This window comes from Chryseobacterium antibioticum (assembly GCF_012927325.1).
GTDB classification, from domain to species: domain Bacteria; phylum Bacteroidota; class Bacteroidia; order Flavobacteriales; family Weeksellaceae; genus Chryseobacterium; species Chryseobacterium antibioticum.
The window spans coordinates 1-57671 of the sequence record NZ_JABBGI010000028.1; the positions used below are offsets into that span (position 1 = coordinate 1).

At 37.0% G+C, this 57671-nt stretch carries 58 protein-coding genes (1 of these 58 running past the window's edge); 27 read left to right on the forward strand and 31 right to left on the reverse strand.

From position 1 onward, the window contains the following. Positions 1 to 28 precede the first annotated feature (28 nt). Positions 29 to 586, forward strand: a complete 558-nt coding sequence (locus HHL23_RS22365) for a helix-turn-helix transcriptional regulator (protein ID WP_185194893.1) — start codon at positions 29 to 31, stop codon at positions 584 to 586. A 91-nt stretch (positions 587 to 677) separates the two neighbouring features. Here HHL23_RS22365 and HHL23_RS22995 read toward each other — a convergent pair whose 3' ends face one another. From HHL23_RS22995 to HHL23_RS18120, 9 genes are all read right to left on the reverse strand, one after another. Beyond that, the gene (locus HHL23_RS22995) at positions 678 to 824 is read right to left on the reverse strand and encodes a bacteriocin-like protein (RefSeq protein WP_449386649.1); all 147 of its coding nucleotides are present in this window, start codon (positions 822 to 824) and stop codon (positions 678 to 680) included. 28 nt (positions 825 to 852) lie between these two features. Further along, entirely contained in the window at positions 853 to 996 is a 144-nt protein-coding gene (locus HHL23_RS18085; protein WP_169236179.1) for a bacteriocin-like protein, read from the reverse strand. A gap of 153 nt (positions 997 to 1149) precedes the next feature. After that, positions 1150 to 1668, reverse strand: coding sequence for a hypothetical protein (locus HHL23_RS18090; RefSeq protein WP_169236180.1), 519 nt, complete (start codon positions 1666 to 1668; stop codon positions 1150 to 1152). Positions 1669 to 1843: 175 nt separating this feature from the next. Then, a complete protein-coding gene (locus HHL23_RS18095) occupies positions 1844 to 3298 on the reverse strand; it encodes a sigma 54-interacting transcriptional regulator (RefSeq protein WP_169236181.1) in 1455 nt (484 codons plus the stop codon). A gap of 139 nt (positions 3299 to 3437) precedes the next feature. Next, complete coding sequence (locus tag HHL23_RS18100) at positions 3438 to 4580, reverse strand: vWA domain-containing protein (protein WP_169236182.1); 1143 nt, start codon at positions 4578 to 4580, stop codon at positions 3438 to 3440. Between the two features lie 263 nt (positions 4581 to 4843). Further along, complete coding sequence (locus HHL23_RS18105) at positions 4844 to 5059, reverse strand: hypothetical protein (RefSeq protein WP_169236183.1); 216 nt, start codon at positions 5057 to 5059, stop codon at positions 4844 to 4846. A gap of 94 nt (positions 5060 to 5153) precedes the next feature. Next, on the reverse strand, positions 5154 to 5924 hold the full coding sequence (locus tag HHL23_RS18110) for a hypothetical protein (protein WP_169236184.1): 771 nt from the start codon (positions 5922 to 5924) through the stop codon (positions 5154 to 5156). 223 nt (positions 5925 to 6147) lie between these two features. Further along, positions 6148 to 6849 (reverse strand): type 1 glutamine amidotransferase domain-containing protein, encoded by a 702-nt coding sequence (locus HHL23_RS18115; protein ID WP_169236185.1) that lies wholly within the window; start codon positions 6847 to 6849, stop codon positions 6148 to 6150. A 254-nt stretch (positions 6850 to 7103) separates the two neighbouring features. Continuing rightward, complete coding sequence (locus HHL23_RS18120; protein ID WP_169236186.1) at positions 7104 to 7676, reverse strand: Crp/Fnr family transcriptional regulator; 573 nt, start codon at positions 7674 to 7676, stop codon at positions 7104 to 7106. Between the two features lie 361 nt (positions 7677 to 8037). Here HHL23_RS18120 and HHL23_RS18125 point away from each other — a divergent pair, with 361 nt between their 5' ends. Together HHL23_RS18125 and HHL23_RS18130 are read left to right on the forward strand one after the other, a co-directional pair. Further along, positions 8038 to 9771 (forward strand): sensor histidine kinase, encoded by a 1734-nt coding sequence (locus HHL23_RS18125; RefSeq protein WP_169236187.1) that lies wholly within the window; start codon positions 8038 to 8040, stop codon positions 9769 to 9771. Continuing rightward, positions 9761 to 10402 (forward strand): response regulator transcription factor, encoded by a 642-nt coding sequence (locus HHL23_RS18130; protein WP_169236188.1) that lies wholly within the window; start codon positions 9761 to 9763, stop codon positions 10400 to 10402. Before HHL23_RS18125 ends, HHL23_RS18130 begins: the two co-directional genes overlap by 11 nt. Positions 10403 to 11660: 1258 nt before the next feature. On the opposite strand, the gene HHL23_RS18135 is transcribed toward HHL23_RS18130, so the two are convergent. Further along, positions 11661 to 12977, reverse strand: a complete 1317-nt coding sequence (locus HHL23_RS18135) for a sensor histidine kinase (protein WP_169236189.1) — start codon at positions 12975 to 12977, stop codon at positions 11661 to 11663. Positions 12978 to 12997: 20 nt separating this feature from the next. Further along, a complete protein-coding gene (locus tag HHL23_RS18140; RefSeq protein ID WP_169236190.1) occupies positions 12998 to 14341 on the reverse strand; it encodes a sigma-54-dependent transcriptional regulator in 1344 nt (447 codons plus the stop codon). 303 nt (positions 14342 to 14644) lie between these two features. Here HHL23_RS18140 and HHL23_RS18145 point away from each other — a divergent pair, with 303 nt between their 5' ends. The 5 genes from HHL23_RS18145 (at position 14645) to HHL23_RS18165 (ending at position 21072) form a co-directional block, all read left to right on the forward strand. After that, positions 14645 to 15796 carry an efflux RND transporter periplasmic adaptor subunit gene (locus tag HHL23_RS18145; protein ID WP_228464828.1) on the forward strand — a complete coding sequence of 384 codons (1152 nt, stop codon included), beginning with the start codon at positions 14645 to 14647 and terminating at the stop codon, positions 15794 to 15796. 29 nt (positions 15797 to 15825) lie between these two features. Continuing rightward, complete coding sequence (locus tag HHL23_RS18150) at positions 15826 to 16548, forward strand: ABC transporter ATP-binding protein (RefSeq protein ID WP_169236192.1); 723 nt, start codon at positions 15826 to 15828, stop codon at positions 16546 to 16548. 135 nt (positions 16549 to 16683) lie between these two features. Continuing rightward, the gene (locus HHL23_RS18155) at positions 16684 to 19101 is read left to right on the forward strand and encodes an ABC transporter permease (RefSeq protein ID WP_169236193.1); all 2418 of its coding nucleotides are present in this window, start codon (positions 16684 to 16686) and stop codon (positions 19099 to 19101) included. Between the two features lie 53 nt (positions 19102 to 19154). Further along, positions 19155 to 20453 carry a TolC family protein gene (locus HHL23_RS18160; protein WP_169236194.1) on the forward strand — a complete coding sequence of 433 codons (1299 nt, stop codon included), beginning with the start codon at positions 19155 to 19157 and terminating at the stop codon, positions 20451 to 20453. A gap of 94 nt (positions 20454 to 20547) precedes the next feature. Continuing rightward, positions 20548 to 21072, forward strand: a complete 525-nt coding sequence (locus HHL23_RS18165) for a thermonuclease family protein (RefSeq protein WP_169236195.1) — start codon at positions 20548 to 20550, stop codon at positions 21070 to 21072. A 136-nt stretch (positions 21073 to 21208) separates the two neighbouring features. On the opposite strand, the gene HHL23_RS18170 is transcribed toward HHL23_RS18165, so the two are convergent. From HHL23_RS18170 to HHL23_RS18195, 8 genes are all read right to left on the reverse strand, one after another. After that, positions 21209 to 21625: a hypothetical protein gene (locus tag HHL23_RS18170; protein WP_169236196.1), complete on the reverse strand. Its 417-nt coding sequence runs from the start codon at positions 21623 to 21625 to the stop codon at positions 21209 to 21211. A gap of 204 nt (positions 21626 to 21829) precedes the next feature. Beyond that, positions 21830 to 22333 carry an MFS transporter gene (locus HHL23_RS22585; RefSeq protein ID WP_228464830.1) on the reverse strand — a complete coding sequence of 168 codons (504 nt, stop codon included), beginning with the start codon at positions 22331 to 22333 and terminating at the stop codon, positions 21830 to 21832. Positions 22334 to 22434: 101 nt separating this feature from the next. After that, entirely contained in the window at positions 22435 to 22704 is a 270-nt protein-coding gene (locus tag HHL23_RS22590) for a hypothetical protein (RefSeq protein ID WP_228464842.1), read from the reverse strand. Beyond that, positions 22650 to 23000, reverse strand: coding sequence for an MFS transporter (locus HHL23_RS22595; RefSeq protein WP_228464832.1), 351 nt, complete (start codon positions 22998 to 23000; stop codon positions 22650 to 22652). Before HHL23_RS22595 ends, HHL23_RS22590 begins: the two co-directional genes overlap by 55 nt. Before the next feature lie 116 nt (positions 23001 to 23116). Beyond that, entirely contained in the window at positions 23117 to 24079 is a 963-nt protein-coding gene (locus HHL23_RS18180; RefSeq protein WP_169236197.1) for a helix-turn-helix domain-containing protein, read from the reverse strand. Between the two features lie 464 nt (positions 24080 to 24543). Next, positions 24544 to 25155 carry a response regulator transcription factor gene (locus HHL23_RS18185; RefSeq protein WP_169236198.1) on the reverse strand — a complete coding sequence of 204 codons (612 nt, stop codon included), beginning with the start codon at positions 25153 to 25155 and terminating at the stop codon, positions 24544 to 24546. Next, positions 25152 to 25598, reverse strand: coding sequence for a hypothetical protein (locus HHL23_RS18190; RefSeq protein ID WP_169236199.1), 447 nt, complete (start codon positions 25596 to 25598; stop codon positions 25152 to 25154). Before HHL23_RS18190 ends, HHL23_RS18185 begins: the two co-directional genes overlap by 4 nt. Positions 25599 to 26141: 543 nt before the next feature. After that, on the reverse strand, positions 26142 to 26789 hold the full coding sequence (locus HHL23_RS18195) for a DUF1349 domain-containing protein (protein ID WP_169236200.1): 648 nt from the start codon (positions 26787 to 26789) through the stop codon (positions 26142 to 26144). Between the two features lie 83 nt (positions 26790 to 26872). Between HHL23_RS18195 and HHL23_RS18200 the strand changes: the two genes are divergently transcribed. The 9 genes from HHL23_RS18200 to HHL23_RS18240 all read left to right on the forward strand — a co-directional run bounded on the left by HHL23_RS18200 (position 26873) and on the right by HHL23_RS18240 (position 35874). Beyond that, positions 26873 to 27616: a response regulator transcription factor gene (locus HHL23_RS18200; protein WP_169236201.1), complete on the forward strand. Its 744-nt coding sequence runs from the start codon at positions 26873 to 26875 to the stop codon at positions 27614 to 27616. A gap of 101 nt (positions 27617 to 27717) precedes the next feature. Further along, complete coding sequence (locus HHL23_RS18205; protein ID WP_169236202.1) at positions 27718 to 28074, forward strand: helix-turn-helix domain-containing protein; 357 nt, start codon at positions 27718 to 27720, stop codon at positions 28072 to 28074. A gap of 412 nt (positions 28075 to 28486) precedes the next feature. After that, positions 28487 to 29743, forward strand: coding sequence for an aminotransferase class I/II-fold pyridoxal phosphate-dependent enzyme (locus HHL23_RS18210; RefSeq protein WP_169236203.1), 1257 nt, complete (start codon positions 28487 to 28489; stop codon positions 29741 to 29743). Positions 29744 to 29749: 6 nt separating this feature from the next. Beyond that, complete coding sequence (locus HHL23_RS18215; protein WP_169236204.1) at positions 29750 to 30379, forward strand: TetR/AcrR family transcriptional regulator; 630 nt, start codon at positions 29750 to 29752, stop codon at positions 30377 to 30379. Positions 30380 to 30477: 98 nt separating this feature from the next. Next, positions 30478 to 31563: a DNA polymerase III subunit gamma/tau gene (gene dnaX, locus HHL23_RS18220; RefSeq protein WP_169236205.1), complete on the forward strand. Its 1086-nt coding sequence runs from the start codon at positions 30478 to 30480 to the stop codon at positions 31561 to 31563. Between the two features lie 32 nt (positions 31564 to 31595). Beyond that, positions 31596 to 32174, forward strand: coding sequence for a hypothetical protein (locus HHL23_RS22600; protein ID WP_228464834.1), 579 nt, complete (start codon positions 31596 to 31598; stop codon positions 32172 to 32174). Between the two features lie 436 nt (positions 32175 to 32610). Continuing rightward, positions 32611 to 33693: a chorismate mutase gene (locus HHL23_RS18230; protein ID WP_169236206.1), complete on the forward strand. Its 1083-nt coding sequence runs from the start codon at positions 32611 to 32613 to the stop codon at positions 33691 to 33693. Positions 33694 to 33794: 101 nt separating this feature from the next. Next, positions 33795 to 34721, forward strand: a complete 927-nt coding sequence (gene rsgA, locus HHL23_RS18235) for a ribosome small subunit-dependent GTPase A (RefSeq protein ID WP_169236207.1) — start codon at positions 33795 to 33797, stop codon at positions 34719 to 34721. Between the two features lie 736 nt (positions 34722 to 35457). Beyond that, a complete protein-coding gene (locus HHL23_RS18240) occupies positions 35458 to 35874 on the forward strand; it encodes a nucleoside-diphosphate kinase (protein WP_034707297.1) in 417 nt (138 codons plus the stop codon). A gap of 77 nt (positions 35875 to 35951) precedes the next feature. Here HHL23_RS18240 and HHL23_RS18245 read toward each other — a convergent pair whose 3' ends face one another. Beyond that, positions 35952 to 37796 (reverse strand): alpha-L-fucosidase, encoded by a 1845-nt coding sequence (locus tag HHL23_RS18245; protein WP_169236208.1) that lies wholly within the window; start codon positions 37794 to 37796, stop codon positions 35952 to 35954. A 191-nt stretch (positions 37797 to 37987) separates the two neighbouring features. Here HHL23_RS18245 and chrA point away from each other — a divergent pair, with 191 nt between their 5' ends. Genes chrA through chrI form a run of 3 tightly spaced genes read left to right on the forward strand, consistent with a single transcriptional unit; the run spans position 37988 to position 39828 of the window. Next, entirely contained in the window at positions 37988 to 38200 is a 213-nt protein-coding gene (gene chrA / locus HHL23_RS18250; RefSeq protein WP_169236209.1) for an MNIO class RiPP chryseobasin precursor ChrA, read from the forward strand. Positions 38201 to 38203: 3 nt separating this feature from the next. After that, positions 38204 to 39298 (forward strand): MNIO family chryseobactin maturase, encoded by a 1095-nt coding sequence (chrH, locus tag HHL23_RS18255; protein ID WP_169236210.1) that lies wholly within the window; start codon positions 38204 to 38206, stop codon positions 39296 to 39298. Between the two features lie 41 nt (positions 39299 to 39339). After that, positions 39340 to 39828 (forward strand): chryseobasin maturation helper ChrI, encoded by a 489-nt coding sequence (chrI, locus tag HHL23_RS18260; RefSeq protein WP_169236211.1) that lies wholly within the window; start codon positions 39340 to 39342, stop codon positions 39826 to 39828. Positions 39829 to 40045: 217 nt separating this feature from the next. Here the strand turns inward: chrI and rpe are convergent, their stop codons facing one another. Together rpe and chrP are read right to left on the reverse strand one after the other, a co-directional pair. Next, positions 40046 to 40696, reverse strand: a complete 651-nt coding sequence (rpe, locus tag HHL23_RS18265; RefSeq protein ID WP_169236212.1) for a ribulose-phosphate 3-epimerase — start codon at positions 40694 to 40696, stop codon at positions 40046 to 40048. Positions 40697 to 40814: 118 nt separating this feature from the next. Next, the gene (gene chrP, locus HHL23_RS18270; protein WP_169236213.1) at positions 40815 to 41888 is read right to left on the reverse strand and encodes a chryseobasin maturation metalloprotease ChrP; all 1074 of its coding nucleotides are present in this window, start codon (positions 41886 to 41888) and stop codon (positions 40815 to 40817) included. 51 nt (positions 41889 to 41939) lie between these two features. Here chrP and HHL23_RS18275 point away from each other — a divergent pair, with 51 nt between their 5' ends. Next, on the forward strand, positions 41940 to 42644 hold the full coding sequence (locus tag HHL23_RS18275) for a DUF4294 domain-containing protein (protein ID WP_169236214.1): 705 nt from the start codon (positions 41940 to 41942) through the stop codon (positions 42642 to 42644). Positions 42645 to 42666: 22 nt separating this feature from the next. On the opposite strand, the gene HHL23_RS18280 is transcribed toward HHL23_RS18275, so the two are convergent. Both HHL23_RS18280 and mnmD read right to left on the reverse strand, forming a co-directional pair. After that, positions 42667 to 43083 carry an NUDIX domain-containing protein gene (locus HHL23_RS18280; protein WP_169236215.1) on the reverse strand — a complete coding sequence of 139 codons (417 nt, stop codon included), beginning with the start codon at positions 43081 to 43083 and terminating at the stop codon, positions 42667 to 42669. Between the two features lie 110 nt (positions 43084 to 43193). After that, complete coding sequence (mnmD, locus tag HHL23_RS18285; RefSeq protein ID WP_169236216.1) at positions 43194 to 43901, reverse strand: tRNA (5-methylaminomethyl-2-thiouridine)(34)-methyltransferase MnmD; 708 nt, start codon at positions 43899 to 43901, stop codon at positions 43194 to 43196. A gap of 85 nt (positions 43902 to 43986) precedes the next feature. Here mnmD and HHL23_RS18290 point away from each other — a divergent pair, with 85 nt between their 5' ends. The 5 genes from HHL23_RS18290 to HHL23_RS18310 all read left to right on the forward strand — a co-directional run bounded on the left by HHL23_RS18290 (position 43987) and on the right by HHL23_RS18310 (position 49901). Further along, positions 43987 to 45060: a branched-chain amino acid aminotransferase gene (locus HHL23_RS18290; RefSeq protein ID WP_169236217.1), complete on the forward strand. Its 1074-nt coding sequence runs from the start codon at positions 43987 to 43989 to the stop codon at positions 45058 to 45060. A gap of 114 nt (positions 45061 to 45174) precedes the next feature. Then, entirely contained in the window at positions 45175 to 46446 is a 1272-nt protein-coding gene (locus HHL23_RS18295; protein ID WP_169236218.1) for a spondin domain-containing protein, read from the forward strand. Positions 46447 to 46852: 406 nt separating this feature from the next. Then, entirely contained in the window at positions 46853 to 47365 is a 513-nt protein-coding gene (locus HHL23_RS18300; RefSeq protein WP_169236219.1) for an FKBP-type peptidyl-prolyl cis-trans isomerase, read from the forward strand. 53 nt (positions 47366 to 47418) lie between these two features. Next, entirely contained in the window at positions 47419 to 48486 is a 1068-nt protein-coding gene (locus HHL23_RS18305) for a peptidylprolyl isomerase (protein ID WP_169236235.1), read from the forward strand. Between the two features lie 248 nt (positions 48487 to 48734). Further along, complete coding sequence (locus HHL23_RS18310; RefSeq protein WP_169236220.1) at positions 48735 to 49901, forward strand: retropepsin-like aspartic protease; 1167 nt, start codon at positions 48735 to 48737, stop codon at positions 49899 to 49901. A 326-nt stretch (positions 49902 to 50227) separates the two neighbouring features. On the opposite strand, the gene HHL23_RS18315 is transcribed toward HHL23_RS18310, so the two are convergent. Then, complete coding sequence (locus HHL23_RS18315; protein ID WP_123911976.1) at positions 50228 to 50482, reverse strand: hypothetical protein; 255 nt, start codon at positions 50480 to 50482, stop codon at positions 50228 to 50230. A gap of 502 nt (positions 50483 to 50984) precedes the next feature. On the opposite strand from HHL23_RS18315, the gene HHL23_RS18320 reads away from it, so the two are divergent. Next, on the forward strand, positions 50985 to 51497 hold the full coding sequence (locus tag HHL23_RS18320) for a hypothetical protein (RefSeq protein ID WP_169236221.1): 513 nt from the start codon (positions 50985 to 50987) through the stop codon (positions 51495 to 51497). A gap of 324 nt (positions 51498 to 51821) precedes the next feature. Here the strand turns inward: HHL23_RS18320 and HHL23_RS18325 are convergent, their stop codons facing one another. The 6 genes in view from HHL23_RS18325 to HHL23_RS18345 are tightly spaced (at most 55 nt apart) and all read right to left on the reverse strand, a layout consistent with a single transcriptional unit that may run on beyond the window. Beyond that, positions 51822 to 52850: a M28 family peptidase gene (locus tag HHL23_RS18325; RefSeq protein WP_228464836.1), complete on the reverse strand. Its 1029-nt coding sequence runs from the start codon at positions 52848 to 52850 to the stop codon at positions 51822 to 51824. Beyond that, a complete protein-coding gene (locus HHL23_RS22605; protein ID WP_228464838.1) occupies positions 52828 to 53181 on the reverse strand; it encodes a hypothetical protein in 354 nt (117 codons plus the stop codon). The genes HHL23_RS18325 and HHL23_RS22605 overlap by 23 nt, the downstream gene beginning before the upstream one ends. A gap of 3 nt (positions 53182 to 53184) precedes the next feature. Beyond that, positions 53185 to 54543, reverse strand: a complete 1359-nt coding sequence (locus HHL23_RS18330; protein WP_169236222.1) for a M28 family peptidase — start codon at positions 54541 to 54543, stop codon at positions 53185 to 53187. Position 54544: 1 nt separating this feature from the next. Further along, on the reverse strand, positions 54545 to 55948 hold the full coding sequence (locus tag HHL23_RS18335) for a M20/M25/M40 family metallo-hydrolase (protein WP_169236223.1): 1404 nt from the start codon (positions 55946 to 55948) through the stop codon (positions 54545 to 54547). Between the two features lie 55 nt (positions 55949 to 56003). Beyond that, complete coding sequence (locus HHL23_RS18340) at positions 56004 to 57248, reverse strand: DUF1015 domain-containing protein (RefSeq protein ID WP_169236224.1); 1245 nt, start codon at positions 57246 to 57248, stop codon at positions 56004 to 56006. Positions 57249 to 57251: 3 nt separating this feature from the next. Further along, positions 57252 to 57671, reverse strand: partial view of a D-2-hydroxyacid dehydrogenase gene (locus HHL23_RS18345; protein ID WP_169236225.1) — the 3' end only. 546 nt of this gene lie beyond the right edge of the window; the window shows 420 of its 966 coding nt (coding positions 547-966); its start codon lies beyond the right edge, outside the window; its stop codon occupies positions 57252 to 57254.

Genomic DNA, 57671 nt, shown 5'->3' on the forward strand with positions numbered 1-57671 from the left:
CCATATCCATTGAAAAAATTAGATAACCATGAAAAGATATTTATATACCACCCTTTTTATTTTTATAATTGCTGCCGAAGCTTTGTCCCAGGTTGGAATTAACACCTCTGTTATACAAGATGGGGTTACGCTTCAGGTAGAATCTTCTAATAAGGGAATGTTGTTTCCTAGAGTAGCTCTCTCATCCAGAGCCTCTACAGCACCGCTTGCAACAACAATTCCTATGAGTACTATGGTTTTTAATACCGCTACTGCAGGTAGTTTTCCCGACGTAATCTTCCAAGGTCTTCATTGGTGGAATGCTGATGAAGGACAATGCGTGAATGCCAGTTTAAACTTAAATACGGTAATGGTAAAATATACCAACGCTGAAAATACAACCGATAACCTCCTGGAAATGAACAGTTCTATGACATCTGATGAGTTCAAATTATGTGCTCTTCTCAAACTGGGTTTTACCACAAAAGACATAGCGGAATACAACCATATTTCAGTGCGAACAGTTCAGGCAAGGAAAAGCAGACTGAGGAAATCATTCGGAATATCTGCTGATATAGATCTTTACAATTGGATAGATACTTTATAATTTGAAGTAGGTCTCTCCACAGAAAAGCCCTTAGAATCTTTGATTCTAAGGGCTTTTTATTTCTAAATGACAAGTATTATTTCTGTAATTTTTAGCTTAATATATCACACGGTACTATACAGATCACCCAGGGGCATCTTTTTATTCCCGGAGGTGGGCAACATGCTTCGGAACAACTCAATGCTCCGCCATTGATACTTTTCAACTGATTTCTTGAAATTTTCTTATAATTTTTCATAATAAAGTAATTGGGTTAACATTAAAATTTAGGGCTGGTTTCCGCCGCCACATCCGTCGTATGGCCTGCATTGCCATTTTCCGCTGATTAGGCATAGCTGACCACCCGTGCAGTTGATACCCCCTTTAATGGTTTTCATTTCCTGTCTGTTGATTTTCTTTAAATTTTTCATAAAAATAAGGTTTAGTTCTATTCGAAATTAATAAATTTTCCTCAACTAAGTGAAATAATTCTGAAAATATTGATCCTTTATAGTATTAAAAAATTTTAAAAGACGTAATAGATGCTCCATTATAATCGCTCTGTTTCTGGAGAAAGATCCAGATCATTTGATTTTCCATATCTTGTCATACCAATCTTTTTTACTGTTGATAGCTAGCTCAAAAGCGGGCTCAATGGGCATTGTTTGTATTTTTTTGAAAGCATAGTTCCCAATTTCTGTTAGGGCAGGTTTTAACTGGGGCCAGCATCTTCCTCCCTTTTCATACGCCCAGTTTATGGGGATATCAGGATGATGGGTTTCCTCGAAATCTCGGAGTTCAAAATCGGCAGGATTACAGTTTCGCTGTATCCATGTTTCCGGTTTAAATAATTGGGCACTGTCGAAATCTCCTTCTGCGATCAACTCTTCATATTGTTGTTGATCAAATTCATTTGACTGTCGTACTTGCAGCACTGAATTCTGTTGGCTGTCGAAGCTGATAGCACTTGCAGCTGCATTGGGATCTGTCCAGATGCTGACCGTATAAATGACAAATTCCGGTTTTTCTGCTTTCAGCCTTTCTATCGCTTTATCCACCATAGATTTCATTTCGGTCAGGTAATTTTCTTTGTCAAAGGCCATATCAATCGTTTTGCTTTCATAAAGTTACATAATGCTTTCGTACGGAGAAAACTTTAGAATTTCGCGAATCTTATTTTTTTATATTATTGGTTCAAGTATAATATCGTACAGTACCAATATAAGAAAGAGGGCCATTATTGACCCTCCCTTATTTTAGTAAGAATTATATATTGTTTTAGTTACGTAAAAACTGACCAATGTCTGAAGAGTCAAAAGTAAAAGCCGATTGATTTTCAGATTTGTCTAGTTTTTTACTAACCGTCAGCGCCCATAAAACCAATTCTTTGCAGAAATTTTGATCTTCTACACTTAATTCTGAAGCATTTTCTTCCACGACGGTAACTAAAGGGGTTATGCTGTTGAGTTTAGCATAGAATTCCTCGTCTGTATCGGTGTAATTCAGTTCAAGGTGGTTTTTGTTAAACCATTTGATGATGTCGGTGTACGGTGTTTTAATACCTTCTTTTTCCAGTTTGGAGATACGGGGGAATAAACTTTCAAATTGGATCATCACTGCCTGATCTATTAATATTTTCGCTACATAATCTGCCCCTTCCTGCTCACCCTCATACACCAATTCAATTTTTCCTGTGATAGATGGAATAATCGACATAAAATCTAGCAGGCGAACCGTAGTTTTTTCAGCATCTGATTCTATCAGACGCAATTTTGCTGCAGCCACTAAATTTTCCATAGCGCTGATGGTAAGACGAGCACTTACGCCACTTTTCGCATCTACATATTCGCTCGTACGGGCTGCAAAAGCTACTTCCTCCAAAAGATCTTTTGCCAAACCGGGAATGTGTATCTGTGATTGATCTTCAGCCGAAATCATAGCTTCCTGTTCGGTAATCTGTCTGGCAAGCGCAATAGTTTTTGGATAGTGTGTGAAAATTTGCGACCCGATTCTATCCTTCAGTGGGGTTACAATACTTCCACGATTGGTATAATCTTCAGGATTGGCGGTAAAGACAAACTGAATGTCAAGAGGCATTCTCAGCTGAAATCCACGAATCTGAATATCACCTTCCTGCAAAATATTAAATAAGGAAACCTGAATTCGGGCCTGTAAATCCGGTAGCTCGTTCAGAACGAATATAGAACGGTTGGCACGGGGAATCATTCCGTAATGCAAAACACGCTCATCAGAATACGGCAGTTTTAAAGTCGCTGCTTTTATGGGATCTATATCGCCAATTAAATCCGCAACATTCACATCAGGTGTAGCCAGTTTTTCAAAGAAACGATTTGAGCGGTGTACCCACGAAATCGGGGTTTCATCACCATGTTCCGCAATAAGATCCCTGGCGTATTTTGAGATAGGCTGAAATGGGCTGTCATTGATCTCAGATCCTTTTACGATAGGCATATATTCATCAAGAAGGCTCACCATACTTCTTGCAATCCTGGTTTTGGCCTGTCCGCGCAACCCCAGAAGATTGATATGATGACCGGCAAGAATAGCTTTTTTCAACTGAGGGATTACCGTATCTTCATATCCCCAAAGGCCTTCAAATACAGGCTCTTTAGCTTTAATCCGGGCAATTAAGTTCGCCTGGATTTCCTGATTAATCGTTTGATCTGTATATCCGGAATTTTTTAATTCTTTGAATGTAATATCGTTTTTCATTTTCTTTTTAAGTAATAATAATTATGTAATGAGAATTTTTTTAATTATAGCACATAGATTGTAAATTTGACATCTAGCATCTAGCATCTAGCATCTAGCATCTAGCATCTAGCATCTAGCATCTAGCATCTAGCATTAATCATATTCTCTTTATTCTGTTTTTCTCGTAATCTTCAAAAATCATTTGTCCTAAACCTGACAGACCTGTTAAAAAGGCTTTTCCTTTATTTTGGGCTGTAAATGCTTCCACAAATTTTCGCAGATAGGGATCCTGGGCGATCATAAAGGTCGTGATGGGGATTTTCAGTTTTCTGGCCTGTGCTGCTCTGTTAAGGCATTGGGAAACAATCATTTCATCAAGGCCGTTGCTGTTCATATAAAATTCTCCGGTGGGCAACTGGATGCAGCTTGGCTTTCCATCCGTAATCATGAAAATCTGTTTGTTTGTATTTCTTTTTCTGCGGAGAATATCCATCGCCAGTTCTAATCCGGCAACTGTATTGGTATGGTAAGGGCCAACCTTTAAGTAGGGGAGATCTTTGATTTTAATTGGCCATGCTTCATTTCCGAAAACAATAATATCGATAGAATCTTTCGGATACTTCCGCTTAATTAATTCCACCAGGGCCATCGCTACCTTTTTGGCAGGGGTGATGCGGTCTTCTCCGTATAAAACCATGGAATGGCTGATGTCTATCATCAGCACAGTACTCATTTGCGCTTTATGCTTGGTTTCTTCTACGATAAGGTCATCCTCCGTTAGTCGTAAATCTGAAATTCCGTTGTTGATCTGTGCATTTTTTAAGCTTTCAGTCATATTCACGGTAGATAGATCATCTCCATATTGAAAAGAACGGTTTTCACCATCCCGTTCATCACCAACCCCGGTTTTTGTGGTCCGGTGATTTCCTGCACCACTTTTTTTCAGTTTTCCGAAAATTTGGTCAAGGGCATACTCACGTAAAGCAGCCTCCAGTTTGGCGGTTAATATATTTTTGCCTTTTCCCGTTCCTGAATTACCTTCTTTAGGATCATCTTCCTCCTTGATGTATCCTCGTTTTTTTAAATCCTCTTCAAAATCCTGAAGCGTATATTCGTCGCTAAAAATGTCATATTCTTTATCAAGCATATCAAGCCATTCGAAGGCTTCCTCAATATCACCGGAAGTATGGGTAAGCAAATCTTTGAAAACATCAAAGACCCGGTCAAAATGCGAAATATCTTCCGGGATGTGTTTACTGAACGTAAATCCTTTTTGAAAGTTAAAATCTTTATTCTTCATAAGATGCTGCTGCTGTTTTCAGGTACCTGTTTTAAACCTTTTAGATATAAGGCTGGAGCTTAAAACTTACCTGCAGGTAGTCTGTATTTCTTTACTTTATTTAAGCATACAAGTTAGGGAATATCACATCAGGAACACCTTATGAAAAATAGAAAATACTAATAACAGCGATATGAAATGGGATATAGCTTTAATGAAAAATTTAATTATCAGCCGTTATTAATTTATTCTACATATTGATGAATGATCTGGTTCTCACAGGCTCATAACATCAATGGGAGTATATCTTTGTCAAAAGGATAATAACCAAGGGCAGGATAGGTTTTAATTCCTCTGAATCCCTCGTTGGTTATACAGTTCCTGATCACGTCAAAATAAGTATGATCATCTCTTATTCTCCTTGGATCAGCAAAGACAAAAGGAAGACAGGTTTTAGATTTGATGCGCTTGAGTGCCTTTAGCTCATCAAGCTGTTTCATATAATTTGATTGAGGAGTCTTTCCCCTTTGGAATTCAGGGCTTCTTTTAATTAGAGAAGCTCTTTTCTAAATTTCAATAAGACCGTGATGGCCATTATTTATTGGCAGCTGGTATATAATCAGGAATGTAGGCATGCTCATTTCTCAGGGTCTGAATAAAATCTTTGGAATATACCTGTAAGCGAATATCAGTAATGTCTGTGATTTTCGAATTTTTATTTCCTGAAAGGTCATACGATAGGATCTCTTCTTCCTGTCCGTCTTCTTTAGACAGTATGTAATAAAAATCTTTATTTTCCCAACAGCTTATCTCGTCTGAGGAATTATCTTCAATAGTAACACGGGTGAAATTTTTCTGCAGGAAACTCAGAAGATTTGAAGTGTCATTTTTATTTTTTGAAGTTTTATGGGCATTTAAGTAAACAAATTCTCCTTTATTGTTTTCTGTCATGTCCAAAGCAGGAAATGCAACCTTATTTAAAATGGCTAAAGTATCCTTTGTCTCATCGTACGCAACCGTGTGATATTTGTACCCAAAATATTTGACGGGTTTCTCTTTTCTGGACATCCAGTCATTAGTTGATTCCAGATAGAATTCGGTTGGTAATCTTCCATTCGATTGATAAAAAGCAAGCGTGTCTTTTGCAAACATAGCTGTTTGAAGAGCTTTTTTTGCTGCATTTTTATCCAACTTTTTGACGTCAGTGGATAAAAGCTCATCCGTTTTCTGCAACCTGGGTTTAAAAAAGCTTGAAACATCAAATGTTTTGTCCAGTTTGTCAATTAAAACAACTTTGGAATCCTGAGACTGACACGAATAAAAAAGATTCAGTAGGATAACCGAAGAAATTATTTTTTTAACCATAATCCAAATATAAAAAATAAAGTGATTGAATGGTCATATATCATCTGATCGTGAACCTGAATAGCTCTCAGATTTTGTTGCAACAGCTGCTGACTGGAGAAAGAAGAAGATGATTAAGTGAGCACTGCATTCATTTACAGTCTGCCATCTGACTAATTTAGGCCCATAATAATAAAAGCCCGCCCGAAAAGCAGGCAGGCCTCTATTGTTGAATCATATCTAATTATTTTTTGCTCTTCAGCAGGTCAATTAATTTTTGAGCAACGGCTATCGATGATCCTGGGTTTTGTCCTGTAATTAAATGTCCATCCTGTAAAACGTAGCTGTGCCAGTCTTCCGTTTTACTGTAAATTCCACCTAGTTTTTTCAATTCATCTTCCACCAGATACGGAACTATTTCGGTCAATTGCACAGCCTCTTCTTCTGTATTGGCAAACCCGGTCACTTGTTTTCCTTGTACCAATGGAGAACCATCTTCATTTTTTACAAATCTTAATACTCCGGGAGCATGGCAAACGGCTGCTACAGGTTTACCTTTTCTGTAAAATGCTTCAATCAGCGCAATAGAATTTTGATCATTGGTAAGGTCCCAAAGTGGCCCATGACCTCCGGGGTAGAATACGGCATCGTAATCTTCCTCTTTCACTTCGCTAAGTTTCAAGGTGTGGGAAAGTTTTTCCTGTAAGGCTTCATCTGCATCAAAACGTCTGGTTGCTTCTGTCTGGAAGTCGGGCAGTTCACTTTTAGGATCGAGTGGAGGTCTGCCACCCAGTGGTGAAGCCAAAGTTACTTCTGCACCTCCTTCAGTAAGGGAGTAATAGGGAGCTGCAAACTCTTCTGACCAAAAACCTGTTTTAAGTCCGGTGTCCCCTAACTGATCATGTGATGTAAGCACGATAAGTACTTTAAAATCTGTTGTATTCATTATTTTTAATTTTAAAATTTATAAATTATTTTGAGGTATAAAAGACAGAATTTAAAGCAGGGAATATCATAAAACGAAACCTTCTGTTTCAATTAGGGCGTCTGAACGATTTAAATTGGTGGTATTGACTTCGTATGCCTCCATTTTTACTGTCTTTAAATAACAATACGAATTTGGGGCAAAAAGAGAAGATGATGGTGTGACCTACATCACTTTACGGGAAAAAACTGTTTTTTGTGATATAGATCACTTTACTAAGATTGATACAGACGGCTCAGGGTCTCTCTTGAAACACCGAGGTATGCTGCTATTAACTGTTTGGGGACGAGATTGTAAAGCTCAGGATGTTGCATCATTAATTCCTCGTATCGGCTGCGTGCATTATTATTTAAAAGAGAGAGGATTCGTTTTTGTAACCCAACATAGCCCCTGTTTGAGCGCCAGCGGAGAAAATGTTCCACTTCATGGATTTCTCTGCATGCTTTTTCCCGGTCTTCACTGTAAAGGCACAGGGTGTGAGCATCTGCGACACAATCAATACTGAACGTGGCTTTTTCATCATTGTACAACGCATTATAGTCCGAAGCCCACCACATGCTTGTTGCAAACTGAAGAATGTGCATTTTAAGGCTATCGTTGGTGTAAAATGTTTTTAAGCAACCATCGAGAACGAAATATTCGTGATCTACTTCATCGCCTTCGGTAATTAGGGTTTCACCTTTTTTAAAAGATTTAGGTTTAAATAACGAAAAGAAATAATCAAACTGTTCATCCGTAAGATCAACCACTTTACTCATATGTGTTCTCAGAATTTCTTTTGCATTCATATCGTAATACTATGATGCAAATATACTTTATGTTGGCATGTTCTGAACAAATTTTCGGGGGGATAACAAAAAATTTTGGTAAGGAATTTGTTAATAATCAGGCTGAAATTTAAAATATCATGTTAAAAATACGTACACTGAGTGAAATCCTCAATTTTTATGAAGTTTTTTGATGTAAAGTGAAATTAAATTCTCTTGGTTTTATCATGTATTTACTGTTATAAAAAGACAAAAATTACTTTAACTTTGCTAAACGAATGATATACCAGCGTTACCTGATTTTTGGTGGTACTGTTATATCCTTAAAACTAATACCGGAAAGACTTAAATAATCAGAAAATTAATTAGCTGATAAACAGATATGAAAAATAAATTCTTAAATTTTAAATTGAGGAAAATTGTTCATTACTCATTGATCGCCTGTATTCTATTGATACAGGTCATTATCGCCGTTTTTTTTTATAACGAATTTGTGAATGAAAAGAAACTGAAGTTTATCAAGGACCAACTGGAGGAAAGCAGAGCTTTGGGTGGGCTGACGGACGATTCACGAAAAGATTTCATGGATGCGCAGAACTACCTTCAAAAGTATATGGTCAGCCAGGATGACAAAGATCTGAAATTATACTTTCAGTCCCTTAGAAAACTGAAGGGTAATTTTGATAAAATAGGAGCCTATGAAAGCATAAAGCCAAGATTGAAAAACAATCTGGCCCTGCAGAAAAAAGATACGCTGCAGATTAAAAGGCTGAAAACATTAATAGATTCCGCTTATCAGTCTTCTCTCAACCCACCCGCAAAAGTTAAGGATACACCCTATGAACTGAAAAAGTATAAGAATAATTTCGATAATCTGAATATCGAAACGCGTACTTATTCTGATACCATCAAGAAGAAAGGCTTTATGGGACGTTTAAAAGATGCCATATCCGGAAAGGTGGAGGTTCAGAAAGAAAGCACGGTCATTACAATGACGAACAATAAAGCACTAGATCTTTCTAACATAAAATCAGAAATGGATAATGCCATAAAATCTATGGATAAGCATTATTCGGACGAGGTGAAAAAGGTTCAGTTGCATGTCGCTAAAAATCAACGGAATAATGCTCATTTTTACAGTAATTTCAGCAAATTATTGGTGTACAGCAACGGGCTGATCAATGTGTACGAAAATGCCATTAAAGACTTTAAATCAGAATTAGAAAAAGAATACAACAAGCAAAGCTCAGATAATAATAAAATCAGAACCTATCTGGTACTGGGATTAATGATTTTAATGTTCTTTGTATCCATTCTGATCATGTACTTTACAAGAATGGCATTCATCTATGAACTGAAACTGAATGCAGCGAATGACGAGATTAAAAAGAGTCTTACTTTCAAAAACAGAATTCTGGGAATGCTGAGCCATGAATTAATGTCCCCGCTGAAAATTGTTAATATTTTTATCGATAAGATCAACAGAACGACCAAGGATGAAACTACAAAAGACTATCTGAAGTCCATTAAGTTTACCAACAGTACCTTGCTGATACAGTCTAAACAGATCCTTGAATACACAAAGAATCAGGAAGCTGAAAACAAACTGACAAAAACTGTCTTTAATCTTAAGGATGAAATTAATTCTATTGTAAAAGCCATTACACCCTATATCGAAACCAGAAATAATAAATTTTTGGTGACGGACAGGATACCTGAAAACCTTGTGGTGAATTCAGACCCTATAAAAATCAACCAGATTTTTATGAATATTCTGGGAAATGCCAACAAGTTTACAGAAAACGGTCAGATTGATCTTACCATGGCAACGGAACAGATAGATGACAACAGAATTTCCCTCATCACAACAGTAGGGGATACTGGGGTAGGAATATCTGATTCTGACCTGGCGAAAATTTTTGAACCCTATTATCAGGGAATGATATCTGATGAAATTGATAATTTTGGTGCAGGACTGGGACTAAGTTTATGTAAGGAAATTATAGAACTTTTCAATGGTGAAATATCTGTTTCAAGTAAGCTGCATAAAGGAACAAAAGTAACATTCAGTATTAATTTAAATATCAGTAATAATGGGAATATCAATGGAAAATAAAGAGATTGTATTCCTTTTAGCGGATGATCATAGTATCGTAAGACAAGGAATGGAGATCCTGATCGATGAAATTGTGCCCAATGCTAAAGTATATCACACTTCATCTTTACTACAGATTGTAGAACTGATACAATCAAAGGAAATTGAAATCGCCATCATTGATGCTCATTTTCCGGACGGAAACAGTCTGCATGTTTTGCCAAAGATGAGAATCGCCAATCCCAATATTAAAATTTTAGTCTTCACCGGTCTAGAAGAAGATCTGCATGTGCTCAAATTTATAAAAGCCGGCGCTAATGGATATGTAAGTAAATTAAGTGAAGAGGATGAGATAAGACTGGCGATCTCAGATATCGTACACAAAGGCGAGTATTTTTCTGCCCTTTCCCGGAATTTAATGGTGCAGTTTGTTCACAATCCGGATTTAATCAATCCTCTCAGCCGCTTATCGAATAGGGAATTACAAATTGCCGAAATGTATGCGGAAGGACTTGGCAACCTGGAAATCGCCAATCATCTGGATATCAAACAGAATACAGTCAGTACGATCAAGAAAAATATTTTCGATAAATTGAAAATTGAAAATCTCGTTGAGCTGGTTGATCTCGTCAAAACCCATCATAAAATGTAGGATTTTCAAAGTCCTTTTTTTACTTCCCCATTGTCCCAATCTTTTGCGGATAATTATCTAGGTGTTTATCGACATATATCGATGCCTGTTGTAGGATATTTTATTCTGCGATGTTGTTACTTTGCACCAGAGAAAAAAACCAAATGAAGAACGTATATGAACAGAAAATGCTGCTTGGCTTTTGAAGTTCTGTACAAACATACAAATGATGGTAGCTGTAAAATAACACGTTATAGCTGCACAATAACAAATGATGAAATTAATATAAGTGTATGCGTAGCCTTGGCCTGACTTCTTGAAAGCCATTCTTAAAAAAACACAAATTACAATAAAGAAGTTATATAGGTCGTTAGGTTATTAAATACAGAAAAAAAAGGTTGTCCAAAAGGGTCAACCTTTTTTGTTATAGAAGTGTCTCCATACTTCAGAAAAATTAGTATGATTTAAGGTAAATGTTTAAGCCATTGTGCCGATAAACATCTCGGCTTTTATCGAAATATATCGATACCAATTATAGGATAGTGTATTCTGCAATGTTGTTACTTTGTACCAGAGAAAAAAACAAATGAAAAACGTATATGAACAGAAAATGCGACTTAGCTTTTTAGTTCTGTACAAACACACAAATGATGGTAGCTGTAAAAATAACACGTTATGGTTGCACAAAAACCAAATGATGAAATTAAAATAAGTGTATGCATAACCTTGGTCTGACTTCTTGAAAGCCACTCTTAAAAAAACACAAATTACAATAAAGAAGTTAAATGGGTCATTAGGGTATTAAATACAGAGAAAAAGGGGGTTGTCCAAAAGGGTCAACCTCTTTTTTTTGTTGTATAAGTTTCTCCATATTTCAGAAAAATTAGTATGATTTAAGGTGAATGTTTAAATCATTCTGTCGATAAACATCTAGGCTTTTATCGATATATATCGATGCTGATTGTAGGATATTATATTCTTCAATGTTGTTACTTTGTACCAGAGAAAAAAACCAAATGAAAACGTATCTGAACAGAAAAGGCTGCTATGCTTTAGAAGTTCTGTACAAACACACAAATGATGGTAGCTGTAAAAATAACACATTATGGCTGCAAAAAACTAAATGATGAAATTAATATAAGTGTATGCGTAACCTTGGCCTGACTTCTTGAAAGCCACTCTTAAAAAAACACAAATTACTATAGAGAAGTTAAATAGGTCGTTAGGTTATTAAATACAGAATAAAAAGAGGTTTATCCAAAAGGATCAACCTCTTTTTTTATTTTAAAAACCACATTTCAAAAGAGCTACCTTCTTCCTGTGCCTGATAGATAAGATATCCCCGATGGGCTTCCATAATACTTTTTGAAAGGGTTAAGCCAATTCCGGAACCTCCATTTCTGGTCGTAAAAAACGGAAGAAATATTTTATCTTTAATTTCATGGGTGATGCCTGAACCATTGTCTGTTAATGTTAAAATAACCCGGTTGTTTCGAGATTTTATAGAGGTTTTAATGATCTTTTCTTCCTTTTCCAAGACAGCAAATATAGCGTTGAGATAGAGATTGATAAGGCTTCGTTCAATCATTTTCAGATCTGCAGAAACAAAATGTTCTTCCAAATCTAAAACGACCTGAATATTGTTCTTTTCAAATTCATGTTTTAAAAAGTCAATGGCAGATTCTGTAATTTTTTTTAGAGAGACATTTTTGAGGATGGGTTTTGGCAATTCTGCTACTTGGCGATAATTGTCAACAAAATTGAGGAGCTGTTTTGATTTTGAAGTGATGATCATCAGGCTTTCTTTCATTTCTTCCTGATCTTCCTTGTTGACTGTCTCCTGATTACTAATGTATTCAAGGTTTTGAATAAGACTGTTGACCGGAGTTAATGTATTTAAAAGTTCATGCGAAATCACTTTCATAAGGTTATTCCAGGCCAGTTTTTCTTTCTGCTCAATAATTTTCTGAACAGATTCTAAAGTGATAATGTAAAAACTATGCTGAACATTTTTCACTTGTTTCGTTCTCAGAGAAAAAGACTGTTTCGCATTTTGACGGATAGAAATATCAAGAAACTCCTGCGAGCTTTCATAATTCGTCTCCTCAATAATTCTGTAAAATTCAGGAATTTTTGTGGCATACAGATTCCAGGAATTATATTTGGGGATTTCCAGGATATTCAGAAAGGTAGGATTCACATAAAATACTTTCCATTCCTTATCTGTTTCAGATAAAATCATCAGACCGATGTCCATTTGGTCCAAAATACTTTCATACAGTAATTTGTAGGAAGATAAAGAGAGGTGCTCATTTTTACTTTGGTAATATAACTGTACACTGCCGTCAATTGAATCAGAACCTTCTTCTTTTGGAAACAATGAAAAGTCTTTTTTAATGATGGATTGAATAATTTTCTCTGTTTTTGCAATCTGAGATAAAAATGAGAAATTGGCTAAAAGCACCAAAATTAACGTCAGTAAAGAAAATAAGATCACATTCATCCATTTTTCTCTGACGAAAAAGTGATAGCATACTATTCCGGAGACGATAGCCAACGAAATATAAATCAACCAGATATAATTGTTTTTATGCATTAAAGTAAATATAATTAAAATTATAACCCGAACTTTTCCATTCTTCTATATAAAGCGGCTCTTGAAAGTCCCAGATCTTCAGCTGCCAAAGATATGTTACCCTGATGCTTTTTCAGGGCTTTTTTGATGAGCATTTCTTCCATGTCTTCAATATTAAGATTGGTGATCGTGTTTTCCTGTTCTTCCAGTTGAGGCATCAAAAGTTGAAGACTTTTGTCATTGGATAAAATTACACTTCTTTCGATACAGTGGTCTAGTTCACGAATATTTCCGGGCCAGGGATAATTTTTTAGCTGAGATAATAAGTTTTCAGATAATTCCAAATTGGGTTTATGGTATTTCTGTTTGTAGCGGTCTAAGAAATATACAGCAAGAATATTGATGTCTTCCTGTCTTTCCCTTAAAGCCGGAATATTAATTTCCACCGTATTTATTCTGTAGTATAAATCCTGACGAAAACGGTTCTCCGCCACTGCTTTTTTCAGATTCTCATTGGTGGCAAAAATAAAACGCACATCCAGCATCCTTTCCTTAGTTTCACCAATTCTGGAGAGTTTTCTGTTTTGGATCAGACTCAATAATTTAGTCTGAAGCTGAAGCGGGAGATTGCCGATTTCATCCAGAAAAACAGTTCCGTTCTGGGTATTTTCTATTTTTCCGGCATAATCCTGATGAGCGTCTGTAAATGCTCCTTTTTTATATCCAAATAATTCAGATTCAAAAAGATTTTCAGAAATACTTCCCAAATCGATATGAACAAAAGGCTCATTTTTTCTGTCAGATTGCTCATGAATAGATTCCGCCAAAACATATTTTCCCGTTCCGTTTTCGCCCAAAAGAAGGATGTTGGCATCAGTAGGAGAGACTTTTTTTATTTGGTCAAGAATCTCCTGCATTTTTTGAGAATGACTGTCCAGCTGATACTGATTGCTTTTTTGATTGATGTTTTCCCATTGACTGAGCTTTTTATTCTTTCGTGAAATATCAACGGCAAGATTAACTGAGGCATACAGTTTTTCGTTATTCCATGGTTTGAGGATAAAATCTGAAGCTCCTTTTTTTAAGCCTTCAATAGCAAGTTCCACTTCACCATAAGCGGTCATTAGAATGATAGGAAGCTGTGGTTCAAGTGTTTTTATTTCATTCATCCAATACAGACCATCCTGACCATTTTCAAATCCTTTCCGGAAATTCATGTCTAAAACAACAGCATCGATCTGATTTTCAGTTATAAATTTCAGAATTTTTGTAGGATGGCTAAGGCAACTTACCTCTGAGAAAAACTTCTTGAGCCAAACCCTTGCAGAAAATAAAATATCTTCATTATCATCTACAATCAAAATATGAGCTTCTTTTTTACGCATATTATTTTTAAAAAATTAATTAAACAGAGAACTCAATACACAAAATTAAAGCTTAAGTGTTCATTTTCGCACAAAAAGTGTCCGATAATGAACAGTTTTTAAAAATAGGTTTAAAGCTTTACTTCAGATTGTCAGAGACTTACAAATTTATAATTTACTGGCATCTGGATTGTGTAATTAATTGTAAGCAAACGAGTTATCTTAATTATGGATACGAAAATAGTAAAAAAGAAATCTAAATTGAAAATTGTTTTAGTCGGATTGATAATAATAGTGGCAGGATCGCTATTCAGTCTGTATTTTATGAAACAAAAAAAGACGTATAATATTTCGGCAGAAGACATCCAGATGGATGAAGTCACCCGGGGAAAGTTTGAAGACATGTTGATGCTCACCGCACAGACGCAATCTCTCAATTCCTCTTTGGTTAATGTTTTGGAAGGCGGTGCCATCAAAGAAATATTTGCTGAAGACGGGCAGATGTTAACGAAAGGCCAACCTATTGCACGGGTGTACAACCCTAATACAGAGTTTAATTATCTGAACCAGGAAACGGGAATTATGCAGCAGATCAGCCAGATGAGGAGTACGCTTCTTGAGCTTAAAAATCAGGAATTCGCTCAGGATAAGGAATTACTGCAGTCCCAGAATGATTATAATACCGCTTTGCAGTCATTTAATTTGCAAAAACGACTGTATGACGCTGAAATTGGGAAAAAGACAGATTATGACGTCAGTTTGCAGAATCTGAATTACCAGAAACAAAGAAAATCAATCGTAGAAAAGGGAGCTTTTACTGAAAAAAAATCCAGAAGCTCACAAATGTCTGCCGTTAATTCTTCTATTAGTCAGATGGAGAAAAGCCTTCAGATCCTGCATTCCAATAAAAACAATTTCCTGATTATGGCTCCGGCTTCAGGAAGGTTGTCATCATTTAATGTTTCCATAGGAGAAAATCTGACAACCGGGCAGAGTATTGGTAAAATCGATCTGATGGATGGTTATAAATTGGTTGCCAAAGTAGATGAATACTACATCAATAAACTTCAAATCGGAATAAAGGGAAGTCTGGATAATGACGGTAAATCTTATAACGTGATCATCACAAAAATTTTACCGGAAGTAAAGGACGGTCAGTTTTCTGTAGAGCTTAACTTTACAGATGTGAAACCTCAAAACCTCAAAATAGGGATGACTTTTGGCGTTAAACTGAAACTTTCCGCCGATACCCAGAGTGTAATGGTTCCTAAAGGTAATTTTTATAAAGATACCAACGGAAAATGGATCTTCGTGGTAAAAGGAAATAAAGCAGAAAAAAGAAACATTGCTTTAGGGCGTGAAAATCCTTTATTTTACGAAGTAGTTTCAGGATTAAAAAGCGGGGAAACAGTGATTACATCTGACTATTCAGATATTAAAAAATATGAAATCCTTGAGATTAAAAATAAAAAATAATTAACCTTCACATTTAAATAAGAATCAAAATGATTAATGTTCAGAATCTTTCTAAAATCTATAAAACTGAAGACGTACAAACCAATGCTTTAAATAATGTAAGCCTTCACATCAAAGGAGGGGATTTTGTAGCCATAATGGGGCCTTCAGGCTGTGGGAAATCTACATTTCTTAATATTCTGGGTTTGCTGGATGATGCCTCTGCAGGATCTTACAAATTCGCAGAGGTGGAAACTGTAAAAGCTGGAGAAAAAAAGAAATCTACTATCCGAAAGAAAAATATTGGATTCATATTTCAGAATTTTAATCTGATAGATGAGCTTAATGTATATGAAAATATAGAATTACCCTTAATTTATAACGGAGTTTCCTCTTCTGAAAGAAAAAGAAGGGTAGAGGAAATTATGGAGCAAATCAATATCGGTCACCGTGCGAAGCATTATCCACAGCAGCTTTCGGGAGGTCAGCAGCAGAGAGCAGCCGTTGCAAGAGCTTTGGTGACAAAACCGCAGTTGATTCTTGCCGATGAACCTACCGGAAACCTGGACAGCTCCAATGGAAACGAAGTGATGAATCTCCTGGCAGAACTTCACAGAGAAGGTTCCACCATTATAATGGTAACGCACTCTTCTTACGATGCAGGGTTTGCTTCAAGAATTGTCAATATGAAAGACGGTGAAATATTTAATGAAGAACATGCTTCCCAAAGAAGAGATGTCTTTGAAAAAGCAGATGCTCAGGAACTCCAGTAGTTAGAACATTCTTTAACTAAATTATATTGTAAAAAACTAGTAACCGTGGAAGCTCTGCTTCTTTGATGTCAGGTGTATTTTCGACCTGAACAGGGTTTGGAAATATGCCTTCATCACTTACAAAATTATACTACCATGCTAAATAACTGGCTTAAAATAGCTTTCATTAATTATAAAAAAAACTGGTTGTCTACAGCAATCAATTTATTCGGACTTACAGTGGGTCTTACCGGATTTATGCTGATTCTCCTGCATTGGAATGATGAAGAATCATTCGAAAAATGGAATCCAGAAAAAGATCATATCTACTATTTCCAAACCTATCATAAGAAAGAAAATTCTTACGGGAATAATATTTCTATTCCAATGGCAAAACGTGCCAAAGAAGTCATTCCGGGAGTACAGGATTATGTTTTGTTCAACGGTTCGGGAATAGGAATTAAGATGACGACCAAATACAAAACGGTTTATCAGCGGGAAGGGATGACATCTTCGGAGAGTTTTTTTAATTTTTTCCCCTTTAAATTGGTTTCCGGAACCTACAAAAATGCTTTGAAGGGAGAAGGGGTCATTGCGTTGTCAACAATTGCGGCTAAAAATCTTTTTGGTACAACGAATGCCGCTGGAGAAAGTGTCAAATTTGATGGCAAAAATTACGTGGTAACTGCTGTTTATGAGTTGCCGAAAGAAAACAGCCAGATCAAGCCCGAGTTCATTATCAATCCGGTGGAACAGATGAAAAATGATGAAAAGAATTGGGGGAATTTCAATTATGGTTCCTTTTTTATGTTGAAAAAAGGAACCGATCCTGCTATTGTACAGCAAAAATTCAGAAAAGAGGTTTTCGAATACAGAGCAAAACTTGATAAGGCTCCCTCATCAGGTATGACAACCGAACAATATTTGGATTTATATGGCCCTACCGCTAGTGTACTTACTCCGCTTGATGAAATAAAACTTCACGCAAAAGCATCCTGGTTTGGAACTCCTGATTTTAAAACCATCATGATATTGTTTACCCTTTCTGTCTTGATCGTTGTTTTATCGGCTATCAACTTCATTAACCTGAAAACAGCACAGGCTTCTCAGAGAGCAAAAGAAATAGGAGTAAGAAAAGCGATTGGCAGCACACGATCCAATCTTATTGTTCAGTTTTTACTGGAAACCTTTATGATTTGCATCGCTTCCTATCTGCTTTCACTGGCTTTGACAGAGCTTCTTTTACCAAGCTTCAACAAGTTTTTTGATAAGGAAATGAAGATAGATGACTGGTATATCTACTTTTATTCTTTTGCAATGGTGATTCTGGTAACATTGATCTCAGGATTGATTCCGGCCATGTATCTGTCCAACTTCAAAGCGATAGAGACTCTGAAAGGAAATTTCGCAAGAAGCAAACATGGAATTTGGCTTAGAAACGGGATTCTTACTTTACAGCTGATTATTTCTTCATTCTTCATTATTGGCGGACTAATCGTGAATCAGCAGGTGAAATATATGATGGACAAAGATCTTGGGTACAGTGGGAAACAGATTTTGATGATCAACTTCAGTGATTTTAATCCCAAACCCTGGCTGAAGTATGAAAGACTTAAAACAGAGATGAGCAAAATCCCAGGTGTGGCCGAAGTTTCTTATGGAGAAGTTGTTCCCGGAAGCAACAGATCCAGCAGCTCAAATGTTGATTTTATGGACAAAAGTATCCAGGCTCAACATGGATCTATGGATTACAATTACCTTCAGTTTATGAATGTGAAGCTGAAAAAAGGGCGCTGGCTGGATTCGAATCTTTCATCAGACACCATCAATAATGTTTTGGTCAACGAAGCTTTTGTGAAAAAATTCGGATGGAAGGATGACGAGGTTTTTAAGAATCAAATCCGTCCCGGATTTGATAACAAAAAATATAATATTGTAGGGATTGTAAAAGACTTCAACATCAGAAGCTTGAGAACAGCCATAGAACCCATTGTGTTTTTTCATTACAGGGAAACAGAATGGAAAAGATTAAATGTCTATAATATTCAGCTCAAGGTAAAACCGGATGATATTGATGGCACTCTAAAAAGAGTTAAAAAATACTGGTCAGGATCAGTAGAACCGGGATATCCTTTCGACTATTTCTTTGTTGATCAGAAATTTGCCAAAACTTTTGAGAAATACAAGAAACAGCAAACCCTTTTCACCATTCTGAACGCAATGGTACTTATGGTGGCACTGTTAGGATTATTCGCATTATCTTCATTGATGATCGAACAGAAACTGAAAGATGTGGCGATTAAAAAAACCTTGGGAGCTTCAGACGGAATTTTAATCATGGGGCTGACCAGACAATTTCTTTGGATTACATTTACTGCTGTTCTTATCAGCATTCCGATCAGTTATTATGTGATGAACGAATGGCTGAAAGATTTCGCTTACCGAATTGATATGCCTGTTTTGCCATTCATTATAAGTCTTCTTACCCTACTTGTGTTAACATTCGTGGTCGTGAGTATTAAAGCGTATAAAGCGACAAAAGTAAGTCTTGTAAAGTATCTTAAATATGAATGATTTTCATTCTAAGTACTTATTTTCTTTAAAATATATTTAAATTCATCTTGTACATGAAAAATCTTATTTTCATATTTTTTGTGGGGTTATTTCCTGCGCAGCAATCCTGGAATCTTCAGCAGTGTCTGGACTATGCTGCTGCCCATCATCCGCTTGTAAAACAGGCAACGGTAAACATCAGGAAAAATGATCACCAGATTGCAGCCTCAAAAGGAATGCTATTACCTTCTGTAGAGGCCGGAATTAATCATAGCTATAGTTTCGGATCATCGATTAATCAATCCAACAATCAGAGAGAAGTACTCAATACACAATATGACCAGTTTATAGCGCAGGCCAATATCGAGCTTTTTAACTGGCGGAATTATGTGAATATTTCCCTGTCGAAACTCAACAAAGAAACCAGTACCTACAAACTAAAAAAGGCTCAGAATGAAGTGAAACTGAATGTAATTCAAACCTTTTTTATCTATCAAAACAGTAAAAGCTGGCTTGATGTTCTGGAAACTCAGATTTCAGGGATAGAAGAGCAAATTAAGCGAACAGAAAAAGAGGTGGAAATAGGAAGCCGGTCAAAAAGTGATATTTATGACATCAAAGCCAATTTAGGAACCCTGCAGGAACAGTGGGTGACTGCGAAAAATCAACGAGACCTAGCGAAAATTAATCTTCTTAACGCTTTAGTTCTCACTCAGGATTCTGTAGATTTTGTAATGAACAATGAAGAGACTTTACCAGACGAAGATTTTGATCAGTCTGATTTTACCAAAAGATTGTTGGAAATCAATCCGGCCTATCAGGCTGTCGTTGCAGAAATCAAAGCTCAGGAAAAGAGTGTAAATCTTGCAGGTTCAGCGTATCTGCCTACCCTTAATGGAAGCTACAGCTGGTCTACTTTTTATAATAAATTTTTAAATAAAGACAATGTTTCTACCGTAAGCTTTTCAGACCAGTTTACTCAAAATAAAAACCAGTCCCTGTCTTTTGGACTTAATATTCCTGTTTTTAATAAGTTTCAGGTAAAAAACAATGTGGAAATTGCAAAGCTGAATGTGATTAATTCCAATTATGATAAAGAACTGATTGTTAATAATCTTACCCAAAGCATCAATTCCATAAAAGCCCAGTTTTTAAATGCTCAGGAGAAGTACAGCCTTTTGGAATCTAATTTTGAAAATCAGAAACTGTCTTTTCAGAAATCAGAGGAAAAATACAAAGAAGGCCTGATGGATGCGTATACTTTCTTTGTCGTGAGAAACAATTGGCTTCAGGCGAATTATAATCTGATCAGCAGTAAAAATGACGTTATTCAGCAGACTGAATTATTGAAAGTCCTGAAATCCGGATTGTAAAAATGTTTGGGACTGATGGGTTTTGAAAAAGTGAAATACATAAAAAAACTACGGCTGATTCAGGGTTTTCGAAATAAATACATAATTTCGCAGCATGAGAATAGTTCTATATGCATTGTTATGCTTTCCTCTTTCATTTTTCTCACAGACGAAGGCAAAAGTAGTTGGGATTTCAGACGGAGACACTATCACGGTTTTATTAGACGGAAATGTACAGAAGAAACTTCGCCTGGCAGAAGTAGATTGTCCGGAAAAGAGACAGCCGTTTGGTAAAAATGCCAAACAGTTTACATCAGACCAGGTTTTTGCAAGAAAAATCATATTCACAGAGACTAATAAGGATCGCTACGGACGTTCGGTAGCCAAAGTATATTACGATAACGGAAAGTATCTTTCAGCGGAGATTATAAAAGCCGGATACGGATGGTGGTATTATTCTTATTCTAAAGATGCTGATTTAGGGAAAATGCAGGAAACTGCAAAAATCAAAAAATTGGGACTATGGCAGGATAAAAAAGCTATTTCCCCTTGGGATTTCCGCAAAGAACAGCGTGAAAATGCTAAAAAGAAAAGACTTCAAAAACAAATGGAGCAGCTTGCAGAAAGAGAACAAAGATAACATGAACATTGGTGAGGAATTATTTTAAGTTAGCCCTTTCATCCGAATGTTTTTAGTCTTAGAAATGACATCACAACATAAAACAGGAACCGCTGCAAAAAAAGCAGCGGTTCCCTTATAATAAACATATAATAAACTAAGATTCTGTCTTGAGCAGTCCAAAATTAGACGTTGCAGGCTCCTTTCCGAAAAGGCAGGAGAAGATATTTTGAAATTCGTGAATATACTTACATCTGATAGAGTTTCCATAAATTTTCAGGCCCTCCAGTATTTTCTTTGAACTTAGGTCAATATCATATTTGATAAATATTTCAGGTCTTTCATAACGGATTCTCTGCTCAGAAGTGTACGTTCGTAAAAATCCAAATTTCTCAAGCCATTCCTCCGTGATCTGGATAGGTCTGATAGAATCGGCCGGAACTGAAATACTATGGAAATCATTTTCAATTTTCACGAAATAATCTTGGTTGGCTCCGTGAAATATTTCAGTGATCGTGTAAGTCTGTTTTTTGTATTCAACTAAGTTTTTAATTTTAAGATCTGCTGCGTTCATAATATTGTGAGTTTAGAAAGGTGTGTGTTGTATTTATACTTGCAAATATTATGCCCTGCATTATAGTGAACGTCCTGTGTTTTTGAATGTTATATTAATTTTTTCTATTCATAATTAATTATGTGTTAAAATAATATGCTTTTTTCTTAAAATTGGGATAAAATAGAAAATATAATGTGGTACCTGTGTGGTATATTTTCTTCGTTAAAGAACTTTAATGTCTTTATTTCTTGCAGCAAGCAGGAATGAAATACCTATGGAAAATAAGAGTGCTGTTATAAAAATATTCCACGAGAACGCATGAAGAATATAGCCTGTACCACTTCCAAGAATACTGGATCCGAAATAATAAAAAAGCCAATAAATAGAAGTCGCCGAGGATTTTCCGTGTTTCGCATGAAGCGCAATCATCTGGCTGGCCATTGTATGAGCGGCAAAAAAAGCCAGCGTAAAGATTCCCAGACCGAAAATAATCATATAAATATTCTCTGAGAACAATAGGGCAGCACCGGAAAGCATAAAAAGCACAGAACCCTTCAGAATAAGATTACGGCTGAATCTCTTGGATAATCTGCTCGTGATCACCGTACCGAATACCCCGAAAATATACATTAGAAATATAAAAGCGATGACAAAATGGCTTAAGGAAAAAGGCGGGTCTTCAAGTCTGAAAGTGAGGTAATTGTATACACTGACGAAAGTACCCATCAGAAAGAAGGGCTGCAATACAATATAAACGCATCATATAGGGATCTGTAAAGAAACGCCTCATCTGTTTTAACTTGAGAGAATAATCTGTTTTCTGCGGATTAAAGAACTTTGATTTCGGGAATAGCTTCCAGAAAACAAGACCTAATATCAGACTTTCTATTCCAATGATGAGAACTGCATTTCGCCATCCGAATTCTCCCGCTCATTCCTCCGATCGTATTGCCACTGAGATACATGTTGATGGCAAGAGCAACCACAGAAATATGTACTTCCTCCGTAAGATAAGCAAGTGCCACGGCAGAAACTCTGGATACTACAAACCTTTTAAAAATCCCGTTGCGATAAGCAGGCTTAGACTGGGCATCCATGCTGAAATAATGGTAAGCAACGCGGATGAAATCAGTGAAAAGGTCATGAGACTCTTTCTTGAATAGCTGTCTGCTTTAAAAGCAAAAAACAGTAAGCCGGCTGCCATGCCAATAGTAGAAGAGGATACCAGCAGAGAACTGTCTCCTGCCGTTGTTTTGAAATATTCTGCCACTGTGGGAAGCATCGGCTGAAAAAGATAAAGCTGTGCAAAAACAGAAAGTCCCGAAAAGAAAATACAAAATTTTATAGAGCGGAACCTCTGGCTTCCTTTTTCCGCTTTTTCAGATAGATCCATGATTTTTTACGATTAAAAACACCGGGGTTTTTATAGAAATTAAGGTCCCGTAAAGTTCACGATATTTTTTCAATCCTGAAAATACTTTATTCGATAAGATTTATTGGCAAAACCAATCATTGAGACATTTTGCTGATATATTCCGAAGGGGTAATTCCTTCGATCTGCTTAAAGACCCGGTTGAATGTAGACTGATTGGAAAATCCAGCTTCCGTATAAATGTACATTAAAGTAATTCTCTCGAGGTCATTTTCATCAAGAAGCTTTTTTACACAGTTGATTCTGTATAGATTAAGGTAGTTATTAAAATTGGGGTAGCCTTTCCATCTGATTGATTTTGAAATATAGCCACTGTTGATATTCATTTCTGCAGATAATCTGGAAATATTAAAATTGACATCCTTATACAGATGTTTCTCCCTCATGATATTTTCAATTTTTTCAAACAGTTCCTCTGAGAAGGGATTATTTTCTATAGAAGGTGGCGTGGCTTTAGTTTCCACTTGTGACTTTTCCTCAATTTCGTTGTAGATTTCCACCCTCCTGATTTTGTCTTTAAAATAGAGCAGGAGCGATATGACTGCTACATTGGCAATGACCAGAAAGATATCGGTCATTTTTACATCCTCCGGACTATGTTTTGGAAAATTAAAGTCGAAATTTTTATTGATCAGATAGCCTATAACAATATTCAAAATAATAAATATGATGTAAATAAGGACATATTTTCTTGAGAAAAAAACATAGGCGGCCAGTGGAATTGGCATTAGCCATACGAAACTAGCTACAGAGTTGTTCCAGAAAGCCAGCATAATATAAAAATTATAAAAGGAAGCCAGGATCATAAATGAGTGAACCAGAGTATTCACCGAATAGTTTTTCCGGACAATAATGTAGGTATACGTCATGAAAAACAACCCACCGTAAAGATACCATGACATGCTTTTATCAGGGATAATAAAAGTAAAGATAAGAGCAAATACAAAAAGAGTGATTGACATCAGAATAATATAATAGTGGATCAATTGTCTTTTGTAATGTTCTATTCTTTCAGTTTTTATGTTTTTTGCGGCTGTCATTTGTGTTTCGAGAATAATGAGATTGGTTTCAATACCTATACGAGCGGTTGAACATTGAAAATAAATATATTAAGCTATTGTCTTTTGTGTTATGTTTTTTGGTAAATGTTCCCGTTTTCATTGTTTATTTATAAAGTTGATAGGTCATTACATATGCATTTACCTTCAGATTCACTAAAAAATCAATAACCATTGTGTTGAAGTACGATTTAAACAATGTTCCGACCGCATTTTACCATATAAATAAAACACAAATATAACTAAAAATGGGGAAAATGAATGATCTCTTTGGAGTTGGTAAAAACAGACGATCATCCTAACAGTATAAAAATAGGGGTAGGATGCTCGAAGCAGGCTGCTCAGATCAGGAGCTTATTGTGTACCGGGGGCCGGATGTTGAAATACAATATCCGGCCTCAATTTTTAAAAACATAAAAATGATATTGACAGGCTTTCAAAAAGCACTAGTGCATCATTTCATGCACTTTAATAAGTTCTGCGATATTAGAGACATTGAGCTTTTTAAAGATCCTTTTTTTATAGGTACTTACGGTAGACATCTGGATATCCAGTTTATTACCGATTTCAAGATTTCCGGTACCGTTGGCCAGCAGCTTAAAAATCTCATATTCCCGGGTCGAGAGCTTTTCAGCAGGATTACTTTTTTTATTCTGGATGATAAGCCCGATCAGCTCACCCGGATAATAGTAGCCTTTCTCTAAGACAGATCTTACGGCTTCTTTGATTTCTTCCTCACTGCTCTGTTTATTCAGATAACCTTCTGCGCCTTCCCTGATATACTGTATGGCTACTTCCTTATCATATCTTGAAAATACAAGGATCTTCAGACCTTCCTGAATTTTCTTAAGCTCAGGAATCATTTTCTTATACTTTGTTCCCGGCATATCAATATCTAGGAGAATAAGGTCATACTGATGGGCGGTCACATGGTTTTTTACCTGATCATAATTCTCTGCAAAATCTATTTTAATTTGTGGATGGATAGATTCTAACACTAAAGCAGTGCCTGCTCTTACTACATAGTGGTCATCAGCGACTAAGATTCTTTCATTCATATAAAGTGGGCTCTAATAAGAGTTTTTTCTACGATACTTACTTTGGTAAAATTGGAGCTGAAATGAACTTTGACAGATAGAAAATCATATACAGCATTCAAGCTTTTCCTTTTAAAATCAGGATTTTCAAGCTTTGGATTGTTTAATAGACTGCTGTTGTTATTTATCTGGTCAGTGTAGATTTTCGCTCCCGTATCGGTGGTTATTATAGTTAGTTTTTTTATTATTTTCGATGATATCAAGTGGGACACTCCATCAAATATCTTTTGTGCAGAACTTTTCAGGATATGACAGGCGCAACCGGATAAAATACTTAGATTAATCATGTAAAAAGCTCCGCTTTTGGAGTCGTTAATTATTGCTGTAATTCTTTCTTTGTACATTTCCTCAGAGGTCCAGGTAAAGTCATAGCAATGCTTGACAATAGGCTCTGCTCGTTGCATAAGGTTGTTGTCAATAAATGAGCACGTGGAAGTATGACGTTGTCTGTAAATGTTCGAAAACAAAATTACAAAAAACAATGTCCAGGCTTTCATATAGGCATAAATGATCTATGCTTTCCGTTTGATTATTCCGGAAATTTATTAATAATAGTCATTGTACAAGCCGAAGTTTTTATAAGTGTTGGGAATAACTGAATACATTTCTTTTTCATTAATAGTTGCGTTTTGTGTATTGTCATTAAGTGGATTGATTCTGAGCTGTAAAATTAGTGATTTTATGCACATAAATTATCATAGTGAGAGATATTTGATCTGAATTTTATCCAATGAAACAATAGAAATTGATGAAAATTTTTCCAGGAAAATTTTATAAACGATGAAATTTTAGAAAAATTCAAAAAGCTCAGATATAGAACGACTGACTGATTCTCTTATTTAAGTTCGGAATTTCCACAGAACCCTCACATCATCAAACAAAAAAACCTCCCCAAAAAGAGGGAGGTGAATAAAAATTGACTATATATTGAATTAAAAACTCAATCGCTATTTGTTGTCTTCAAGCCATTTCAGCCTGCGCTGGTCGGGAAGGTGTTTTACTGTAAACCCTTCAAAAACTGCAGTGAAGCCGTTTCCGTCCGGACATGCGGCCATTAAGCCAACCATTACAGGAGTATTGTCCTGCAGATAAGCATTGCGCATCATTGTATAGTGGGTATCATCAAAAGAATAAAATACTTCCACAGCATCAAGTCTTCTTATTGCTTTTATCCAGACTGTAGAAGGTACTTTGTCTAATGTAATAACACTCCAGTCACTTGTTCCGTGGGTTACCACAGTACTCAGGTTGTATTTCCCGTCTACGAATTCAATGCCTGCCTTTATGTAATTCTTTTCGTCTGTTCTCAACATAAGGCCCATTTGGTCAAATCTGGCTTTGTAATTTCCGGTGATCTTCACTTTTGCCTCGAATTCCCCACCGTAAGTTGTATAATAAAAAGGAGCATCATCTACTGTGAATCCATAATGGGAAATTCTCCAGTAGTCGCTCTGGGGAGTAACAAACATCAATAAACTATTATTTTTAATTTCCCATTTCTCCGGTTCATTGAACCAGTTCATCTTTTCCAATGTCTGTGAAAACGTTTTTTGAACCAGGAAAATAACACAAAAACTTAAAACCAATCTCTTCATTTCTCTTTAGCTGAACGTAAATTATTACTTTAGCAAAAATATTACTAAACCTATATTCTGCCAATACTGATAAATAACCATTTATGGAGATCATAGAAAAACTGAACAACCGGCTTCTCGGTAAAACGGCCGGAAAATGCCAGCTCGACATAGAGATATATAAGCAGAGGGCATTGATGTATGCACAGATGGAAGGTGCCGTATCGGTCCTAAGTGATATGCAGGCTGATAAAAGCTATGTGTACAAACCAAAGAGTGCGTTGGAATTGGGCTTGAATATGGAAGAAAATCCAGCAGAAATCAACTCGATCTGGGAAGAGGAGATCATCAAAAAAATACATCCGGATGACAGACTCAAAAAATACATCCATGAATTGAGATTTTATGAACTGATGGACTCTCTGAATTCAGAACTTCGGTCAGACTATTGTGTGCTTTCAACAATCAGGATGAAAGATAAAGACAATAATTACAAAATGGTAAAACACCGGATGTTTTATATGTACTCTCCCAATAACGGGAAACTGAGATTGGCACTTTGTCTTTATCAGATCGCACTGGATAAGACGCAACCTCTTGTTTCCAATTTTATGATCATTAATACTGTGAAGGGGCAAGTGGTCGTAAAAGACAAGCTGGATTATCAAAACATACTGTCCCGAAGAGAATTGGAAGTATTGAAATACATAGGCGAAGGCTATGCCAGCAAACAGATCGCAGAATTTCTTTCGATAAGTATCAATACCGTAAGCCGGCATCGCCAGAACATCCTTGAAAAACTAAATGTGAAAAACTCTGTACAGGCATTTAAAGACGGGTTTTATTAATAATAGGATAATCGTAAATACCCGAAAAGTTCACCGCGTTTCTTTTATTCTTATCTTTAATTTTACAGATTAAAATTTTACTTTAAATTGATGATTAGGAAATGAAAAGAAGTGAAGAGATTACCATGCAGTATTTTGCTTTTCTCGAAAAACATATTCAGGAGGTGATTTCCGGAGCAGTTCCCGAATTTATGGAGCTCAACGAAATTGCCGGCAAGCTTGCCGTTTCACATAAACACCTTACGGACACTGTGAAAAAAGAAAGAGGACAGCACCCCTGTTACTTTTATGATGAGAAAATTATTAATGAAGCAAAGGCTGTCATTAAAGATTCAGATCAGTCCATTGCAGAAATTGCAAGAGTCTTTACCTACGATCCTTCTAACTTTTCTAAGTTCTTTAAAAAAATGACAGGGACTACACCGGGAGAATTCAGGAAGAAGAGTAAATTAAAATGATAAAAATTCCATTAAAGTTAGAAGTCGAAAATTGAAAAAAATATAGAAGGATAAGTCCCTTTTTTGACTTCAGAATTTGGCAGAATTTTTATAGCTGTTTATTAAAGAAAAAAAATAATATTTTAGAAATGAGGCAATTGTGAAAACATTTGTCTTTTTTTTGTGATTTATTTAGATATATTGATTTATGCTTGCCTTTTTTTTGTTAAATTTATGTCAATAAAAACCTAACTAACTGTTAAAACTGATAAATAAATGTATCCATAAAGTAAAGTAATATGATTATCAGATCATAACGTAAAAGTCCTATATGATGTATAATATTTAATATAATAGATAGATTTTACAAGCTTTAAATAACCATATATTTGTTTCTTCAAACAACTAACATTAACAACTAACAACATTAAGGATGAGTATCGATTTTACAACAGCAACTTTTAAAGATTTTGAGAATATTCCCGATTATGATATTCTTCAAAGAGCAGAAATCTTTAGCGATTTTCTGGATTACATGAAATCTAATGGGCGTTTGCACTACAGATTGAGAAATACTTCCGGAACCAACGCAACATTAAATGTAGAAATAGCCAACCAAAGCAGAGAATATGTAAGTTTCGTGTCCAGTGATTATTTAGGATTTACCCAGCACCCGAAAGTAAAGCAGGCTGCGATAGAAGGAATAGAAAAATACGGAACAGGTACCGGAGCCACACCTCTTATCGGAGGATATTTTGATTATCATGACAGATTAGAAAAAAGAATTGCAGATTTTTTTGGAAGAGACGGTGACGAAGCAGTGGTTTTTACCACCGGATATACTGCAAACAGTGCCATGTTACAATGCCTTATGAAAGCGGAAGATCTGGCTATTTTAGACATGGCAGTTCATGCCAGTGTACATGAAGGATGTGCATATACCAATAAAAAAACGTTTCAACACAATAATTTGGAACATTTGGAACACATTTTGAAGACATCAGAGAATCAGTACCGTACAAAACTCGTTGTAATCGATGGAGTGTATTCCCAAGATGGTGATATTTCGCATACCAGAGAGATCTATGACCTTGTTAAAAAGTATAACGCTTTTCTAATGGTAGATGATGTTCATGGTATAGGGGTGTTGGGAGAAACAGGAAGAGGAACTTTAGAACAGACAGATTTGCTTAGTAAAGTGGACATTATGACAGGAACTTTCAGTAAAACTTTTGGTAACCTAGGAGGATACGTTATTGCAGATAAAAAAATAGCCACTTTCCTTAAATTCCAATCCCGCCAGCAAATCTTTTCAGCTACAGCGCCGCCTTCTTCAGCAGGAGTTATTAAAGCTATAGACTTAATAGATGAAGAACCTGTTTGGAGAGAAAAGCTTTGGAGCAATATCAACTATCTTAAAAAAGGACTTGATGATCTGGGACTTGATACAGGAACTACCTGTTCAGCCATTGTTCCCGTAAAGATTGGGGATCCCCATATTACAGGCGATGTAGGAAGGCTATTGATGGAGCAAGGGATTTATACAAACCCTATCATATATCCTGCTGTATCAAGAAAAGATGCACGAATCAGGATGAGTGTAACGGCCCGACATGAGAAGGAACATTTGGATAAAACTTTAAATATATTTGAAGATATCAATACAAAATTGCATATTGCAAAAAAATAATAAATTATGCCCAGAAAAGTAGTGCAAGGTCCCATCAGGGACAAAGAAAAAACCAAACAGAAACTGCTGGCAGCAGTTGGTAAAATCCTTAGAGTAAAAGGTTATTCTGGATTAAAGGTGAGTAAAATTGCTGCTGTAGCAGGTTTTGACAAAAAACTGATCTATGAGTATTTCGGCAGTACAGATAAACTTATTGATGAATATATCAGATCTCAGGATTATTGGAGCAAAATAAGCCAGGACAGTGTAGATGTAGATTTGTCAGACGGTGGAAAAGAGCTTTGTAAGAAAGCGGTGCTTGCCCAATTCGAAAGTTTTAGGAAAAATAAGGAATTACAGAAAATTATCCTTTGGGAACTTTCTGAAAGTAAACCGATTCTTAAAAAATTAAACGAGCAGAGAGAAGAGGCCGGAGAAGTTTTGTTTGAAAACATCATCGATCCTTATTTCGGAGATCAGGCAATTAGAACAAGAGCTATCATGGCATTACTTGTTTCAGGAGCTTACTACCTAAACCTTTACACAGGATACAATGCCAACAAATTCTGCGGTGTGGATCTGAAAAGTGATGAAGGAAGAAAAGCTATTGAGGACGCTATCGCTGAATTAATTGATCTGTCTTACGTAAAAAAATAATGATTAAGAGTTTTCCAATTTTACCGAAAATAAATTTTTGTTGATAATTTGAAAACTTTTAATTTTCAAATTAAAACTATATTTCTTATTTTTGACCAATGGAAAATTTTATCGTATCTGCAAGAAAATATCGCCCACAGCAGTTTGACACTGTAGTAGGGCAATCTCATATTACGGATACGTTAGAACACGCTATTGGAGAAAATCAACTGGCTCAGGCCTTACTTTTCTGCGGTCCCAGGGGTGTAGGCAAAACTACATGCGCCAGAATTTTGGCCAGGAAAATCAATGAAAAGGATGGTTCTGTTTCAGAAGACGGCTTCGCCTACAACATCTATGAACTGGATGCGGCGTCCAACAATTCCGTGGATGATATCAGGGAACTGATTGATCAAGTCCGCTTTGCGCCTCAGGTAGGTAAATATAAAGTTTATATTATCGATGAGGTGCACATGCTGTCTTCTGCCGCCTTCAATGCTTTTCTTAAAACACTTGAAGAACCACCGGCACATGCTATTTTTATTTTGGCGACTACAGAGAAGCATAAAATAATTCCTACCATTTTATCGCGCTGCCAGATCTATGACTTCAAGAGAATTACCATAGAAGATATTCAGGGACATTTAAAAAACATCGCTCAGAAGGAGAATATCCAGTATGAAGACGATGCTCTCTATTTAATTGCCCAGAAAGCCGATGGTGCTTTAAGAGATGCACTTTCCATTTTCGACAGACTTTCTACTTTCTCCCAGAAAAATATCACGCTGGCCAAAGCCGCCGAAGTTCTCAATATTCTGGATTATGACCAGTATCTCAATATAGTGGACCTGGCCAAAGAGAATAAAATTCCCGAAGTCCTTTTTGCCTTTAATGATATTGTAAAAAAAGGTTTCGATCCCCATATCTTTATTGCAGGATTAGGAAATCATTTCAGAGATCTGATGATGGCCCAGAATGCCAGAACAATAGAACTCATTGAAGTCGGGGAGAGGACAAAAGTGAAATTCGTAGAGCAAAGCCAGAAATGGAATGCCCAGCAACTCATCGACGGCGTTGAAATCTGCAACCATGCGGATATTAATTATAAGAATTCCAAGAATCCAAGACTTACAGTAGAAATTGCATTGATGCAGCTGTCTTCCCTGACAGCTAATTTAGGCGATACTAAAAAAAAAAGTTCTTAATACTGGCCCCGTTTCTCAGTGAGAAACAGGAAGTGAGGATTATTCCCGAAAAAGCTCCCGAGAAAAAAGAAGTAAAAGTAGAAAAACCTGTCCAGCCTGAGGTTGTACAGGAAACTGCTGTAAAAACTACGAAACCATTGTCAAGACAGGGGATTTCTTCAGGCTTTAGCATCAATTCTTTCCTGAATAAAGAAGAGAAAGAGGTTAAAGAAGAAACCGTAGCTGTAAGAACAGAAAGCCTTCCTAAAAACCATTTTACAGAAACAGATCTGCAGATGGAATGGAACCTTATGTTGAAGCAGCTTCAGACCAGAAGCAGTTTTATCTTTAATGCCGTAAAAGCATTTAAACTGATAAAGTCCGGGGAAAATACCATTAAAGTTTTATATCCTTCAGATTCTGCCAAAGTGGAATTTGATAAAATAGCCGGAGAATTCTTTAATCATTTTAAAACAAAGGTTCATAACCATGCCATTGAAGTAGACTACCAGCGGGACTTCGATAGTCTCAAGATAGAGGTCGTGACCAAAAGAAAAATATTTGAAAAATTCATTGAAAAAAATCCAATTTTAAAAGACCTTGACGATCTGATGAAGTTTGATTTGACATAAGTTTTTGTATTTATGGCAATTTTTTTTTGTCAGAATGAGTTTTTTTATATCTTTGTCAAATAATTTTGTGAAAAATAACTTTTTGACAAAAACAAATTAGATTTAAAAAGCTAAATAAACAGAAGTTTCAGAACTCAAGTGGAAAAATTATTACTCCCATATCTGTCTCATTTTGCACCCGCTAATTATTTTAGCGGTTATTTTAGTTTTTCTGCTTTCTATTATAGAAATTTCAGAACGTATTATCGATTTTATTGGTACTGCTAACTGAATTTCTTTCCAAAAAATACAGGAGAATTAAAGTCCTTTTATTTTCCTGATTCCTTTAAACCATTTTTGAACGACATTTTTTGAAAAGAATTATAAAGTAAATTTTATAATGAAAGGACTATTGCTGTTAATTTGAAAAATAAAAAAAACAATAAATTTTAAAAGTATGAATTTAATCGATGTAAAGAACGAGTGGATCAATGAGCTTTCGCAGCCATTAATGATCGCGGGACCATGTAGTGCGGAAAGTGAAGCTCAGATGCTTGAAACCGCTAAAAGAATAAGAGAAACCAATGCTAACGTCTCTATTTTCCGTGCAGGAATCTGGAAACCGCGTACAAAACCGAACGGTTTTGAAGGAGTAGGGGTAATAGGTCTGAACTGGCTGAAAAAAGTAAAAGAAGAATACGGATTCAAGACCGCTACGGAAGTAGCAAACGCTCACCATGTATTCGCTGCTCTGGAAGCAGATGTAGATGTTCTTTGGATCGGAGCACGTTCTACAGTAAACCCATTTACCGTTCAGGAAATTGCTATGGCTTTAAGAGGAACTGATAAACCGGTATTCGTGAAAAATCCTGTAAACCCGGATCTTGCTTTATGGATTGGTGCTTTGGAAAGGCTTTTAGGACAGGATATTAAAAACTTGGGAGTGATTCACAGAGGATTTTCAACATACCAGAAAACAAAATACAGAAACAACCCGAACTGGCAGATTGCCCTTGATTTCAAAAGCCAGTTTCCCAATATTCCAATGCTGATCGACCCTTCCCATATCTGTGGAAACAGAACAGGTCTTGCAGACATTACACAGGAAGCCCTTAACGTTGGATACCAGGGAGCTATCATTGAAACGCACTGTAACCCTGATGAAGCGTGGAGCGATGCCTCACAGCAGATCACCCCTGAAGTATTGGCAGAACTGATCGGAAACTTAAAAGTAAGAAATTCCGGTCTGGCAGGTTTTGATAATGAAATGGGAAGACACAGAACTCTGATCTCTGATCTTGACTTCCAGCTGATTGAACTTCTTTCCCAAAGAATGAAGATCTCTGAAAAGATCGGTAAACTTAAAAAAGAGAATGACATTGCGATCTTCCAGCCTGAAAGATGGAAAGTAATCACCGAATACGCAAATCAGAAAGCAAAGGAAACAGGAATGTCTCATGAATTTATTGAGAAAGTATTCAAAGCGATTCACGAAGAATCTATTGAAGTACAGAACAGTATTATGATCGATAGACAATAAGTGATCAATAATAAGTAACAGGGCTTGGGAAATAGGGGAAGAGTTTACTCTGATACCGAAATCCTAAGCCCTAATTGCTTATCTTTGCAGTCAATTATCATATGAAAGGAAAAATCATTAAATCTACAGGCAGCTGGTATCAGGTCATGGAATTCGGAACAGATAAAGTTTTCGAAGCCAGAATCCGTGGCAAATTCAAACTCATCAAAACAAGACTTACTAATCCGCTTGCTGTAGGAGATTTTGTGGAATTTCAGTTAGAACAGGATGACGTGGCGTGGATCACCAAAATTGAAACACGTACGAATTACCTGATCAGAAAATCCGTAAACCTTTCAAAAGAAGCCCATATTATTGCTTCCAATATAAACCTGGCCTGCTTTATTTTTACCCTGAAGCATCCGGAAACTTCACTTGGATTTCTGGACAGATTTCTGGCCTGCTGCGAAGCGTATAATATTACACCATTGATTTTATTCAATAAAATTGATGTTCTGAACGAAGAAGAAATAGAGTTGGTAAAGGATATAGAATTTCTTTATCAGGAAATAGGCTATGACAGTTTGGAAATTTCATCCTATTCCAAATTGAATTTCGATCAGCTTCAGGAACTTCTCAAAGGTAAAACTTCTGTATTTTTCGGACATTCAGGATGTGGAAAATCTACATTGGTGAATGCATTGCAGCCTGGGTTAAATTTAAAAACTTCTGAAATTTCAGATTCTCACCTGAAAGGAAAACATACCACAACCTTTGCTCAGATGCACTTCTGGGATTTTGGCGGAAATGTTATTGATACTCCGGGTGTACGTGAATTCGCCATGATAGACATTGAAAAAGAAGAAGTACAGCATTATTTTCCAGAGATTTTCAGGAAAAGGAAGGAGTGTAAATTTCATAACTGCCTTCATATTAATGAACCAAAATGTGCCGTTCTTGATGCTCTTGAAACCGGAGAGATCCAGTATTCACGCTATGCAAACTATACAAAATTGATGGAAGAGGCTGAAGAAGCTTCCAAACAATAAGAATATTTCCTACTTGCAATCAGATTTCTGCATTTCCCTTGGATTATATATTCAATTGGAAGTATTCCGTGACTTTAAAGGACAGGAAAGATAGATTCTTTATTCCCGCTTATATTCATAGAGTAGAAGAATAAGAAATTCACTGGCTCAAATCAGTCAAGTATTATTTGCACCCATGATTTCCAGGCAGAGTTAAAATGAATACTTTGTGTAAATCTAAAATAGAAATCCTGCTATTTCTATGCATCTACAGACTCCAACATTTGCAATTATTCCTGAAAAAAAATTAAAACGACGGTTTCCCCGGGCTAAAAACATTTCCATTTTTACAATAACTCCACTTTTTGAATCTAATATTTCGACAGAAATGACAATTTTTGGTATTTTAAATTTTGTTCAAAAACAAACACAGAAAAAATATCAGAAAATTAATTTTACCTCATTGATTGAAATAGAAGCAATAATGTATTAATATGATTTTAATGGGTTTTAAAAATTATTGAATCTTCAATAAAATAGTTGAATTTTTACAAATAAAAAACCCAGCCGAAGCTGGGTAAAAACTAATAACCATGAAAACTCAAATTAAACATGAGAATCGTAATAGAATTAACAACTTTTGTGCCAAAGTTTTTTTTGAGTTTCTTAATAAAAGTTATTTTTATGTTAAAAAAAATTAAAATAAAAATCAAAGATATTTTTTGTAATTTTGCGGCATTAAAAAAAATATACATTTATGTCTAACATTACATTCACTATGATTAAGCCTGATGCAGTAGCAGACGGACATATCGGTGCTATATTAGGTAAGATCGCAGAAGGAGGTTTTAAGATCAAAGCTTTAAAATTAACTCAGCTTACAGTTGCTGATGCTAAAAAATTCTATGAAGTACACGCTGAAAGACCATTTTATGGGGAGTTGGTAGAATTCATGAGTTCAGGTCCTATCGTAGCTGCTGTTTTAGAAAAAGACAATGCAGTTGAAGACTTCAGAACATTGATCGGTTCTACAAACCCTGCAGATGCAGCAGAGGGTACCATCAGAAAAATGTTTGCCAGAAGCATCGGAGAAAATGCAGTTCATGGTTCAGATTCTGACGAGAACGCTCTTATCGAAGCTCAATTCCATTTTTCAGGAAGGGAGATTTTCTAAGGAAATACTCTTAAAAATATAAATCTAGAGAAAAATTCTCTGGATTTTTTTGTGCCAAAATGTCTTGAAATATGAGCCTATAAATTGTTTTCTATAGCTCCAACCTTCTCCCTGTGCAGTTCTACAGGTTTGTCCAGCAATACGGCAATGACTGTCATATATTTGTCAAGCCTTTCCTTAGGGATGTCGATATAGATAATTCCCGGGGTGTCACTCCAATACAGTTTATTGTAAATTTCATGACTAATAATAGATCCTTCACCCACAATTCTGACTCTTGCAATTCCATTTTTTATTCCTTTCAGAGCAATAGGACCTGTAGGAGTTCCTTCAACGAACAGGTAGATGGTCTGTCTGTCTTTTGACAGTGCACTCATTCCCGGATAATGTCCTTCCGGAAGTCCTTTTCCTGTTTCGTATAAAGCTTCCGCGTGCTTACTGATCCATTGCAAAGTTTCTGGATTGGTTTTAGCAGTCTTGGGAATTTTCATTTCCTGTCCGTCACTGGTGAGCCCTGACCCATTCAGTAGATTATTTCCGCTATGAAGCAGATCTGCCATGTTATAAGCTGCCATCTTTACGCTTTTGTTTTCCAGTACCTCAGTGAGGGTATGGGAATACTTTTTAAAATTTTTCAGTAGAACAGGAGAATCCTTGAAGGTAAGCTCTACTGTTGTAACATCCTGATCAAATGCTATCTTAGATAAGTCAATGGTCATGGTACCCTCATTTGTAAAGCTGAAATTGACTTTAGCATGATCGTTACCAACAATTTTCACAGCATCTGGTTGAGTGGCCAAACCATACACTTTCACAAAATCTTTGGCTTCTTCAAGATAAAGGAATATAGATTTTTGGGTTCTGGAAACAGAAGATTTTCCTTTAAAGTTTTCAAACGGAAGCCCACGGGTAGTTCCATAGATGGCTTCTTTATTTTTTGAAGTCCATCTTCCCAGGTTTTTTAAAATTTCAACCTGTTTTTCAGGGATGGTGCCATCCGGTTTTGGTCCGATGTCAAGAAGTAAATTTCCTCCCATGCTAATCACATCTGCCAAAGTTCTGACAACCATATTCGGAGTTTTATAATGATGATCATTGGGCTGATATCCCCACGAATCATTCATCGTATAGCAGAGTTCCCAATATTGGCTTTGCGGGCTTACGACAGGAATTCCCTGTTCTGGAGTATCATAGTCTCCGTGGTAGGTAAGCCTGGAATTGATAATAATGTCAGGATTGTATTTCTTTAAAATCTCCAAGGTCTGCGGAGCTTTCCATTCCCCGGAAGAATGTTCCCAGTCACCGTCAAACCATAGAAGATCAGGATGGTATTGTAAGGAGAGTTCCTTTAATTGTGTCTGATAATAATCGGTAAACTGCTCCCAGCGTTTCGGATCATTTTTGATTTCGTATCGCTTTTTTGTTCGTGTATTGATATCATAATAGAGGTGGCTCCAGTCAGGAAGAGAAAAATAAAGCCCTGTTTTGAGCCCTGACTTTTTAAGGCTCGTCACAAAAGGCGTTAAAACGTCTTTTTTAGCTAAAGAATGAGTGGGTATGGTCACTGTTTTTTCAGCTTTTGAGTTCCAGAGTGCGACACCATCATGATGTTTGGTGGTAATGACAGCATATTGAGCACCGGTTTTTTTGATCAAATCGGTCCATTCGTCCGGTCGGTATTGTGAAGCTGAAAAGCCATTCAGCTGTTTCATGTAATTTTCGTGGTTGATGTAATTATTGAAGAACGACCATGATTCAGAGATTCCGTCTACAGAGTAGATTCCCCAATGGATAAAAATACCAAGTTTGGCGTTTTTAAACCATTCCATTTTTTGAGTATCTGATGAAGTGGTCTGAGCGTTAATACCATGTAATGTTGCTATTAATCCTAAGAAAACGGCTTTGATCAACCTGTTTTTCATGTTCCTTTATAATTTAACGTTAAATATAAATAAAGAAGATCAAATTTCCGGATAATAACAATGAATCTCTGCTTCAATAATAAAATACGAAAGCCGAACTTTAAATTTTGAAATGTTCTATGATAATTTGTTGTATTTTTAACAAAATCATGAATGGAATACTTATTGTAAGTTTCATTAAAAAAAAGAATATGAAAATTCCAGCATTAGTAATGGCCAGTTTAATGGCTATAAGCGTATCAGGGCAGACTTCAAAACCTGTAAAAAAGGCAAAAAAGTCAGTAACTAAAGTCAAAAAAGCCGATTCTCCCAAGTCTGTAAAAACAGCAGAGACAAAATTTGTCCCTAAGAGAGATACCATTCTAAGAAGTGGTGGCAACTGTCCGGCTTGTGGAATGGGATAACCTATGAGCAGGCCGCTGTTAGGATTGTCAATGATGCCGGAAGCAGATTTTGTTTCCGCGATACTCCCTATCCTGCAGAATAATTCTGTGGATGTATTGGAATGGTCCTTTGACACATTTTATGATGCAGACGAACCGGAATGGCTTTCGGGCCTTCTTGATTTTTATGCGGAAAATAACAGACTCCTCGGTCACGGAGTTTACTATTCACTCTTTGATGCCAGATGGACCGACAGGCAGGACGTCTGGCTTAAGAAATTAAAAGAAGAACTGCGACATAGAAAATACAATCATATCACTGAGCACTTCGGATTTATGAATACCGAAAATTTCCACCAGGGTGTTCCGTTGCCGGTTCCCATGCATTCCAGGATTCTTCAGATTGGGAAAGATAGACTTAGAAGGCTCCAGGATGTGGTGGATATTCCGGTTGGTGTGGAGAATCTTGCCTTTTCGTTTTCTATCAATGATGTGAAAGAGCAGGGGGAGTTTCTTGATAAACTCGTTGAGGATATTGACGGTTTTCTTATCCTGGATCTCCACAATATTTACTGCCAGTCCTGTAATTTTGAAGTAGACATGCAGGAGATTATAAAGCTTTATCCACTGGAAAAAGTAAAAGAAATACATCTCTCCGGAGGGAGCTGGCAGGAAAGTGCTTACGGAAAGAAACCCGTCAGAAGAGATACCCACGATGACCGCATTCCCGATAAAATAGTAGAGATATTACCTAAAGTTTTGTCTCAATGCCCCAACCTGGAGTATGTCATTATCGAAAGGCTTGGGCATACATTAAATGTGGAGTCTGAAAAGCAGGTTTTTTTTGCTGATTTTAATCGGGTTAAAGAAATGATTGAAATGTCAGATGATCTTCCCGGAGATAGGAAAGTCTGGAACAAAAAGAAAGGGGAGTACTCAAAACCTGTTGAAGATCTGATGCTCTATCATGAACAGACAAAGTTGACAAAGCTGCTGTTTGATGGGGAAGGTGTAGGATCTGTTAAAAATCAGAAGTTTCATTATTTCAAACCGGAAAACTGGGATGAAGAAATGATCATGACCGCACAGCAAATCATCAAAAAATGGAATCCTTACTAGGATTTTTTTTTGCTTTATATCACAAATCAAAATATATGAAAATGACAACGGTATTTTTACTAATTACTGCCGTTCTTACGGCTTTGATCGCTGGGCTTTTCTATGCCTACTCATGTTCTGTAGTGCTCGGATTGGGAAAACTTTCTGACACGGAATATCTGAAATCTATGCAGAGCATTAACCGCGAAATCCTTAATCCGGTATTTTTTATGAGTTTTATGGGAACTGCTGTGTTGCTTCCCGTGACGACCTTTCTGTTTCGCGGTGAACAACCTGTTTTTATCTTTCTTCTGCTGGCTTCTGCTGCTTATTTGATCGGTGTATTTGGGGTGACGGTTGCAGGAAATGTCCCTTTGAATGATATGCTTGACAAGTTTGATATCAGCAGCTCGACAGCAGAGGCGGTTAAGCAGATGCGCGAAAGCTTTGAGATCCGGTGGGATCTTTTGAATACGATCAGGACGGTATTTTCAGTCATAAGTATTATTTTGGTGGTTTGTGCCTGTATTTGGCGCAAAGAGCTGCCCTAATGATGTCCGTGATTAAGTAGAAATACTTAATGGAGATTCAGTGTTTCTACGGATGCGCGGTATGTGTTTTTATTTGCAATTTTACGTCAGCAATAACCCAAGGAATCTTAAGCATTAAGTCTTACAACAAAAAACTAATAACCACATAAGCTCAAATTCCGCAAGAAGAAAGGCAGCCCTCAAGAGCTGCCTTTTTCGTATTTTAAAGTTGAATTTTTTAGATCTTTAAAAGCTCTATCGTTCTTTCCGGGCTTTCTGCAGAGAATACTGCATTTCCTGCGACTAGAACGTCTGCTCCTGCTTCAAAAAGTTTGGACGCATTTTCAAGATTTACCCCACCGTCAATTTCGATCAGTGCAGTTGAATTATTGCTCAAAATAAGATCCTTGGTCTCCGCAATCTTTTTGTAGGTGTTCTCAATGAACTTCTGTCCTCCAAATCCTGGATTAACACTCATTAAAAGAACAAGATCTACATCAGCAATGATGTCTTCCAGCATGAGTACCGGAGTAGAAGGATTCAGAACAACGCCTGCTTTTACACCTCTGCTCTGAATATGGTGAATTGTTCTGTGAAGATGGGTACATGCTTCATAATGTATAGAGATCAGATCTGCACCGTGATTGATGAACTCATCCACATACTTATCCGGTTCCACGATCATCAAATGAACGTCTACAAACTTTTTAGCATGCTGCTGAACGGTCTTCATCACAGGAAAACCAAATGAAATGTTGGGTACAAATCTTCCGTCCATCACATCGATGTGGAACCAGTCTGCCTGGGAGTTGTTCAGCATTTCAATGTCTCTTTGCAGATTCCCGAAGTCTGCGGATAAAAGGGAAGGAGCAATAAGCTTCGTTTTCATTTTTACTTTTATATTAGATATTTAGAGTCAGGAATCAAGAGCCAAGATGGGAACTGTCGGATTAATTTATCTTCTGTTTGCAAAAGTCTTGAATCTTGTGTCTTGCATCTTGTTTCTCTTAATGATACTTTAGTTTCATCTCCGGTTTAATCTTCAGAAGCGTTTCGTAGATCAATTTGATCACGTTGCCTACGTCTTCTTTAGATACCATTTCTACCGTTGTATGCATGTAGCGCAAAGGTAGGGAAATTAGCGCACTTGGTACTCCGCCATTGGAATGGGCAAAAGCATCAGTATCTGTTCCTGTAGCTCTGCTTGCGGCAGCTCTCTGGAAAGGGATTTTCTTAGTTTTTGCCGTATCAATGATGAGTTCCCTGATGGTATGATGGATGCTTGGAGCAAAGAAAACCACAGGTCCGTCACCGCACTTCTGGTCGCCTTCTTTTTTCTTCTCGATCATTGGGGTGGTTGTGTCGTGGGTAACGTCTGTTACGATAGCGATATTAGGTTGAATGGTATCAGCAATCATATCGGCACCATATAATCCAACTTCTTCCTGTACTGAATTTGTGATGTACAGCCCAAAAGGGATCGATTTTTTGTTCTCCTTTAAAAGTCTTGCCACTTCCGCAATCATAAAACCTCCGATTCTGTTATCCAGTGCTCTGCAGACAAAATACCGGTCGTTCATTTCAAAGAATTCGTCAGGGTAGGTGATCATGCATCCTACATAAATTCCCATTTCTTCTACTTCTTTTTTAGAAATAGCTCCACAGTCGATAAAGATGTTTTCAATTTTCGGAACAGGCTCGTTCTGATTGGTTCTGGTATGAATGGCGGGCCATCCGAATACCCCTTTTACAATTCCGTTTTCACCATGGATGTGAACAACTTTGGATGGAGCGATGGTCTGATCCGAGCCTCCGTTTCTGATTACATAGATCAACCCGTCATCTGTAATGTAATTCACGTACCATGAGATTTCATCAGCATGTGCTTCAATCACTACTTTAAATTCGGCCTCGGGATTGATTATCCCATAGCATGTTCCATAATGATCCACTTCTATGGTGTCTACATACGGTCTGATGTAGTCCATCCAGATTTCCTGGCCTTTGTGTTCGTAACCTGTTGGAGAAGAGGTGTTTAAATATTTTTCTAAAAATTTTAAAGATTTCTTTTCAAATTTCATAAAAAGGAATGATTTTTGCGTTTAATTTTTGTTATTATAAGTGTAAAAATAATGAATTTTAGTAAGATTGTCTGTCTTTTTATCTTCTTTTTTGGAGTCAGTGTTTTTGGTCAGAAGGATTCTATCGTTGCAAAACCTCTCAATCAATATCCTGCGGAATCATTGAAAGTAGATGAGTTCGGTAATAAATATTATTATGACGAACGTCAGAAGATGAAGGTTTATGAAATTAACGGCGAGCCGGTGGTGGTGCTGGATGAGCTGGTTTTGGTGAATAAACCGAGGTTTAATAACCAACTGGATAAAAATTACTATTATTTCCTTAATAAAAAACTGAACAGAGTCTATCCACTGTTTGTTACTGCTCTTCAGCAGTACAGAGACATGCAGGCCGACATGAACGACATGGACAGTAAAGCAAAAAGGAAATTTGTAAAAGAAAGACAGAATATGCTTGCCGATCAGTATGAAAAGCAACTAAGAGATCTTACCACTACGGAAGGTCAGGTTTTTGCCAAGCTGATGAACAGGGCTACCGGCAAGAATGTATATGAGATCATTAAAGAACTTAGAGGCGGATGGAGCGCTTTTTGGTGGAATGTAAAAGGTAAAATGGCGGATATCGACCTGAAAGATCAATACAACCCACATAAGAACAGAACGGATGAGTTTATAGAATCCCTGCTTCAGTCCAACTGGAATTCCGGGTATCTTCAACCTTATCCTGGAGCCGGAGATTTCAAAGTCAGAAAATAAATATAAAATTCCTGTAAATCATTTACAGGAATTTTTCTTTTAATTTATCGAAGACAATTTTATCTACAGGAAGCGGAAAGGGATTATCCGGTCTGTCGATGTCCAGCCATTCTGTTTTCTCAATACATGGATCCAGAATAAGGAAATCTTCTTCGGTCGTAATGTTTACTATATAATATATGGTAAGCAGCTGTTCGTTTTCTCTGAAACGGGAAACCAGGAAGTCTTCCTGTGTGTACAAATGTTCCACCACTTCTATCTTTACATTAAGCTCTTCATCAAATTCCCGGTGGAGACATTCCAGAAGTCCTTCACCAAATTCCAGACCGCCTCCCGGAAACTTCATTAACGGCTCACCTGCATATTCTTCAAAAAGGGTCAGTACTTTTTTATCTTTTACTGCGCACGCATATACTCTAATGTTGACCTTATCAATCATATATAATATTTTGTATAGCTAAAATAAGGAAATAAGTGGAAAAGGCGAAACCAAAAAGACAAATTTGCCATTCTCTGCTTGGCTCTTTTAGGATTAATTTTTGCCCGTTCTTAGCTTTCCTCGTTTACTTCGTTCTCATTGTTTTCCATCTTCACGGCATTCATCATCTCTCTTTTTCCCGGAGGTCCCTGTTTTTTCTCTACTTTAAAATGGAGCTCCTGAAGAATTCTCCTTACACTTCCTTTTGAAGAGTAGGTTGTTAATAAACCGTTAACGGACATTTTGTCGGAAACCATTTCAAATAGTGGTTTTTCCCATAAGTCAGGCTGTACTCTTGCGCCAAAGCAATCGTAATAAACCAGGTTGATTTTTGGTAAGTCTATGTCTTTCAGGGAGAAGAAGTCGCATTCTATCTTTTTCAGATTAAAACCAGTAATGATTTCAACGGATTTTCCCCAGTCTGCCTGATGAATTTTTTGATAAATATTTTTGAATTCCGGGTTATCAAAATGCTCAAAGTAGGCAAGATCATTAATTTCGGATTCATTTATGGGGTATTTTTCCAGGGAAAAATAGTTGATGACATGATTTTTGTCAGTTTTTAAATATTCATTAATTGTCACTAAAACATTCAAACCTGTTCCAAAACCGAGTTCTAAAATATTAATTTCATAATCATTTAACTGATTTAGCCCATTTTTGATAAACACATGTTCTGCTTCCTGGAGCGCTCCATGATGAGAATGGTAGTTTTCATTTAAGTCATTGATAAACAATGTTTTACTCCCATCGTTTGTGGTTTTAATCTCTCTTTTCAAGCTATTTTTTTGTCAAATTTACTCCAAAATTTTTATATTTAGAAAATTATGTTAAATTTGTAGAACATCGTAAAAATTTTTAAAAATGATAATTCAAAAAACTGAAAACTCCAGACTTTCGGAATTCGATCCGAACAATTTTTCATTTGGAAGTACTTTTATTGACCATATGGTGATATGTGAGTATGAAAATGGAAAATGGGGTGATGTAAAATTGGTTCCTTACGGTCCTATACCATTTACGCCGGCCATGATGGGTGTAAACTACGGACAAGCTTGTTTTGAAGGTATGAAAGCTTATAAAGACAAAGACGGGCAGGTTTTCCTTTTCAGGCCAGAAAAGAATTTTGAGCGTATCAACAAATCAGCAACTCGTCTGGCAATGCCGGAAGTAACTGAGGAAATGTTTTTAGACGGATTAAAAGCATTAGTGGATATCGACAGAAATTGGATTCCACAAGGAGAAGGAATGTCATTATATATAAGACCATTGATTTTTGCTACGGAGGAAGCTCTGAAAGCAAGAGTTGCCAATAAATATATGTTTGCCATCGTTGCAACACCAGCGAAAAGTTACTATTCAGAACCTGTTTCTGTAAAGATTTCAGATCATTATTCAAGAGCTGCCAACGGAGGAGTCGGTTCAGCTAAAGCAGCAGGTAACTATGCCGCTTCTTTCTATCCTACACAGCTGGCTATCGAAGAAGGATATGAGCAGATTATCTGGACAGATGATGCAACTCACGAATATTTTGAAGAGAGTGGAACAATGAACGTATTCGTAAGAATTAACGATACAATCTATACGCCGCCTACCTCTGAAAAAATCCTTGACGGAGTAACAAGAGACAGCTTCATCCAACTGGCCAAGAAAAGAGGAATTGAAGTGAAAATAGAGCCTGTAGCAGTGAAAACTGTGGTAGAAGCTCAGAAGAACGGAACATTGAAAGAAGTTTGGGGAGTAGGAACTGCAGTGGTAACTACCGTATTCCAGGCTTTAGGATATGAAGGCGTAAAACTTGAGCTTCCAAGATTGTCAGATGAGGAAAGCTATGCAGCAATCCTTAAAAAAGATCTTACAGATCTTCAGAACAACCTTAGCAAAGATGCTTTCGGATGGAGAGTAGTCGTTGAAAAAGACGTTCTGGAAACTGTTTAATTTTAACATTATTTGATTCACTAATACGACCGGCGGAAATTTATTCTGCCGGTTTTTTTATTTTCTCGCGAAATATTGGTAATTTTTCAGAAAATTTAGAATACTATGCCATTCATGAAATTCAAATTACCTCTTGGTCTGCTTTCGGTCATCAGCGTTTTAGCTTTTTCCTCATGCAGCACTGATGATGATACAGAGCAGGCGGTAAATGATTCAGCCGTAATAACCGTAGAAAATATAATTGATAGTAAAGCACTGACCCAATTCGGAACTTTCCAGAATGCGGGTTCATCACCAATTCTTAATCCCGGAGAATCGACTTCTTTTACTTTTTATGCAGGAAAAGGTCAGACGATAAGCTTTGCCGCGATGTACGGAAATAGTAATGATTTATTTTTCGCTCCTGCCAATCCTGGAATCAAGCTGTATCAGGATAATGGGAATCCGGTAACCGGGAATGTTTCATCACAGATGAGACTTTGGGATAACGGGACGCGTAAAAATGAACCTACAGGCCCCTCAGTTAATCATCCGGGGACAGCGGAATCTCCTCAATTGAATGTTTCAGAAATTGCATTAGCTGTTCCTGCTTCACAATTGTTGAAAGCTGAACTTACCTATGAAGGAGGAACAAAATTTACTTTGAAATTAACCAATACCTCAGGCGGTACAGCCAATGAAACTCCTATCAGTGCAGGAGTATGGGCTGTTTCTCATATTTCAGGATCAACTCTTTTGAAAGAAGATCCTATTTTTTCACCGGGTAAATTGTCAGCCAACGGATTAACAGATCTTGCTGAATTGGGAAAAACTACGCCTCTCGAACAGTATCTTACGGGCATCACAGGTCCCAATTCTCCATTCTCTCCGGTATTGGTCGTAGTCTACAGCGGTAATGATAGTCCTATATTTAAGATAGGGGAGAATGACCGTGGACAGGGCCTTAAGGAACTGTCTCAACAGGGAAATGCTGATATTTTAGCCGCTTTTCTTAAAACAAAATCAGGGGTAAAAGAAGTATATGTGCTTAAAGACCCAACAACAACTATTTTGCAGCCCAGAATAAACGGGAACAATGGGGGTAAAGCTTCACAAACCATATCATCACGCAAAGGAGACCGTATTGCACTGGCAACGATGTACGGACAGTCTAATGACTGGTTTATTGCTGCTGTTAATAATGGAGTTGATGGCTTAACGAGAGGAGATATTTCTTCAATTATGGGGCTTTTTGATAGTGGAACGCTACAGAGCTCTTATCCCGGAGCGCATATCGGATCTCAGCCGGCGCAGGCTGAAAGCCAGCCGGTACAGCAGCTAGCTAACCCCAATCAGTTTAATAGACTTCCTTCATTGCCACAGATGATCAAAGTGACTATTCAATAATATTTTAATATCAAAATCAAAACATATAATCATCTCTTCACAGGGTGATTTTTGTTTCAAATAACCCATTTATTTAACCACAAAAGGCACAAAAGTTTTTAATGTTAAGCACTGTAATTTTAAAAGTTTTATCATCTTGCAAACAATAGATCACATAAGTAGAAAATCAAAGATTTTCATAAGAACTTAAGTGTACTTTTTTGCAGCTGAATTTTAAACTTTAAATACACTTAAATGTTTCAAAACTTTTGTGCCTTTTGTGGTTGAAATTTTTGAATATTTGAATTTTTTTAATCTTTAAATCTCCTGTAAATTCATCCTCCGGAAATACTTCACCATTTTCTCCAAATTTTTTTAAAACCTATTGAACAATATTTCCCCGAAATGCGTATTTTCGCAAAAGTTTATGAAAAAATTACTCTTCATATCAGCAATAAGTCTGTTAAGCTGTAACCGGAATGCCCCCACGGCACATCCTCCTGTAGGTGGAGTGTTGAGCCAGAAAGACCTGGATGTTTCGAAGGAAAGGATGAGGAATCTGAATACCATAGAAAGAGGGCAGATCCAGGACTGGATCACCGGGCAGTCTGTAAAGTATTATCCTACACAGCTTAATTACTGGGTAACTGTTGAAGGTTTTGATCAGAGAACAAGAAGAGCGGATGATACACCAATTTCCTATTCTTATGATCTGTATGATTTTGATGAAACCAAGATCTACGATAAACCTTTTGAAAGAAGAGATGCCAGATTCGGGCATTTTGATGAACTGAAAGCGGTAGAGAATGCTTTGCGTTTTATGCATGATGGAGAGGAAGTAACGCTTTTAGTCCCTTCTTCACTGGCCTATGGAACCTTTGGAGATGAAAAGAATATAGACAACGATATACCATTAATCATAAAATTAAAAGCTCTATAATAATGAAATTGTTTAACAAGAATATAATTCTGGCAGCGGCAAGTATCTCGCTGATGAGTTGTACCCCAATCTATAAAAAAATGAACGTAGACAAAGAAACTTACGAAGGTCTTAATGACGGACTTTATGCAAATCTTCAGACTTCTAAAGGAAACCTGATCGTGCAGTTCGAAGACAAAAAAGCACCAGTAACTGTAGCCAATTTTATCGGTCTTGCAGAAGGGAAAATAGACAACAAAGCGAAGGCGAAAGGAGTTCCTTTTTATGACGGAACTATTTTCCACAGAGTGATCAAAGATTTCATGATCCAGGGAGGTGATCCTCAGGGAACAGGAATGGGAGATCCTGGATATAAATTCGAGGACGAGAAAAACGACCTTAAACATACAGGTAAAGGAATCCTTTCTATGGCGAATTCCGGACCTAATACCAACGGTTCTCAGTTCTTCATCACTGAAGTGGCGACACCTTGGTTAGACGGAAGACACACCATCTTCGGAAAAATAGTGAAAGGTAACGATGTAATCGATGCAATCGCTAACGTAGAAAAAGGAGCTCAGGACAAGCCTAAAACAGATATCGTTTTAGAGAAAGTTTCTGTTTTCGGTAAAGGTGATGCATACAAGAACTACGATGCAGCAAAAACTTTCACAGAAGGAAAAGCTAAAATCGCAGAAAACAATAAAGCTTATATCGCTAAAGAAGAAGCTGACAAAAAGAAAAAAGAAGAGGAATTCAAAGCTAACCAGGATAAAATGGTTGAAAACCTTAAAGCTGGAATGCAGAAAACTGAATCCGGATTATATTACAAAATCACAAAAACAGTGGCAGGTGCAAAAGCTCCTAAATCTGGTGATAATGTATCTGTACATTATGCAGGTAAATTAATCGACGGTACAGAATTCGATTCTTCATTCAAAAGAAACGAGCCTATCGAAATTCCAATCGGAATGGGAAGAGTAATCAAAGGATGGGATGAAGGTATCCTATTGCTTAAAGAAGGCGAAACGGCTACCTTATTGATCCCACCAGCAATGGCTTATGGAGAAAGAGGAGCAGGAGGTGTTATCCCACCAAACGCTTGGTTAGTTTTCGATGTTGAGCTTGTGAAAGTACAGTAATTGAGAATTTAAGATATTGAAAGCCGTCCGGGAGGACGGCTTTTTTTTGTTAACTATTTGAAAATAAAGATAGAATTTGGATTTCCGTAGAAAATGATGTACTCATATTTATAATTGTATGGTTGAAAACTGAATTAATAATTGGCCTGAGCTACAAGAAAAAATTAGAGAAGTTTTATATAATGTATTAGGTTGCAATTTATTTACTAATTGGAATAAAATATGTTATTTTCGTGTAAATTATCCACATGAAAAAAATCCTCTACAGCCTTCTCATACTTTCCACAACTACTTTTTCCGCTCAGGGGAAAAAATTCTTCAAAAGCGGAGAGGTACAGCTTCAAAATCCGGTAGAAAAGATCAATTTGCGATATGCCAATGATTTACCTTTTGTACAGGTGATGATCAACGGGAAATCATACAATTTCCTCTTTGATACCGGAGCTCCGACCGTCATTTCTACGGCCGTCTATGCTGAGCTGGGACTTGAGAAAAAGCATAAAAGTACCGTAAAGGATTCACAGAAAAATAAACACGAACAGATCTTTACCATTTTACCCGAAATGACGGTTGATAAAGCCGTTTTTAAAGATGTAGGGGCTGTAGTTATGGATTTCAGCGTTTCTGAACTGAGCTGCTTCAGGATCGATGGTATCTTGGGGGCGAACCAAATGGCAAAGCTATTCTGGAAGATTAATTATTCAGAAAATTCACTGGAAGCATCAAAAGATCTTGCTCAATTTAATCCTGAAGAGTATGATATTGTGATTCCTTTCAACCCAAGAGCACAGAAAACCCCTGTTGTAGAAACTGATTGGCAGGGCAAAAAAGTAGATCTCACCTTCGATACCGGATTTTCAGGGAGACTTAAGATCACAGACAAGGCATTTGACGCCCAAAAAGTAGTAAAGAGTGTAGATGTCTATGGAACGAGCTCCGTTGGTGCTTATGGGGCCGGAAAACCCGCGCCGGGGCATATTTTCAGGACGGCAGATCTGTCATTGGGAAACAAAAAATTTTCAAATGAAATTATAGCTACCGGAAATGCAAGTCTGATCGGAAATGAATTCTTTAAAAACTTTATTTTCATCCTCGACTGGTCCGGCAACAAAATCTATATGAAGCGCATCAAAAACGAACCGGCCAGGCTGGAATCTTTTGGCTTTGGGTACCGCTTTGTTGACTCAAAACCCACAGTAGCCTTTGTCTTTCAGGAAGAGAATTTCCCATTGAAAGTAGGCGATGACATCATCAGCATCAATAATATCAATCTTGATAGCCTGGACAAAGACGGGGCCTGTCATTATTTCCTTAACAGGGTAGAGAGCGGGCAGAATGCCATAAACGTGAAGATCAGGAGAGCAGGCAAGGAGATGGAGGTGAAACTTGAGAAGAAGGAGTTTTTAGGAGTCTAGAGTGAGTTGGAAAGGTTTAGGGTCTGAGAGTTTTAGGGTGTTAGTGTTTTAGAGTTTTAGAGTTTTAGGGAGTGAAATATCTTCCTCAGATTCCTCAGATTTTGTTGTTTTGAATACAAAAATCTTTAATTTTTTAAAAGACTTGAGTGAACTTTTATACGCAAAACATTCAACTTAAAATAAACTAAAGTGTTCAAAAACTTTTTGCGACTTTTGTGGTTGAAAAAATCAGTAAATCTCTCATATTATACAGATTATAAGTACAAAGCCACAAAAAAACCGTTCAAATGAATTGAACGGTTTTCTAGTAAAAAAAGAAATTAAAATTATGCGTGTCTTGATTTCTTCCTCATATGGGAAGAATTCATTTTTCCGGCAAGGGAGCTGATAAATACAAGTCCAAAGCCGAGGTATGCCGCAAATGCGGTAAGGTATACTATTAAGCTGTTAAAACTAGGTTTTGAGGCATATACTAGTACGGAAAAAACGGCAAAACTTAGCAAGAGCATAAGGCTCCAGATATTCATTTTTGCGGCATCTTCATTTCTCTTAAAAATCATTTCAAAAAAGTCTCTCATCATAATCACTTTTTAAGGGTTATACATCTGTTTTCCGTCCTTTCATAGAACGGTCCGGAATCATTTTCCGTTTATACATTAACAGGTCATGGATCATGGCTAAACTTGGCTAAACTTGGCTAAGGTCATGATCGTATGGCCGTTGGGTTGGTCTGTTTCAGGATATGCTTTAAGCGACCCAGAAAAAATTTAATTAAAAGCAGTGTTGAATCCGGAAAGGGATTCATGAGCTTTATGACACCGTACACAGTACATCGTAAATGGAATTGACAAGAGGATTATCTCTTCCGTGGTATACGGTATCTAAAGAAAAAGGATCATATAAATATGATAAATAGCCTTTATCCGGCCCAGCGGAAACTGAAAATCCCGCGGCAACTTTTAATCATCGTTTGTGTTTAAATATTTTTTTTCAATGAATTAGCTTGCGAATATCATGCCAAAGTGAATTTTTTAACCTATTTTTAGCGCTAAGTTGCTTTAAGTTTGAATAAATTTACAATTGATGAATCCGGAAAGTCTAGAAGAAAATATACAGATTATTGCTGTCAAACTTATAAAATTGGCAGAAGACCAATGCTGGAATAAAATCTCTCATCATCTGACTTTTATTGTTTCGGATTTTAACGAATTTGGAGGAAATTTTCATGAAAGAAGAAAGTTGAGGAATAAAGTGAACAGATGTAAAACACCTCTACCGTTAGACAAAGCCATTAAAATGCTAAAAAATGAATATCATGATCTCTATGACATTAATCTTTACATTTATAAAGCATTACAAAATGAAACGGTTATTGAAATTCAATATTTCAGAAAATTGAATATGGAATCTGCTTATTACGAAAAAATAAGGCATGATCCACCAATGCTTCATGCGAAGATTACACATCCCCGCTATGCTTTGGGTGGAGATAAGTTTGACATTAACTGGGAATCAGATGGCTGGCTGAGAAGCTACTGGTACAGCTTTCTTTATGAATTCAAATGCAGAAGAATGATGAAAAAGTTTAAAAAATAGAAGACAACATTAAAGTAAGAAAACCTAAAAACATTTTTACGAAATCATATCAAAAACTTGTTAAATCAATTCAATTCAATCCACTGGACAACATTCCCCTTCTCCGGAAGGGTGGCAAATCAAAGATTTGACGGGGTGGTTCAATTGCATCACATTTCCAGTATATTTTATCCCAATTGATCAATCAAAATAAAAAAGTCAACAAGTTGATTCGCAGAAGCGTACAAAATGTACATTGAGCTTCATGAGAATCAACTTGTTGACGAAATATTTTCCCCTAAATTAAGAGGTGTTTTTAAATAAAAATTTACCTTAAAACAAAGTCTACCAGTTTTTATCAATCATATAAATAATCTGGGTCATCGTTGTAGCGCCCAAAAGAAGTTCCCTTCTGTTCACCTTTTCAAAAGTATCTTCTTCTGTATGATGGATATCAAAATACCTTTGAGAATCCGGAACCAGCTCAGCCGTAGGAACACCCATGTCATGAAGTGGGTAAATATCTGTTCCTGAATATTTTCCTTCAAAATTATAAACGCCGTAGGGTAAAAATAAACCCGTCCAACTTTTGATCTGCTTTCTCTTTTCCTCGTCCATTTCCAACGCAATGCCTCTTGGCGCAAAACCTCCCGCATCAGATTCTATAGCGAAAAGATGTTTCTCATTCTTTTCCTTGGCTGTTTTTCCGTATTGAATGCCTCCTTTAACACCATTTTCTTCATTAGCGAAACAAACGACCCTGATGATATGATTATTTTTAAGGCCTAATTTTTTAAATGTTCTCAGGACTTCAATGCTTTGAACAATTCCGGCACCGTCATCGTGCGCACCTTCACCTACATCCCATGAATCAAGATGTCCACCGACAACAATTACACTCTGGTCTTTTTTACCGGTGATCTCCCCGATAACGGAGTGGGAGAGTTTCTCGCCTTTCATGCCGCAGTTGGAATTAAGCTTTGCCGTTACTTTCTGCATTTTTAAAAGAGCTTCCAGCTCGTCTGCTGTTGTACTTCCAATCGCTATGGCAGGAATTTTTAAAATTTTATCTTCATAACGCATTCCTCCTGTATGGGGGACATCATCAAAAGCTGAAGACAATGATCTGACAATCGCAAATTTTCCGCCTTTTTTAGCCGTTAATGAAGCTGCCGTTACCCTGTATTTTGCTGCATCGCTGTAGCCTCTGAATGTTTCTACAAAAGACTGACTGAAAGGGTAGTTAAAGAACACGATCTTATCCTTTACTTGATCTGTAGAAAGTTTGTCATATTCTTCCATAGATTTCACGATAATGATCTCGCCTGATACGTCTTTTCCACTAGTCCCTTCAGAATTCCCCAGAGAAAGCATCTTCAGATTTTTCCATTTTCCATCTGCTGTTTTTGATCTGTAGAGATTCTTTACCTCTGGTCCATACGGGAACCATTACTTCCTGCAACCATACCTTATCGGCACCTGCATCACGAAGCTTCTGTTCTGCCCATTTTACGGCCTTTTCGTAAGCTTCCGAACCGCTGAGACGGTGACCTATGTTTTTGCTTAAATCCCTAAGCTCCGTATAGCCTTTTCCATTATTCAGTATTTCTGTGGAAATCTTGCTGAATTGTATAGAATCTTCTTTAGACTGGCCAAAAACAGCCATCCCTAAGAAGAATAATGAAGTTCCAATAATCTTTTTCATAGTTTACCAATTTTTATCGATCATATAAATAAGCTGTGTCATCACCGTAGCGCCTAACAGCAACTCTCTGCGGTTGACTTTTTCAAAAGTGTCTTCTTCGGTGTGGTGAATGTCAAAATAACGTTGTGGGTCAGGAACCAGTTCTGCGGTAGGAACACCTATTTCATGAAGTGGAGCAATGTCTGATCGTGAATATTTTCCTTCAAAATTATACACTCCGTAGGGCAGGAACAGACTTGTCCAGCTTTGAATCTGGCCTCTGTTTTTATCATCCATTTCCAGGGAAATTCCTCTTGGAGAAAAGCCTCCTGCATCTGACTCTATGGCGAAAAGATGTTTCTCATTGCTTTCCTTGGCTGTTTTTCCATATTGTTTGCCATCTTTTGTTCCGTTTTCTTCGTTGGCAAAGCATACGGCCCGGATGGTATGGTTATTCTGTATTCCTAATTTTTTAAACGTTCTTAAAACTTCAATACTTTGTACAATTCCGGCACCGTCATCATGGGCACCTTCACCTACATCCCATGAATCAAGATGTCCGCCGACAACAATGACACTCTGGTCTTTTTTACCTGTTATTTCGCCTATAACGGAATGGGAGAGTTTCTCACCCTTCATGCCGCAGTTGGAGTTGAGTTTTGCGGTAACCTTTTTATTTTTTAATAATGTTTCCAGCTCATCGGCTGTTGTATTTCCGATAGTAACGGCCGGGACCTTTGAAATGTTGTCATCATAACGCATATTACCGGTATGAGGAACGTCGTCAAAAGCTGAAGACAATGATCTGATGATGGCAAATTTTCCACCTTTTTGGGCTGTTAAATTTGCAGCAGACCGTCTGTATACTCCGGCTTCCCTGTATGAAATAAATGTTTGTACATGTGACTGATTAAAAGGGTAGTTAAAGAACACAATCTTATCCTTTACTTGAGATGCAGGAAGTTGATCATATTCTTCTAAAGATCTCACCATAATCATCTCTCCGGAGACGTCTTTTCCGCCTGTTCCTTCAGAATTTCCAAGAGAAAGCATTTTCAGTTTCTTCCATTGTCCGTCTGCTGTTTTAATGTGTAGAGATTCATTCCCTCTCACCCAAACCGGAATCATCACTTCCTGAAGCCATACCTTGTCGGCCCCGGCATCGCGAAGTTTCTGTTCCGCCCATTGCACAGACTTTTCATAGGCTTGACTCCCGCTTAAACGGTTTCCTATATTTTTAGTAAGGTCTTTAAGTTCAAGATATCCTTTTCCGTTGTTCAGTATTTCCGTGGAAATCTTGCTGAACTGTATGGAATCTTCTTTAGACTGTCCGAAAACAGTCATGCTTACCATTAAAAGTGAAAAGGTGACGGTTTTTTTCATTTTACCAGTTTTTATCAATCATGAAGATAAGCTGTGTCATTGCGGTAGCACCCAACAATAGTTCTCTTTTGTTCACTTTATCGAAAGTATCCTGTTCAGAGTGGTGATAATCGAAGTATCGTTGTGTATCTACGACCAATTCAGCTAAAGGAATATCTAACTTTTTCAATGGAGAAATATCCTGAATAGCTTCAGTTTGGTCAAAATCATAAATACCATAAGGAAGGAAATAATTTTTCCATTCGAAGATCTGTCTTCGTCTTTGTGGCGGCATATCTAAGGAAAATCCTCTTGGAGAATATCCTCCTGCATCTGTTCCTAAAGCAAAAACATGTTTCTCTCCTTTCTTTTTCACATAGGCTGCATACATTTCACGTCCTTGTCCCCCGTTTTCGCTGTTCGCATAAAAAACAACTCTTATCGTATGATTATTTTCGATCCCAAGCGCTTTGAATGTTCTTAAAACTTCAATGCATTGTGCAACACCGGTTCCGTCATCAATAGCACCTTCACCGAAATCCCACGAATCTAATTGAGCTCCTAAAACAATCACTTTAGAATCTTTTTTACCCTGAATTTCAGCAATAATATTCGGATTGGTAGTATTGCCTTTTGATTGCGCTGTCATATTCAGTTTGGCGGCAACTTTTTGATTTTTTAATAATTTTTCTAATTCATCAGCGGATTTTACTCCAATGGACAGGGCAGGAATTCTTACTTTGTCATCAGGTTCGTAATACACCATTTTTGCATGTGGTGTATCGTCCATAGCTGTTGTTAAAGATCTTATAAGTAAAGCTTTTGCTCCTGTTTTAGCAATCACGGAAGCGGAAATTAATTTAGATTTTGCGGTAATTAAATAAGAATCATTTGTATTAATGATCTTCGGATCCATCGGAAGATTTACGAAAACGATTTTATCTTTCAATTGTCCAAGCGACATGGCATTAAGCTCAGAAGTTGAATTGATTAAAACAATTTCGCCTGTAAGATCTTTCCCGCCTGTTCCTTCAGAATTCCCGAAAGACAGCATTCTGATATTTTTCCAATCTCCATTCGCTGTTTTTATTTGCAAAGATTCTCTTCCTCTTATCCAGACCGGAGCTTTAGCTTCCATTCTCCAGATCATTTCAATACCGATAGATTTGAGTTTTTTTTCTGTCCATTCCACAGCTTTTATATAGCCGGGAGTTGCACTAAAGCGTGGACCTATGCCTTTGGTGAGTTCTCCCAGATTATCGTAGGCTGTACCATTGTCCATGACCTCATCCGAGATCTTCCTGAATTCATCATGGTAGTTGAATTTTGCCGTAGTGACCTTTTTTGCCGGTTTTTTCAGTGGCTTTTTTTGAGAAAATAAAAATCCACTCAAAAAGAGTGGAAGTATAATGAAGATTTTTTTCATTTTTTATTTACCTTTCTTTTTCCGCTCATAAAAGTAGGAAAAAAATAGGAATTTATTAAGGTTTCATATCGTACATTAACAGTGCTGTAACCAATTTCGGTTCGATGAATGTACATTTTGGAGGCATGCTCAGTTTCAGGTCTGAAATTTTGATCATATCATTGAAACTCACCGGATAGATTCCGAATCCGACTTTTCCTTCACCGTTGTCTATTTTTTCTTTTAAAGAATTAATTCCCTGGATGTTAGAGGTTCCTTTTGCGTACGTAATCTTTTCAGAGCTGTCAGAATTCTCAATTTTAAGGATATTCTTGAAAATATATTTATCTAAAAGATGATGATCAAGGTTGTCCAGTGACATTTCCGTTGAACGGAGGTCATGCTTTACGTGAAGTGAGTAGAATTTACCGTCCAGATACATAGAAATATGGAATTTCTGGGAAGGGAAGTAAGACGCTTCGCCTTTTTCATGAATTAGAAAATACTGATCCAGTTCCTTTAAAAATTCTTCACTTGAAAGACCATTCAGGTCTGATAAGATTCTATTGTAATCGTGGATTTTAATCGATTGGTTGGACACGATAAAGCTGTACACAAAGTTATACGCTTCAGTACCATTATGCCTTTTGTTTTTCTCCTTGTGGAACTTTGCATTCAAGGCTGTAGAACCGATTCTGTGGTGTCCGTCCGCAATGTAGAAAGCGTCGATCTGGTCGATCACTTCTTTGAACTGCTGAAGTTTCAGACGGTTGTCTATTCTCCAGATCTTGTGTCTGATCCCGATAGAATCTACATGATTGAAAATAGGAACGTTCTTTTCTTCATGATTCATCAGAAGTTCAATCTTGGAATTGGAAGGGTAGGTAAGCAGTACAGGTTCTGCCTGCAGGTTTACTTTCTCCAGATAATGAGCCAGCTTTTCCTTTTTCTGAGGAATGGTACTTTCATGTCTTTTGATCTTTCCGCTCCAGAAATCTTCAATACTCGCTAATCCAAGCAAGCCTCTGAAAACTTGTTTGCTGGGGTATATCTGCTCATAAAGATAATAAGCGGAACTGTCCTGGACCAGTTTTTTTTCATCCAGAAGTTCTTCAAACGTTGATCGGATCTTTCTGAGATTCCGGTCAATATCTTTAGATTTACTTACCACATAGGGTTTAATCATGTTGATGTAAGTATTTTCAACTTGAGCTTTCTCTGCAATCTCCTCCTGGGTGAAATTGTCCAGCGGATGTGTAGGGAAAGTGCTCTCAAAGTCTTTATGAGGTCTTATTCCACGGAAAGGTTTAAAAACAGGCATATTTTATCTTATGGTTTCTTTTTGTAGCTTAATAATCTGTTCTGCAAGTTCTGCGCCGATTTTTTCTTGGGCATCTACTGTATTTCCGCCTACGTGAGGGGAAAGGGATAGCGCTGGGTTCATCAGTAAAGGAAGTTCCGGAGTAGGTTCGTTCTCAAACACGTCCAGTGCAGCTCCCGCTACTTTTTCTGATTCGATGAAATCAATAAGGGTTACCTCATTGATGACGCCTCCTCTTGCAGTATTCACTATGTAGACTCCGTCTTTCATTTTTTCAAACTGAGGCGTGTCTATGATATATTCATTTGTTTTCGGCGTATTGATACTGATGAAATCCGTGTCTTTAAGAAAAGCATCCATATCGTTGGTAGAAGTGATCTCAAAGTTCAGAGTCTGTCCGTCGAAAAAGTCCAGGGTAAGAAC

Excerpts from the sequence above, each read along its gene's own strand:
- HHL23_RS22365 (WP_185194893.1), top strand. The coding sequence starts at position 29 with ATGAAAAGATATTTATATACCACCCTTTTTATTTTTATAATTGCTGCC.
- HHL23_RS22995 (WP_449386649.1), bottom strand. The coding sequence starts at position 824 with ATGAAAAATTATAAGAAAATTTCAAGAAATCAGTTGAAAAGTATCAAT.
- HHL23_RS18085 (WP_169236179.1), bottom strand. The coding sequence starts at position 996 with ATGAAAAATTTAAAGAAAATCAACAGACAGGAAATGAAAACCATTAAA.
- HHL23_RS18090 (WP_169236180.1), bottom strand. The coding sequence starts at position 1,668 with ATGGCCTTTGACAAAGAAAATTACCTGACCGAAATGAAATCTATGGTG.
- HHL23_RS18095 (WP_169236181.1), bottom strand. The coding sequence starts at position 3,298 with ATGAAAAACGATATTACATTCAAAGAATTAAAAAATTCCGGATATACA.
- HHL23_RS18100 (WP_169236182.1), bottom strand. The coding sequence starts at position 4,580 with ATGAAGAATAAAGATTTTAACTTTCAAAAAGGATTTACGTTCAGTAAA.
- HHL23_RS18105 (WP_169236183.1), bottom strand. The coding sequence starts at position 5,059 with ATGAAACAGCTTGATGAGCTAAAGGCACTCAAGCGCATCAAATCTAAA.
- HHL23_RS18110 (WP_169236184.1), bottom strand. The coding sequence starts at position 5,924 with ATGGTTAAAAAAATAATTTCTTCGGTTATCCTACTGAATCTTTTTTAT.
- HHL23_RS18115 (WP_169236185.1), bottom strand. The coding sequence starts at position 6,849 with ATGAATACAACAGATTTTAAAGTACTTATCGTGCTTACATCACATGAT.
- HHL23_RS18120 (WP_169236186.1), bottom strand. The coding sequence starts at position 7,676 with ATGAATGCAAAAGAAATTCTGAGAACACATATGAGTAAAGTGGTTGAT.
- HHL23_RS18125 (WP_169236187.1), top strand. The coding sequence starts at position 8,038 with ATGAAAAATAAATTCTTAAATTTTAAATTGAGGAAAATTGTTCATTAC.
- HHL23_RS18130 (WP_169236188.1), top strand. The coding sequence starts at position 9,761 with ATGGAAAATAAAGAGATTGTATTCCTTTTAGCGGATGATCATAGTATC.
- HHL23_RS18135 (WP_169236189.1), bottom strand. The coding sequence starts at position 12,977 with ATGCATAAAAACAATTATATCTGGTTGATTTATATTTCGTTGGCTATC.
- HHL23_RS18140 (WP_169236190.1), bottom strand. The coding sequence starts at position 14,341 with ATGCGTAAAAAAGAAGCTCATATTTTGATTGTAGATGATAATGAAGAT.
- HHL23_RS18145 (WP_228464828.1), top strand. The coding sequence starts at position 14,645 with ATGAAACAAAAAAAGACGTATAATATTTCGGCAGAAGACATCCAGATG.
- HHL23_RS18150 (WP_169236192.1), top strand. The coding sequence starts at position 15,826 with ATGATTAATGTTCAGAATCTTTCTAAAATCTATAAAACTGAAGACGTA.
- HHL23_RS18155 (WP_169236193.1), top strand. The coding sequence starts at position 16,684 with ATGCTAAATAACTGGCTTAAAATAGCTTTCATTAATTATAAAAAAAAC.
- HHL23_RS18160 (WP_169236194.1), top strand. The coding sequence starts at position 19,155 with ATGAAAAATCTTATTTTCATATTTTTTGTGGGGTTATTTCCTGCGCAG.
- HHL23_RS18165 (WP_169236195.1), top strand. The coding sequence starts at position 20,548 with ATGAGAATAGTTCTATATGCATTGTTATGCTTTCCTCTTTCATTTTTC.
- HHL23_RS18170 (WP_169236196.1), bottom strand. The coding sequence starts at position 21,625 with ATGAACGCAGCAGATCTTAAAATTAAAAACTTAGTTGAATACAAAAAA.
- HHL23_RS22585 (WP_228464830.1), bottom strand. The coding sequence starts at position 22,333 with ATGGGTACTTTCGTCAGTGTATACAATTACCTCACTTTCAGACTTGAA.
- HHL23_RS22590 (WP_228464842.1), bottom strand. The coding sequence starts at position 22,704 with ATGGATGCCCAGTCTAAGCCTGCTTATCGCAACGGGATTTTTAAAAGG.
- HHL23_RS22595 (WP_228464832.1), bottom strand. The coding sequence starts at position 23,000 with ATGGATCTATCTGAAAAAGCGGAAAAAGGAAGCCAGAGGTTCCGCTCT.
- HHL23_RS18180 (WP_169236197.1), bottom strand. The coding sequence starts at position 24,079 with ATGACAGCCGCAAAAAACATAAAAACTGAAAGAATAGAACATTACAAA.
- HHL23_RS18185 (WP_169236198.1), bottom strand. The coding sequence starts at position 25,155 with ATGAATGAAAGAATCTTAGTCGCTGATGACCACTATGTAGTAAGAGCA.
- HHL23_RS18190 (WP_169236199.1), bottom strand. The coding sequence starts at position 25,598 with ATGCAACGAGCAGAGCCTATTGTCAAGCATTGCTATGACTTTACCTGG.
- HHL23_RS18195 (WP_169236200.1), bottom strand. The coding sequence starts at position 26,789 with ATGAAGAGATTGGTTTTAAGTTTTTGTGTTATTTTCCTGGTTCAAAAA.
- HHL23_RS18200 (WP_169236201.1), top strand. The coding sequence starts at position 26,873 with ATGGAGATCATAGAAAAACTGAACAACCGGCTTCTCGGTAAAACGGCC.
- HHL23_RS18205 (WP_169236202.1), top strand. The coding sequence starts at position 27,718 with ATGAAAAGAAGTGAAGAGATTACCATGCAGTATTTTGCTTTTCTCGAA.
- HHL23_RS18210 (WP_169236203.1), top strand. The coding sequence starts at position 28,487 with ATGAGTATCGATTTTACAACAGCAACTTTTAAAGATTTTGAGAATATT.
- HHL23_RS18215 (WP_169236204.1), top strand. The coding sequence starts at position 29,750 with ATGCCCAGAAAAGTAGTGCAAGGTCCCATCAGGGACAAAGAAAAAACC.
- dnaX (WP_169236205.1), top strand. The coding sequence starts at position 30,478 with ATGGAAAATTTTATCGTATCTGCAAGAAAATATCGCCCACAGCAGTTT.
- HHL23_RS18230 (WP_169236206.1), top strand. The coding sequence starts at position 32,611 with ATGAATTTAATCGATGTAAAGAACGAGTGGATCAATGAGCTTTCGCAG.
- rsgA (WP_169236207.1), top strand. The coding sequence starts at position 33,795 with ATGAAAGGAAAAATCATTAAATCTACAGGCAGCTGGTATCAGGTCATG.
- HHL23_RS18240 (WP_034707297.1), top strand. The coding sequence starts at position 35,458 with ATGTCTAACATTACATTCACTATGATTAAGCCTGATGCAGTAGCAGAC.
- HHL23_RS18245 (WP_169236208.1), bottom strand. The coding sequence starts at position 37,796 with ATGAAAAACAGGTTGATCAAAGCCGTTTTCTTAGGATTAATAGCAACA.
- chrA (WP_169236209.1), top strand. The coding sequence starts at position 37,988 with ATGAAAATTCCAGCATTAGTAATGGCCAGTTTAATGGCTATAAGCGTA.
- chrH (WP_169236210.1), top strand. The coding sequence starts at position 38,204 with ATGAGCAGGCCGCTGTTAGGATTGTCAATGATGCCGGAAGCAGATTTT.
- chrI (WP_169236211.1), top strand. The coding sequence starts at position 39,340 with ATGACAACGGTATTTTTACTAATTACTGCCGTTCTTACGGCTTTGATC.
- rpe (WP_169236212.1), bottom strand. The coding sequence starts at position 40,696 with ATGAAAACGAAGCTTATTGCTCCTTCCCTTTTATCCGCAGACTTCGGG.
- chrP (WP_169236213.1), bottom strand. The coding sequence starts at position 41,888 with ATGAAATTTGAAAAGAAATCTTTAAAATTTTTAGAAAAATATTTAAAC.
- HHL23_RS18275 (WP_169236214.1), top strand. The coding sequence starts at position 41,940 with ATGAATTTTAGTAAGATTGTCTGTCTTTTTATCTTCTTTTTTGGAGTC.
- HHL23_RS18280 (WP_169236215.1), bottom strand. The coding sequence starts at position 43,083 with ATGATTGATAAGGTCAACATTAGAGTATATGCGTGCGCAGTAAAAGAT.
- HHL23_RS18290 (WP_169236217.1), top strand. The coding sequence starts at position 43,987 with ATGATAATTCAAAAAACTGAAAACTCCAGACTTTCGGAATTCGATCCG.
- HHL23_RS18295 (WP_169236218.1), top strand. The coding sequence starts at position 45,175 with ATGAAATTCAAATTACCTCTTGGTCTGCTTTCGGTCATCAGCGTTTTA.
- HHL23_RS18300 (WP_169236219.1), top strand. The coding sequence starts at position 46,853 with ATGAAAAAATTACTCTTCATATCAGCAATAAGTCTGTTAAGCTGTAAC.
- HHL23_RS18305 (WP_169236235.1), top strand. The coding sequence starts at position 47,419 with ATGAGTTGTACCCCAATCTATAAAAAAATGAACGTAGACAAAGAAACT.
- HHL23_RS18310 (WP_169236220.1), top strand. The coding sequence starts at position 48,735 with ATGAAAAAAATCCTCTACAGCCTTCTCATACTTTCCACAACTACTTTT.
- HHL23_RS18315 (WP_123911976.1), bottom strand. The coding sequence starts at position 50,482 with ATGATGAGAGACTTTTTTGAAATGATTTTTAAGAGAAATGAAGATGCC.
- HHL23_RS18320 (WP_169236221.1), top strand. The coding sequence starts at position 50,985 with ATGAATCCGGAAAGTCTAGAAGAAAATATACAGATTATTGCTGTCAAA.
- HHL23_RS18325 (WP_228464836.1), bottom strand. The coding sequence starts at position 52,850 with ATGCTTTCTCTGGGGAATTCTGAAGGGACTAGTGGAAAAGACGTATCA.
- HHL23_RS22605 (WP_228464838.1), bottom strand. The coding sequence starts at position 53,181 with ATGAAAAAGATTATTGGAACTTCATTATTCTTCTTAGGGATGGCTGTT.
- HHL23_RS18330 (WP_169236222.1), bottom strand. The coding sequence starts at position 54,543 with ATGAAAAAAACCGTCACCTTTTCACTTTTAATGGTAAGCATGACTGTT.
- HHL23_RS18335 (WP_169236223.1), bottom strand. The coding sequence starts at position 55,948 with ATGAAAAAAATCTTCATTATACTTCCACTCTTTTTGAGTGGATTTTTA.
- HHL23_RS18340 (WP_169236224.1), bottom strand. The coding sequence starts at position 57,248 with ATGCCTGTTTTTAAACCTTTCCGTGGAATAAGACCTCATAAAGACTTT.